Here is a 54,911-nt window from a genome sequence, read left to right as displayed (position 1 = left end):
TGTTCTTCACGGTGCAGTCGGCCCTGCCTTATCTCAACGACAATGCCTCGATCATCCTCAACGGCTCGGTGATCTCGGTGCTCGGCATCCCCGGTTACTCCGCCTACGGTGCCGCGAAGGCCGGTGTGCGGGCGATGGCGCGCATCATGGCCTCGGAGCTGTCGCCGCGCGGCATCCGCGTCAATGTCGTCGCGCCCGGCGCGACCCGCACGCCGATCTGGGGGCCCGCGACCGCGACGCCGGAAGCCGAGAAGGCGTTCGAGAAGCGGATCGCGCTGTCGACGCCGCTCGGCCGCATCGGTGAAACGGAACATGTTTCGAAGACGGTGCTGTTCCTCGCCTCCGATGATGCCGCGCACGTGCAGGGTCAGGAGATCTTCGTCGATGGCGGCGCGGTGGCATCGCCAAGCGGCGCGCCGATCTATCGCGGCTGATCAAGTGAAGTGAAAAATTGAATCGGTCGGCGCCACGATGTCGGTTGCGCCGGCCGGTTTCCTCGCGTTGTGCGATCTATTTTCTAAAACCTTTGCTGCGAGGTGTTGAACCTTCGCTTGCGCAAGACATATTTACGGGCAGGGGGTCAGAAGACGCGATTTCATGGGAGCCCGTGATGCCAAAGGCAGCTCGCATTTTCTCGTCGATTTCAGCACCGCGTATTTTCACCGAACGTTCCGCCATTTCCGCCAAGCGTTCCGACACCTCCGAGTTCATCGGGGTGGCGCTTTTCGCCGGCGTCGGCCTGTTCGTTTCACTCGTGGCCGTCATCCTCGGCATGCAGGGCGCCTGGTTTTAGCGCGGTCAGCCGCCGCCGGAATACGGCAGCGGCTGGTATCGTGGAGCGAGCTTTACGCAGCGCGCAAATTGGTCGCGGCCTGGAGCGCGCCTGCAATCGCCTTTTCACGGTGCTCCGGTCCGACCTGGATGCCATCGGCGCTGATGAATTCGGGATTGATCCCGATGAAGCCGAACACGCCGCGCAAGTAGGTTTCGAGATGCTCGAGCGCCGCGGCCGGCGAGCCTGCGCCGTAATAGCCGCCGCGTGAGATGGCCAGGATCACCCGCTTGCCGCCGGCAAGACCCTGCGGCCCATTCGCCCCGTAGCTGAACGTCTTGCCCGCGACGACGATGCGGTCGATCCAGGCCTTGAGCTGGCTGGGAATCGTGAAGTTGTACATGGGCGCGCCGATCACGACGATGTCGGCGGCCAGGAACTCGTCCAGCGCGGCCGCGCTCGCGGCAAGGTCGGGGCCGAGTTCCGCCGGCGCCGGCGCGCCTTGCGCGGCCGCCAAATGCGAGCCGGACAGGTGGGCGAGCGGGGTCTGGCTGAGGTCGCGATAGGCCACCTCGAGCGAGGGCGTGGCCTGCTTGAGACGGTCGACGATGGCGGCGGAGACCTGCCGGCTGACGGAGTGGGGGCCGAGCACGCTGGAGTCGATATGGAGGAGTTTCATTTGGGGTCACCCTGGTATAGATTTGTAACCCGGACTACATGAGTGACTGCCGAAATCCCCGCAAGAACGCACTTTTTTGAGCCATGGACACATTATTGAAACCTGCTCACACCGATTTGCCTGCCTCGCCAAGGGCGGATCAGAGGCTGGATCCAGGTCCGGATCAAAGGCCGGATCCCAACCATGCGGACTGCCGCGGGGTCGCCTCCGTGCTGTCCCGCGTCGGCGACAAATGGAGCGTGTTCGTCATCATGATGCTGAGCGACGGGCCAAGGCGCTTCAATGAGCTGAAGCGCATGATCAACGGTATCTCGCAGCGGATGCTGACCCTGACGCTGCGTGGCCTCGAGCGCGACGGCCTCGTCACGCGCACGATCTTCCCGACCATTCCGCCGCGCGTGGATTACGAGCTGACCGATCTCGGCCGCGGCCTGTCGCGGCCCGTCGAGGCGCTCGGCAAATGGGCGAAGGACCATCTCGATCAGATCGAGGCCGCACGCACCCGGTTCGACCAGCGCAACGACGGCTAGATCAGCGAAACCAATCCGCCGCCGTGGCGTTCGAGCCGGCCGGCGAGCTCGAGCTCCAGCAGCACGGTGCGCACGATCGCGGGCGAGGCGCCGGACATCCGCACGAGATCGTCGATCGTGACAGGGGCAGGGCCGAGCAGGCCGGTGATCTGGTCGCGGTCGTGGCTTTGCGGATCACTCTCGAACGGCTCGCTGTCGGGCTCGCCAACCGTGTGCATCAGCGGCCGCTCCATGATCGGCTGAACCGCGTTGACGATGTCGGCGGCTTCGGTGACGAGCGTTGCGCCCTGCTTGATCAGATCATTGGTGCCGGCGGCGCGCGGATCGAGCGGTGAGCCCGGCACTGCGAACACCTCACGGCCCTGTTCGGCCGCCATGCGCGCAGTGATCAGCGAGCCGGAACGATGCGCCGCCTCGACTACGACGACGCCGAGCGAGGCGCCCGAGATCAGGCGGTTGCGGCGGGGGAAGTCGCGGGCGCGCGGCTCGTGGCCGAGCGGCATCTCGGAAATCGCCGCGCCCTTGTGGTCGAGGATCGCGGCGAGCAGGTCGCCATGCTCGGGCGGATAGATGCAGTCATGGCCGCCGGCGAGCACCGCGATCGTGCCGCTCTCCACGCTGGTGCGATGCGCGGCCTGGTCGACGCCGCGCGCCAGCCCCGAGATGATGACGAAGCCGGCTTCGCCGAGCTCGCGCGCGAGCTGGCCGGCGAACTTCAAGCCGGCGCCGGAGGCATTGCGCGAGCCGACGATCGCGATCATCGGCCGCATCAGGGTCTTTGTGTCGCCGCGCACGGCGAGCAGCGGCGGCGCATCGTCGAGTGTCGCGAGGCGTGCCGGATAGCCGTCCTCGCCGGGCGCGAGCCAGGCGATGCCGAACTTGCGGCTCGCGGCAAGCTCGGCCTTCGCCTCATCCGCGCTACAGATCCGCCCCGATCGCTGCGCACCGCCGCGGCGGGCAAGATCCGGCAGCCGCTCCAGCGCGGCGCGCGGGCTGCCGAAATGATCGACCAGCGAACGGAAGGTGCGCGGCCCGACATTGTCGGAGCGGATCAGCCGCAGGCGGTCGATCCGTTCAGCCTCGGTCAGCTCCACGCTTGGGTTGATGGCGTCCACGGCGTCTCCTTGTGGGCGCAGCATGGAACAACCTGAGGGCGTGGGCAACAGCGGCGTGCGCTTGCGCGGCCCCTTCGCGATGCTAAAAGCGATGGCAATAAGAAGGGTTTTGCCATGATCTCACTCGCCGACCTCCAGCGCCGCATTGAAGCGGGCGAGCTTTCGCCCGAGGCCGCCATCGCCCAGTCGCACGCGGCGATCGAGGCCAAAGAGAAGGACGTTCGCGCCTTCGTCCGGCATGACAAGAGCGCGAAGGCGCAAACCTCCGGTCCGCTGCGCGGGATCGCGGTCGGGATCAAGGACATCATCGACACCGCCAACATGCCGACCGAGATGGGCTCGGAGATCTATCGCGGCTGGCAGCCGCGCTCGGACGCGCCTGTGGTGATGATGCTGAAGCGGGCGGGGGCCACCATCATCGGCAAGACCACGACCACGGCGTTCGCCTCGAGTGATCCGACCCCGACGCTCAACCCACACAATCTCGGCCATACGCCGGGCGGCTCGTCCGCCGGGTCGGCCGCAGCCGTCGGCGCCGGCATGATTCCGCTGGCGCTGGGCACCCAGACCGGCGGCTCGGTGATCCGGCCGGCCGCCTATTGCGGGGCCGCCGCGATCAAGCCATCGTTCCGGATGCTGCCGACGGTCGGCGTGAAGTGCTATTCGTGGGCGCTCGATACGGTCGGCCTGTTCGGATCACGCGCAGAAGATCTCGCGCGCGGGCTTTTGGCGATGACCGGCCGCACCGAATTCTCCGGTATTACGCCGGCGAAAGCGCCGCGCATCGGCGTGGTCAGGCAGGAGTTTGCCAAGGCCGCGGAGCCGGCGGCAGAGGAGGGCTTGCAGGCGGCGATCAAGGCGGCCGAGAAGGCCGGCGCCAGCGTGCAGACCATCGATCTGCCCGAGGGGGTCAGGGAAGCCTGGCGCATCCATCCCATCATCCAGAACTTTGAGGCGCATCGCGCGCTCGCCTGGGAGTTTGACGCGCGTCACGACGAGATCGCGCCGATGCTGCGCGCCAGCCTCGATGAGACCGTCGGACTGACGCCGAAAGAATACGACGATGCACGCCGGATCGCCCGCCGCGGCCGTCGCGAGCTCGGCGAGCTGTTCGAAGGGGTCGACGTGCTGCTCACTTATTCCGCGCCCGGCACCGCGCCGACCAAGGCGCTCGCGACCACTGGCGATCCCCGCTACAACCGGCTATGGACGCTGATGGGCAATCCCTGCGTCAACGTGCCGGTGCTGAAGGTCAATGGCCTGCCGATCGGCGTGCAGGTGATCGCGCGCTTCGGCAATGATGCGCATGCGCTGGCGACGGCGTGGTTCCTGGAGCAGGCGCTGGCGAAGTCAGGCTAGCGCGGGTTCGGGGGCGGCGATGCTTTGGCCGGAGGCAGGTGGAGCTGCGCCGGCGGTTGCGTCCTGATTGAGCCAGCGCTCGGCGGCTTCGCGGCCGCTCCGGTGCAGGAGGCGGATGAAGCCGCGGCCGAGATCGGTCGATGAGCGCTGCGCCAGCCCGTCAACGGAGTCTTCCGCGGCGATCCGGGAGAGCCGCAGCGACGGCGCGGTGCGTGACTGTGCCCATTCGATCGCGGCGACCTCGGCATTGAGCGCGGCGTTGGCGGCGATCTGGTCGAGCCGGCGGTCGATGGCGGCGAGCGTGATCGGCACATAGCTGTCGCGCGCGGGCGTGACCTGGACCAGCAGCACGTCCGTCGTCGTCGTTTCCTGCACCAGCCTCATCAGCGGCGGATTGCCGCCAAAACCGCCGTCCCAATAGGCCTCGCCGTCGATCTCGACGGCGCAGTGAACGAGCGGCGGACAGGTGGAGGCCAGCGCGACGTCGGCGGTGATGGCGTCGTTGCCAAAAATCTGTTGCTGCCCGTCGCGGATCCGCGTCGCCGCGATCAGGAGTTTTGGCGATTTCGCCGCGCGCAGCGCCGCGAAATTGATGTCGCGCGACAGCGCCTGCCTGAGCGGATCGAGATCAAACGGGTCGAACTGGCCCGATCGCAGCGTCGGCCCGAACGCGACCGAGCTTCCCGCCGGCGAAAATCCGCCGACCAGCATCAATGAGCGGAACGAGGCCTCATGCATGAGGCGGACCCAGAACCGGTTCAGCCGGTTGCGGGCGGCTTCACGCCCGCCCTCGGCGAGGCCGCCAGCGAGCAGGAGCGCATTGATCGCGCCGGCACTGGCGCCGCTGATGGTGTCGATTTCGATATCTGGCTGTTCCAGCAGCCGCTCCAGCACGCCCCAGGTGAAGGCCGCGAAGGTGCCGCCGCCCTGGAGCGCCAGCGAAAGTCTTCGCGGCGGCCATTGGCTTGAAGGTGCCAGGGCCGATGCAACGGGTGCGGTGATCACCTCGACAGGACGCGGAGGTGGCGCAATCGGAACAGGCGGTGGCGCCGGCGGTGCAACGGAAGCAGGCTCAGGAGCGGGAGGCGGCGAGGGGGCACCGGACCAGATGTCCGTTGCAAAGAGCAGCCGGCTTGCCGCGGTGCGTGCTGCACCTTGCGAGCCACCGTCAATCTGCGCGCCGACAATCTTCTCGCTCATTCTGAGCAACCGCGTAACGCCATCTTCCCCGTCAGGATGACAGGCATGGAACCCCTCCGCTACAGCCTGCCGCGAGTGGTGCGGAAGTTGCGAACAGGATTTGGCATATAATGCGGAAGATGCGCGGCAGTATCCGTACTTTTTTCGGACTTGGATTTTGTTTGACGCGTTTTCTTGACGCGAACCGGTATCCACTTCGCTCGAAAACGCTCTAGGCCTTCTCGCCGATCCGGCTTTCCTTGCCCGATTGCAGCCGTTTGATGTTCTCGCGATGCGCGTAGAACAGCAACAATGTCAGCACCGCGAACAGCGCAGACAGAGCGAGGTGGCCGAACCACCACAGGAAAATCGGCGTGATGAAGGACGCCACCAGTGCCGAGAGTGAGGAATAGCGGGTGGTGAAGGCGGTTGCCAGCCAGAGCAGGCAGAACACCAGCGCGGCCGGCCAGAACAGTCCGAGCAGGATGCCGATATAGACGGCGACACCTTTTCCGCCCTTGAACTTGAGCCAGACCGGGAAGAGGTGCCCGAGGAAAGCGCCGAGCCCCGCCACCATCGCGGCATTGGGGCCGGCGAAGTAGCCGGCGATCACCACGGCCACGGTCCCCTTCAGCGCATCGAACAGCAGGGTGCCCGCGGCAAGGCTCTTGCGCCCCGTGCGCAGCACGTTGGTGGCGCCGATGCTGCCGGAGCCGATCGAGCGGATATCTTGCGTGCCGGCGAGCCTGGTCAGGACCAGCCCGAACGGAATCGAGCCGAGCAGGTAGCCGATGACGAAGGCTACCGGCAGAAAGGCTTCAAGACCCATCGCCGCATCTCCATGCTGAACCGAGGCGCCACGCATGAATTTGCACGTCAGACATGCTCGTAGACCGTCCGTCCGCCGACAATGGTGCGCACCACGCGGCCTGTAAAGCGGGCCTCGTCGAACGGGGTGTTCTTGCAGGGCGATTTGAGGTCGGCGGGATCGACCACCCAGGGCACATCGGGGTCGATCACGATGACGTCCGCCGGGCTACCCGCGCGCAGGGTTCCGCCCGACAGCCCGAGCAGCTCGGCCGGCCGGGTCGACATCGCCCGGATCAGCGTCTTGAGTTCCAGCTCGCCATTGTGCACCAGCCGCAAGCCGGCGGGCAGCATGGTTTCCAGACCGATGGCGCCGGGAGCGGCTTCCGCGAACGGCAGGCGCTTGACCTCGACGTCCTGCGGATTGTGATCGGACATGATGACGTCGACGAGGCCGGAGGCGACGGCGGCGACCAGCGCGCGGCGGTCGTCCTCGGTGCGCAGCGGCGGCGACAGTTTCAGGAAGGACCGGTAGGGGCCGATGTCGTTCTCGTTCAGCGCAAGATGGTTGATCGAGACCGAGGCGCTGACGGGGAGGCCGGCATCGCGGGCGCGCTTGAGGACCTCGAGCGAGTCGATGCAGGACAGCGAGGCGGCGTGATAGCGGCCGCCGGTCAGCGCGACGAGGCGCATGTCGCGCTCGAGGATCACCGCCTCGGCGGCACTCGGGATGCCCATCAGGCCCAGCCGCGATGCGAACTCGCCCTCGTTCATCACGCCTTCGCCGACGAGATCGGGATCCTCCGTGTAGTGCACGATCAGCGCGTCGAAATCGCGGGCGTAGGTCAGGGCCCGGCGCATCACCTGGGCGTTGGTGACGCTTCTGTCGCCATCGCTGAAGGCGACCGCGCCGGCGGCCTTGAGCAGGCCGAACTCGGTCATCTCCTGGCCATGCATGCCCTTGGTGAGCGCCGCCATCGGCTGGATGTTGACGATCGCGGTGTCGCGGGCGCGCCGCATCACGAAGTCCACGGTCGCCGAATTGTCGACCACGGGCAGGGTGTCGGGCTGGCAGATGATGGTGGTGATGCCGCCGGTCGCAGCCGCCTGGCTCGCGGTGGCAAAGGTCTCGCGATGGCTGAAGCCGGGCTCACCGACGAAGGCGCGCATGTCGATCAGGCCCGGCGCGATGACCTTGCCGGCGCAGTTGACGATGTCGGTGCCCTCGGGGACGCCGGCCGCGCCAATGCCGCGGCGGGTTTCGCGGATGGTGCCGTCGGCAATCAGGACGTCGCCGACACCGTCGAAATCCCTGGAGGGATCGACGACACGGGCGTTGGCGAGCAGGATCGGGCGGCGATCGGTCAGCATGGGCATCACGCGTTCGGCAGGTTACGGGCGAGCGCTTCCAGCACCGCCATGCGGACGGCGACACCCATCTCCACCTGTTCGCGGATCAGGGACTGCGCGCCGTCGGCGACCGCCGTGTCGATCTCGACGCCGCGGTTCATCGGGCCGGGATGCATGACGAGGGCGTCCGGCTTGGCGTAAGCGAGCTTCTTCTGGTCGAGCCCGAAATAGTTGAAGTACTCCGAGGTCGACGGCACGAAGGAGCCGTTCATGCGCTCGCGCTGGAGCCGCAGCATCATGACGATGTCGGCGCCGTTGAGACCCTCGCGCATGTCGCGCGCGACCTCGACGCCCATTCGCTCGATGCCGGGCGGCAGCAGCGTGGAGGGGCCGACGACGCGGACGCGGGCGCCCATGGTGTTGAGCAGGATGATGTTGGAGCGGGCGACGCGCGAATGCAGCACGTCGCCGCAGATCGCAACCACGAGCCCCTCGATGCGGCCTTTGTTGCGGCGGATGGTGAGCGCGTCGAGCAGCGCCTGGGTCGGATGCTCATGCGCGCCGTCGCCGGCGTTGATCACGGAACCGTCAACCTTGCGGGCCAGCAGTTCCACCGCGCCGGAGGCGTGATGGCGCATCACCAGGATGTCCGGGTGCATTGCGTTGAGCGTCATCGCGGTGTCGATCAGCGTCTCGCCCTTTTTGATGGACGAGGAGGCGACCGACATGTTCATGACGTCGGCGCCGAGCCGCTTTCCCGCGAGCTCGAACGAGGACTGGGTCCGGGTGGAGGCCTCGAAGAAGAGGTTCACCTGCGTCCGTCCACGCAGGACGGTGCGCTTCTTGTCAACCTGGCGGTTGAGCTCGACATATTCTTCGGACAGGTCGAGGAGGCCGGTGATGTCGGCCGCGGAAAGGCCCTCGATGCCCAGCAAATGCCGGTGGCCGAGGACGAAGGTCGATTTCGATGTCATTAAAAGCAGAGCTATAGGCGCGGACCGGGGGTGGGGCAAGGGGCAAAGAGCGGGACGGGAGTTATCCCCTGATCTGTCGATCTTGCCGTCATTCCGGGGCGATGCGAAGCATCGAACTAGGGTGCGGGCTCCCGCACCCGAGAATCTCGAGATTCCGGGTCTGGTCCTTCGGACCATCCCGGAATGACGGAGAAAAATGTGGATGTCTCTCTTCAGATCATTTCTGATTGCGATCGTTGCGATAACCATAATCTCCTCGGCTTCAGCCCAAGCGCTCCCCGGCGGCTTCGTCTATCTGCGCGACATCGATCCCAGCATCATCCAGGACATCCGCTACGCCGCGTCGAACAATTTCGTCGGCCGTCCGCTCGCCGGCTACGGCGCCGGCGAATGCGTGGTGAAACGGGAGGTGGGGCTGCGGCTGAAGGCGGTTCAAACGGAGCTGGCGGCGCAAAATCTGTCGCTGAAAATGTTCGACTGCTACCGGCCGGCGCGGGCCTCGCTCGACATGGTGAAGTGGTCGCAGAACGGCCACGAGACCGCTGCCGAGCGGCGCTACAATCCAAGGATCCCGAAGACCGAGCTGTTTCGCCTCGGCTACATCGCGAGCCGCTCGCAGCATTCCACCGGTGCGGCGCTCGACCTCACGCTGGTCGATCTCAAGGCCGACAATTCCGGCAAATATGATCCGACCAAAACCTACGCCGACTGCACGGCGCCGGTCGAGGCGCGGGTGCCGGAAGGTAGCGTCGACATGGGCACCGGCTACGACTGTACCGACGCCAAGGGCCATACCGCGGCACCGTCGATCAATCCGGAGCAGCGCGCCTGGCGCAGGCGGCTGGTGGCTGCGATGGCCAGGCAAGGCTTTGTGAACTATTCGAAGGAGTGGTGGCACTTTTCCCTGCCGGGGGCGGGCGGGGCGGCCTATGATTTCCCGATCCAGCCGCGTCGGAACTGATTCCGCGCCGAGGACGTCAGATGACCCAGCCCAGTTTTGCGACCCACGAGGTCTTCAACCAGTCGCCGCCGTTCGAGGACGTCGACCTGTTCGCTATGGACCGGCCGCTGGTCAACGCGGTCAAGGCCAATGGCGGCGCAGCGGCGGAGCGGGAGCTGTCGGAGTTCGGCAGGCATTGGGGCTCGGCCGCGATGGCCGATCGCGGGCGCGTGGCGAACGAGAACACACCGAAGCTGCGGACCTTTGACTCGAAGGGTAATCGCCGCGACCAGGTCGAGTTTCATCCGGCCTATCACGAACTGATGGCGCACAGTGCGCATGCCGGCGTGCACAATTCGACCTGGACGGCGGACGGAAAACCTGCGGGCGATGCCGCCGAGGTCATCCGGGCCGCAAAGTTCTACATCGCTGCGCAAGTCGAGACCGGCCATCTCTGCCCGATCACGATGACGCGCGCCTCCGTGGCCGCGCTGGCGATGCAGCCTGATCTGCTCGCGCGCGTGATGCCGGTGCTGTCGACGAAGAGCTACGATCCCAGCTTCGCGCCGTGGTGGGAGAAGCGCGGCATGACGCTCGGCATGGGCATGACCGAGAAGCAGGGCGGCACCGACGTGCGCACCAACATGACGCGCGCGGTGCGCGACGGCGATGCCTATCGCATCACAGGGCATAAATGGTTCATGTCGGCGCCGATGTGCGACGCGTTCCTGGTGCTGGCGCAGGCAGATAGCGGGCTGACCTGCTTCTTCATGCCGCGCTTTGCGCCGGATGGCTCGGTCAATGCGATCCAGTTCCAGCGGCTGAAGGACAAGCTCGGCAACCGCTCCAATGCGTCCTCCGAGGTCGAATTCGTCGGTGCCTATGCGGAAGCTGTCGGCGAGGAGGGCAAGGGCATCCGCACCATCATCCAGATGGTGCAGCTGACGCGGCAGGATTGCGCCATCGCCTCGGTCGGCCTGATGCGCTCGGGCCTCGCCCATGCGCTGCATCATGCCCGTCACCGCAGCGTGTTCCAGAAACATCTGGCCGATCAGCCCCTGATGCAGGCCGTGCTGTCGGACATGGCGTTGCATGTGGAAGCGAGCGTGGCGCTGGTGATGCGGCTCTGCCGCGCCTTCGACCGGACCCCGCACGATGCGTCCGAGGCCGCCTATATGCGGTTGCTCACGCCCGCGATCAAATACTGGACCTGCAAGAGTGCGCCGGCATTTCTGTACGAGGCGATGGAGTGTCTCGGCGGCAACGGCTATGTCGAGGACGGCATTTTGGCGCGCCACTACCGGGAGTCGCCGGTCAACGCGATCTGGGAGGGCTCGGGCAACGTGATGTGCCTCGACGTGCTGCGCGCGCTCGTGCGCGAGCCGGATGCGGCGACGGCCGTGCTGCAATCGCTTGCGGCCGAAACCAAAGGCTTGCCAGGCGCAGGCGAGGCGGCCGCGTTCATCGGCAAGACCTTTCGCCGCGCCGATGGCGAGCGCGTCGCGCGCCTTGCGGTCGAGAAGCTGGCATTGCTGGCCGCTGCTGCTGCGCTCAATAGCGTGTCGCCTCGTCAGGCGGAGCTGTTTGCCGCCACGCGTCTCGCAACGAACCACGCCAGCATGTATGGCGCGGTGGAGCTGGACAGCGCCGACGTGCGCGCGTTGCTCGAGCGGGCATTGCCGTGATTATTTATTCCGTCATTCCGGGGCGATGCGAAGCATCGAACCCGGAATCTCGAGATTCCGGGTTCGGTCCTTCGGACCGCCCCGGAATGACGGTGTGAACACAACGAAAGCCTCCTGATGGACTCCCTCAATCCCGATCATCCGCCGCTCGTCATGACGCCTGCGCCGCCGCGCGTCTGGAAATTCTGGGGCACGGCGCTGTGGGGGCTTCTCATCTTCGTCGCGATGTTCGTCGGGCAGATCGGTGCGATCCTGCTGCTGGTCGTGCTCCGCGGCGTTCCGCTCGACATGGCCTCGCTCCAGTCGATCGGTCACGAGCCCCAGGCGCTGGCGCTGTCGGTGATCATGGGCCTGCCCGCGACACTGGCGGCGGTGTGGCTCGCCATCCGCATCAAGAAGGCGTCGTTCGTCGATTATCTCGCGCTCTATTGGCCGTCGTGGAAGCAGCTGCTGTTCGGCGCGGTCGGCCTCGTCCTGATCGTGCTGGCCTGGGAGGTGGCATCGCGATCGCTCGGCCGCGAGGCGACGCCGGGCTTCATGACCGAGCTGTTGAAATCGGGCCGCGACAAGGGCGCCGCGCTCCTGCTGCTGATCGCCTTCAGCGTGGCCGCGCCGATTTCGGAAGAAGTCTTGGCGCGCGGCTTCCTGTTTCGCGGCTGGTCGGCGAGCTTTTTGCGCGTGCCGGGCGCGATCCTGCTGTCGTCGCTGGTGTGGACAATCGTGCACCTGCAATACGACATGTACTTCCTCGCCGAGGTCTTCACCATCGGCCTGTGGTTCGGCTACATGCGCCATCGCGCGGGCTCGCTCTGGCTCACGATCATATTGCACGCGCTGAACAACATGACCGCGGTGGTGCTGACGATGTGGCTGGGGAGCTAAAGCATGATCCGGAAAAGTGCGAAGCGGTTTTCCGGAAAGATCATGCGCAAACAACAACCTGAAGCGCGATGACGATTCATCCAATTTCATCGCGCTTTAGGCCACCAGCGCGATCGCGATCGGCATGGTGATCGCCGCCAAAATGGTCTGCAGCGTGATGATCTGCGCCAAGAGTGGCGCGTCGCCGCCCATCTGGCGGGCCAGCACATAGGCGCTGGGCGAGGTCGGCACCGCCGCGCAGATCGCGACGATCGCGAGGCTGTTGCCTGATAGCCCGAACCAGGCGGCAAGCACCAGCGCGAGCACGGGCATCAGGACCAGCTTGAACGCCACGCCGATCGTCGCGCTCAGGCTGGGGCGGAGCAGGCCCTTGAGCTGGAGGCCCGCGCCGGTGACGAGCAGGCCGATGGCGAGCGAGGAGCGGCTGAGCGCGTCCGCCACCTCGTGCCAGATCTTCGGCAGCGGCAGATGGACGACGTTGATGACGAGGCCGATCGCGCAGGCCCAGATCAGGGGATTGCGGATTACCGTCACGACGATGGCGCGGGCGGACTGTTTTTCGGGCGAGGCATAATGCGCAAGCACGCCGACGCTGAAGACGTTGACCAGCGGAATGATCGCGACCATGGCCACGGAGGCGAGCGCCAGCCCGACGTCGCCGAACATGTTGGCGGAGACGGAGAGCGCGACATAGGTCTGCCAGCGCGTCGCGCCCTGGAAGATCGAGGTGAAGGCCGGCCCGTCGACGTCGAGCCGCGACAGCGCGGGGCGTAGCGCGAGGCACAACAGCGACATTGCCAGTGCCGACAGCAGCAGTGCGCCGCCGACGCCGGCGACCGGCACTTTTGAAAGGTCCGCCTTCACCAGCGTCTGGATCAGCAGCATCGGGAACAGCACGAAATAGGTCAGCCGCTCCAGCCCGTGCCATTGCGTGTCCAGCCGCATCAGGCTGCGCTTCAGCACGACGCCAAGCACGATGAGGATGAAGACCGGCAGCAGCGCCGCGATCACGACGGCCATGGGATCAGCCGGTGCGCAAATTAGCGAGCCGGTCGAGCGCGCCTTGCAGGATGAAGATCGCGGCGTGCTCGTCGATCACCTCGGCGCGCTTGGCGCGGCTGACGTCCATGCCGATCAGCTCACGCTCGACGGCCGCGGTCGACAGGCGCTCGTCCCAGAGGCCGATGGGAAGCGCGGTCAGGCCGGCGAGGTTGCGGGCGAAGGCGCGGGTGGATTGCGCGCGCGGGCCCTCGCTGCCGTCCATGTTGATGGGCAGGCCGAGCACGAAGCCGGCCGCCTTGCGCTCGGCGGCGATGGCAAGCAGCCGTGCGGCATCCTGCTTGAACTGCTTGCGCTGGATCGTTTCGACGCCGGTCGCCAAGCGCCGGTCCGGGTCGGACACGGCAACGCCGATGGTCTTGGTGCCCAGGTCGAGCCCGACCAGCGCGCCGCGCGCGGGCCAATGGGTTGCAGCATCGACGAGAGGCAGGATAAGAGCCGGCATGGATGTAGCGCATATCATGCGTCGCGCTGCAGAGTGAACCCGGAACATGGATGCGCTGACACTATTCGGCCTGTTTGCCGTGACGGCGATGCTGGTCTGCTATGCCCTGGAGGACCGCAGCCACTGGTTCGTGCTGCTGTTCGCCGCCTCCTGCGCGCTCGGTTCGGCCTATGGCTTCCTGCAAGGTGCCTGGCCGTTCGGCCTCGTCGAGGCGATCTGGGCCGTCGTGGCATTGCAGCGATGGCATCTGAGGCTGCGGTGACGGAGAGGTCGGGCGAGGGCGCTTGCTGTGAGGCAGGCGGCGCCTCGCCCGGGTCTCAAGATCAGCGGATTGCGATCGGGTTGATCATCGCCTGCACGCCGCCGGTCCAGCGCGGCTGTCCCAGCACGAACAGGAATTCGTAGCCCTTGTCCCGGGCAAGCGCAGCGGTGTCCATGTTCTCGAGGATGTAGGTCCCGTTCATCGCGAGCAGGATCTGGTGCACCTCGAACACGTTCTTGCCTTCGAACGGCAGCACCTCGAGCCCCCAGGTGTCGGCGCCAACAGCGACGACGCCCTTGCCGGTCAGGTACTTCGCGCCCTCAACGCCGAGGCCGGGCTCGCCGGCCGAATAGCGCTTGTCATCCTTGCCGATCAGGCTGAGCCAGCCGGTGTGGAAGATGACGACGTCGCCCTGGCGGATCTCGACGTTCTGCTGCTTGGCGGCTTCCTCGATCTCCTTGACGTTGAAGGCGGTGCCTTCCTTCACCACGTCGGTCTTGAAATAGGCGGCCATGTCGAGCAGGACGCCGCGGGTGACCATTGGCGGCACCTTCTCGATGCCGAGCTTCTTCAAGCCATTCGGGTCGGCGAAGTCGGCGAGCTTGTTGCCGTTGTAATAGACGTGCTCGACGCCGAGATGGCCGAGGCCGTCGAGCTGGCTGCCGATGCCGACCCAGGTGTCGAGGATATCGTCGTTGTAGGTGGCCTTGTTGGGACCGAGACCCGGGCTGCCGGCCTGTCCGGGCTGTACGATGGTGAGCTTGAAGGTGCGCGGCGGATAGGCAGGAGTGCTCGGTGTGACGGGAATGCCGAGGGCGTAGGTCTTGCCGGTCTTCACCAGCGATGCCGCCTTCACCACCAGCTCGGGCGTCATGTAGTTGGCGGCGCCGATCTCGTCGTTCGGCCCCCATTTCGATTTGGTCCAGTCCTGAGCGCTTGCTGTTCCCGATATCGCCGACAAAACGGCGAGACAGCACAACACGAGCGTATTGCGCATCGATAGTCCTCCCGATGTTTGGCTTCGTTTATGGTTTCGCGCTGGCCAGTCACTCATCCTAACGTAGAATGATCGCGCGCTTCAAAGCTTTTCGAAGTGCTGCGCTGCGATGGCAGAACGCGGCACGTATCGATTCAAACACGATGGATTTGTGACGAATTTCGTGGCGTGGAACGTTTGCGTCGCGTCATGCCGCGATGACGTCCTCGTCCTTCTTCAGGCACGCGGCAAAGCCTTGAAGCGCGCTGTACTGATGTCCGGCGCTGCGCTGGATGAAGAGCGTCTCCGCGCGTGCGTGCGAAGTGCTCAGCGTGTGGATCGACACGCTGCCGTTCATCGCGCTGCGTTCGACGACCGCGCGCGGCAACAGCGTCACGCCCATGTCGGCGGCGACACAGCCGATCATGCCGTCGAGCGTGCCGAGCTCGAAGCGTGCGGCCGACGGCCAGCCGAACTCGACGAACACCTGCTCGAGCCGCTGGCGATAGGTGCAGCCGGTGCGGAACACCAGCGCGGTCGGACCGGACTCCGGCGTGCCGGCGCGCAGCTCGGCCAGCGAAGTCCAGCGCCGCGCGCTGACCAGCACCAGCTCTTCGCGGAAGGCGCTGGTCGCGGTGAGGTCGGCATGCGCGATGGGACCTGCGACGAAGGCGCCGTCGAGCGTGCCGTCGAGCACGCCGGCGACGAGGTCGGCCGTGGTTGCCGTGCGTAACGAGAGGCGCACGGCGGGAAAGCGCCGGTGGAAATCGGCGAGCAGTGGCGGCAATCGCACGGCTGCCGTTGTCTCCATCGAGCCGATCGCCAGCGGTCCCTTCGGCTCGCCATCGTCGCGCGCGGCGAGCACAGCCTCGCGCGACAGCGCGGCCATCCGTTGCGCATAGGGGAGGAGACGTTTGCCGGCGCCGGTCAGCGTCATGCCGCGGCTGTGGCGCTCGAACAGCGGCGTGCCGATCTCGGCCTCCAGCGCCTTCACGCGCTGGGTGACGTTCGATTGCACCGTGTTGAGCTCTTCCGCGGCGCGGGTGATGCCGCCGGTGCGGGCGACCGCGGCGAAGGTCTGGATGTCGCTGAGTTCCATGGCGTCGTTTCGCTTTTGAGATGGCAGCGTTCGTAACAATTCATTTTTCGAGAATGCTAGCCGCGCCTAGTCTCGCTGTCCAGATCAGGGAGGGATCATGCCGCTTGCGACGTCGCTGACCACGTTGCTCGAGATCGAGCATCCCATCCTGCTCGCGCCGATGGATGTCATCGCGGGCAGCCGTCTGGTCTCGGCTGTGAGCCGCGCCGGCGGGTTCGGCATTCTCGGCGGCGGCTATGGCGAGAAGGCGTGGCTGGAGCAGGAGACGGCGAAGCTCGCCGAACTGCGTGCGCCGTTCGGGATCGGATTCATCACCTGGAGCCTCGCCAGAAAGCCCGAGCTTCTCGATGTCGCGCTCGCCGCAAAGCCATCTGCGATCATGTTGTCGTTCGGCGATCCCGCGCCGTTCGCGCCAAGGATCAAGTCCGCCGGCGCGCGCCTGATCTGCCAGGTGCAGGACGAGGCGATGGCACGGCAGGCGCTCGACGCCGGCGCCGACATTCTGATTGCGCAGGGGACGGAGGCGGGCGGCCATGGTGCGTCCCGCACCACCGTCGATCTCGTGCCCGCCATCGTTGATCTCGCCGCGGGCCGTGTGCCTGTCGTCGCGGCCGGCGGCATCGCAGACAGGCGCGGGCTCGCGGCCATGATGATGCTGGGGGCAAGCGGCGTGCTGCTCGGTACGCGCTTCTATGCGAGCCAGGAGGCCGACGGCGCCGAGGAGGCCAAGCGGCGCATCTGCGCGGCGAACAGCGGCTCGACGGTGCGCGGCATCATCTTCGATCTCTCGCGCAACAATGTCTGGCCGGCGCCGTTCACGGGGAGGTGTCTGGTCAACGACCACGCCCGGCGCTGGATCGGGCGCGAGGTCGAGCTGATGCAGAATGTGGCCGCAGTCGCGGCCGAGTATGCGGCGGCAAAGGCGGCCGGCAATTTCGACGTCGCCGCGGTGATCGCGGGTGAGGCGGTCGGATTGATCCATGATATTCCACCGGCGGCCGAGATCGTCGAGCGGATTGCGGTTGAAGCGGAGCAGCTGCTTGCGGGAAGGCACAATTCAATCGCGTCCGTCGCCTGAACTGAGAGAAAGCAACCATGTGGCCTGACCGTCGACTGATCGATTTGTTCAAGACCGAATTCCCGATCGTGCAGGCGCCGATGGCCGGCGCGGTGGATGCGGAGCTGGTGATCGCGGCCGCGCAGGGCGGGGCGCTGGGCTCGCTGCCCTGCGCGATGATCTCGCCGGAGAAGGCGCGCGAGCAGGTCGGTCTGATCCGCCAGCGCGTGAAGGCGCCGGTCAACATGAACTTCTTCTGCCACACGCCGGTTGAGCTCACGAGCGAGGCCGACGCGCGCTGGAAGCAGCGGCTGACGGGCTATTACACCGAGCATAGTCTCGATCCGGCCGCGCCGATCGCTGCGGCGAACCGTGCGCCGTTCGATGCGGCCTTCTGCGAGGTCGTCGAGGAGCTCAAGCCGGAGGTCGTCAGCTTCCATTTTGGCTTGCCGGAGCAGGCGCTGCTGAGGCGCGTCAAGGCGGCGGGCTGTCTCGTCGTCTCCTCCGCGACGACGGTGAAGGAAGCAGTCTGGCTCGAGCAGCACGGCGTCGACGCCGTGATCGCGCAAGGCGCCGAGGCGGGCGGCCATCGCGGCATGTTCCTGACCGACAAGATCGCGGAGCAGCCCGGCACGTTCGCGCTGGTGCCGCAGGTCGTCGATGCCGTGAAGGTGCCGGTGATCGCGGCGGGCGGCATCGCCGACGGGCGCGGCATTGCCGCGGCCTTCGCGCTCGGCGCCTCCGGCGTGCAGATCGGCAGCGCCTATCTGCGCTGCCCGGAATCCAAGGTCAGCGCGGGCGGCCGCAAGGCGCTCGCTGAAGCGCGGGACGATTCCACCGTCATCACCAATGTCATGACCGGACGGCCGGCGCGCGGTGTGCAGAACCGTTTGATGCGTGAGGCCGGCCCGATCTCGCCCGACGCGCCCCCGTTTCCCCATGCCGCGACCGCGCTGGGGCCGCTCAAGGCGGCTGCCGAAAAGCAGGGCAGGGTGGATTTCACCAATCTCTGGGCCGGGCAGGCGATCGCCCTGGGCCTCGAGGTCCCTGCGGCCGAATTGACCCGGGATTTGGCCAAATCGGCCTTAGCCCGCATGAAGGGGCTGGCTGGGTAAGTCCCAGCGCCGGTTGCGGCGCAAAAGCGGCCTCTGCTATACGGCACATGGGTTTTGCCGTGAGAGGCCTTATATAATGTCCGTCGACGCCGCTACCGTCCGCCGCATCGCGCATCTGGCGCGCATTGCGGTTTCCGAGGACGAGGTTCCGCATCTGCAGGGCGAGCTCAACGCCATGCTCGCCTTCGTCGAGCAGCTCTCGGAGGTCAATGTCGAGGGCGTGGAGCCGATGACCTCGGTCACCCCGATGCAGATGAAGAAGCGGCAGGACGTGGTCAATGACGGCGAGATCGCCGACGATATCGTTGCCAACGCGCCCGCGACCGAAGGTCACTTCTTTCTTGTGCCGAAGGTCGTCGAGTAAATTTCAAGAGTGGTCCGATGTGTCTGCTTTGCGACGATGAAAAGGCCTACCAGGCCTACATGAATTACCTCGACAAGATGGAGCGGCAGGGCAAGGCTGCCGATCCCAATGTCGCCGTCAATGCCGTGCTCGACGAGATCGAGGCGGCTGCGAAAGCCGCCGCCAAAAAAGACGACCCGGCCAACGACAAGACCCTGTCTCCGTTCTTCTGCAGCCCGATCAATAAATGACCGATTTGACATCGCTGACGCTCGCCGAGGCCCGCAAGGGTCTCGCCGACAAGACTTTCACGTCACTCGAGCTGACCGACGCACATCTGAATGCGATCGAAGCCGCGCGCGTGCTCAACGCCTTCGTGATGGAGACGCCCGACCAGGCGCGCGCCATGGCGCGCGAGGCGGACAGCAAGATCGCCAGGGGTGACGCCGGCCCGCTCGCGGGCATCCCGCTCGGCATCAAGGACCTGTTCGCGACCAAGGGCGTGCGCACCACGGCGTGCTCAAAAATCCTCGGCAATTTCGTGCCGACCTATGAGTCCACCGTGACCTCGCAGCTCTGGCGCGACGGTGCGGTGATGCTCGGCAAGCTCAACAATGACGAGTTCGCGATGGGCTCGGCGAACGAGACCTCGTGCTTCGGCCCCGTCGGCAATCCCTGGCGGCGTGATGGCTCCAACACGACGCTGGTGCCGGGCGGCTCGTCCGGCGGCTCGGCCTCGGCCGTGGCGGCGTTGCTGTGCATGGGTGCGACGGCGACCGACACCGGCGGCTCGATCCGCCAGCCGGCGGCGTTCACCGCGACCGTCGGCATCAAGCCGACTTATGGCCGCTGCTCGCGCTGGGGCATCGTCGCCTTTGCCTCCTCGCTCGACCAGGCAGGTCCCATCGCGCGCAGCGTGCGCGATGCCGCGATGCTGCTGCGCTCGATGGCCGGGCACGATCCGAAGGACACGACGTCGGTCGATATCGCTGTGCCGGATTACGAGGCTGCGATCGGCAAGTCCGTCAAGGGAATGAAGATCGGCATCCCCAAGGAGTATCGTCTCGACGGCATGCCGGCCGAGATCGAGAAACTCTGGAGCGAGGGCGCGGCGTGGCTGAAGGCGGCCGGCGCCGAGCTCGTCGAAGTGTCGCTGCCGCATACGAAGTACGCGCTGCCGGCCTATTACATCGTGGCGCCGGCGGAGGCCTCGTCCAACCTCGCGCGCTATGACGGCGTCCGCTACGGCCTGCGCGAGAAGGCCAAGAACATCGTCGAGCTCTACGAGAACACCCGCGCCGAAGGTTTTGGCGCGGAGGTGCGCCGCCGCGTCATGATCGGCACTTACGTGCTCTCGGCCGGCTATTACGATGCCTATTATCTGCGCGCCCAGAAGGTGCGCACGCTGATCAAGAAGGATTTTGAGGATTGCTTCGCCAGGGGCGTCGACGCGATCCTGACGCCGGCGACGCCCTCGGCGGCCTTCGGCATCGGCGAGAAGGGCGGCGCCGATCCGGTCGAGATGTATCTCAACGACATCTTCACCGTGACCGTGAACATGGCGGGCCTGCCCGGCATCGCCGTGCCCGCCGGCAAGGATGCGCAGGGCCTGCCGCTCGGCCTGCAGCTGATCGGCCGTCCGTTCGAGGAGGAGACGCTGTTCTCGCTCGGCGAAGTGATCGAGCAGGCCGCCGGCCGCTTCACGCCCGCGAGGTGGTGGTGAATGTCGCGGCATTCATCGCGAGCCTCGACGGCGCGGCGCCCGCGCCGGAGCTGAACGCGCCGCTCACAGGTCTTTGGTGGGCCGGCAAGGGCGACTGGGACCGCGCGCACAGGATCGTCCAGGACGAGAGCAGCCGCGATGCGGCCTGGGTGCACGCATACTTGCACCGCGTCGAAGGCGATCTCGGCAATGCCGGCTACTGGTATCGCCAGGCCGGCCAGGTCGCGGCAAAGGATTCATTGGAAGCGGAGTGGCAGCGGATCGCTGCCACGCTGCTCGGGAGCAAGACATGAGCACGGCCACGCACAAGCTTCTCAAAGGTGCCACCGGTGACTGGGAGATGGTCATCGGCATGGAGATCCATGCTCAGGTGACGTCGAACTCAAAGCTGTTCTCGGGCGCCTCCACCGCGTTCGGCGGCGACCCGAACACGCATGTGTCCCTCGTCGACGCGGCGATGCCGGGCATGCTGCCCGTCATCAACGAGGAATGTGTCAGGCAGGCTGTCCGGACCGGGCTCGGGCTGAACGCAAAGATCAATCTGCGTTCGGTGTTCGACCGGAAGAACTATTTCTATCCGGACTCGCCGCAGGGCTACCAGATCAGCCAGTACAAGTCGCCTGTTGTCGGCGAGGGCGAGGTGATCGTCGAGCTCGACGGCGGCAAGACCGCTACGATCGGCATCGAGCGGCTGCATCTGGAGCAGGACGCCGGCAAGTTACTGCACGACCAGTCGCCGTCGCTGTCCTTCGTCGATCTCAACCGCTGCGGCGTGGCGCTGATGGAGATCGTCTCAAAACCGGACATCCGCGACGCCGAGCAGGCGAAAGCCTATGTGACCAAGCTGCGCTCGATCCTGCGCTATCTCGGCACCTGCGACGGCGACATGGAGAAGGGCTCGTTGCGCGCCGATGTGAACGTTTCCGTGCGTAAGCCCGGCGGGCCGCTCGGCACCCGCTGCGAGATCAAGAACATGAACTCGATCACCTTCATCGGCCAGGCAATCGAATACGAGGCGCGCCGCCAGATCGAGATCCTCGAGGACGGCGGCGAGATCGAGCAGGAAACGCGGCTCTACGACCCCAACAAGGGCGAGACACGCTCGATGCGGTCGAAGGAAGAGGCGCACGATTATCGCTACTTCCCCGATCCCGATCTGCTGCCGCTCGAGTTCAGCCAAACGTTGGTCGACGAGCTCAAGGCTGAGCTGCCCGAGCTGCCGGACCAGAAGAAGGCGCGCTTCGTCGCCGATTTCGGCCTGTCGGCTTACGATGCGAGCGTGCTGGTCGCCGAGCGGGAGAGCGCTGTGTTCTACGAGACGGTGCTCGACAAGCTCGCCAACCGCGCCCGTGACGGCAAGATGGCGGCGAACTGGGTGATCAATGAGCTGTTCGGCCGTCTCAACAAAGAAGGCCGGGATATTACGGACTCTCCGGTCAACGCCGAGCAGCTCTCAGGGATCATCGATCTGATCGGCGAGGGCACGATCTCCGGCAAGATCGCCAAGGATCTGTTCGAGATCGTCTGGCAGGAGGGCGGCGATCCCCGCGCGCTGGTCGAAAGCCGCGGCATGAAGCAGGTCACCGATCTCTCGGCAATCGAGAAGGTGGTCGACGACATCATCGCGGCCAATCCCGACAAGGCGGCGCAGGTGAAGGACAAGCCGCAGTCGCTCGGCTGGTTCGTCGGCCAGGTGATGAAGGCGTCCGGCGGCAAGGCCAACCCGCAGAGCGTCAACGACCTGCTCAAGTCCAAGCTCGGCGTCTAGCCTCACGCGTTCGAACGAGGTGACGGACACGCTCCGTCACCTCGCGACGGCTTCGCGATGCGACGTTCGCGCGCATCGTTGGCGGCAAACATCACCCGCCGAGGGCGCGCAGCGCCACCGAATCGCCGTCGCGCGATTCGCGCAAAACGGCGACTTGCACACGCTCTGACGAGCGCTTGCGCCGTTAAGCATGAAAATAATTTCGTTGCCAAAATCCGCGACTCAGAGTCCGCGACTCGCCTCCGCGAGGCGATGGCGCGCATTGCAGCGCGCTTCGTCGCACTGATCACGCGTGATGTGTGCGCGCAGGATAATACTTGCTGCATAGAGTTTTTTTGCAATCGCGTCGCTTGACGACGTCAATGCTGCGAGACGCATTTGCAATCGCAGACGAGTGTCTCTGCGTGTCGCCAAATCAGGCGCGGCTGGCGCACGCGCACTGCGCCGTCAACACTTCCTTAAGTGAGAAGATGTTTTTTTCGTCGTGTTGGTGTATTCGGGGTGAGTGCATTCGATCCCCGAGTGCACGCAGCGATTAAAGCCATCTCACACATCGGAGGGCAACATGGCCAAGAAAGCGAAGAAGGCGAAGAAGGCGAAGAGCGCAGTGAAGAAGACTGCGAAGAAGACCCGCAAGGTCGCGAAGAAGAAGAAGTAACTTCGCTTCTGAAGTTGCCGGCTCCTAAAGCAGCCGGCACGTCATCAGCGCCTCCCAGAGGTTCTGGTCGACGATAGAGGGTGTCGGCGAGACATCAGGTCAACGGTCGGGCCGTTCTCTTTCACGGTCCGGCAGAAGAAACGAGTTTTCTTCGTTCGGTGCGGTTCTCTTTCCAAAGGGCCCCGCAATTTCACCAGCGGCCTTCGGGCCAACGTGAAATCTGGTCCTGACGTGTTCGCCGACGCCCTCGTTCTCCCTGAGGCCGGGGTATTGCCGGCATCCCCTTTCCTGACATTGCTGATCTGACCGCGACGCGTCCGCGCCGCTTCTGCCGTGCTGCCTTGGGCAGGCGAGGGCTGCGACGCCGGTGGCGTTGTGCGCGCGCCGTCTCTCCATACGCGGTGTCATCGCCCGGCCTTGACCGGGCGATCCAGTACGCCGCGGCGTCTCGTGGGACATTGCTGTCTCTGCAATGCTGGGTCAGCCGCCTGCCGCCCTTGCTGAAACTTCTCACTCCCAAGACCGCAAGCCTCGGCGAAGCCCTGGCGTAGCCGGGTCGCAGGCAGCGACAGCGAGTGGGGACGCCGCGGGACACACACGCACCACCGCGCGCAATGGTTATCGTTCTCCCAAAATCCTGGGGTAAACAGAATCTGACGAATTGCAGAAGTGCCTGCAAATCGCGGACTTTTTGAATTCCCGGCGCGGGCGTCGCGCGCTCGCGTTTACGTCTGCTTCATCGCGATACTTAAACTGCCATTCAAATTTGCCCGCCATCATCGCCTCCAACAAGCCGGCAAACGGCATGGGGATGGAGTTGAACAGTGTGTGATCCCGGGAAGGGTCATGCACATCAGAGTTGGACGGGAGCCGCGCTCGGGGGAACGAGGCGGCACAAGAAAAAAGGGGATGCGTTATGTTTCAGGGTACTTTCGATCTGGAGACGGCAACGCCGATCGACGCCAGTGCGCTGTCGGACGTGCTGTTCGAGCGCGGGATCTATTGGGCGAGCGGCCGCTCCGGCCTCGTCGATCTCGTCGCCGCGCACAAATGGTTCAATCTCGCCGCGCTGAAGGGCCGCAAGGACGCCGTCGCGCTCCGCCAGGAAGTCGCCGGGCAGATGTCGGACGCCGAGATCTCGGCCGCGCAGCGCGAGGCGAGGGCCTGGGTTTCCGCCCACTAGGGCCATTTCCGTTCCGATGGAATCGGAGCGGGGCTCCAGGTCCTGGCTGATGCGTCTTCTTTGACGGGAGCCGGTACCCACCTCGCTCGAATACGTCTTCAGCGGAGAATCGCGTCAGACCCCGTGTTTTCACGGGTGAGGCTGTTGCGCTGAATCAATGGTTTCGCCGTGCGGCTGCTTAAGAACCCGGCCGCAATGAGCGCCCGTGACACGAATGGACAATGGCTGCCGATTCAGATCGCGCCTGACGATTGTGATCTGGAACTCGGACGGCCGCACAAGACGGGCATCGTGCCCTGGACCTTTCCCGCCCGCCGCAGGTCCGGCGTCTGGTTCAATGTCTGGGCCAACGAGCCGGTGCTGATTTCGCCCTCGCATTGGCGCATCTGGCGGTCCGGCCGCTAGGCGCGGACACACTTATATAACGTCATCGCGAATCGGCCTGAGCTCGGCGGCGCTGATCCCTGGCACCGGGCTTTCGCAGCCGTTCGGCGGTCGCTTTCGGTTGAAAGAACGCACAGACCTTGATGCTGCTGCTGGGTGGCGGAGAGGGAGGGATTCGAACCCTCGATACAGCTTGAGACCGTATGACGCTTTAGCAAAGCGTTGCCTTCAGCCACTCGGCCACCTCTCCGGTGCGAGCCTTATGCATCTAATTGCTTGAGCCGGTCAATTTGGAAGCGCGTGTTTTCGCTCGAATATTCCCATCGATTTTCCAAACAAACCGGTTTGGGCTCGGGGCAGGAGCCTGACGCAGCGGGAACTGACACGGAGCTGGAATCGTCTGGCGTCGTATAACAAGGACGTCCTTCACGGATGAGCGCCGCTATTCTCCCTCAAGCATCTGGTATTGCTTATAAATTTTCGAATCTTGTGCGACAGAACGCCTGACTGGGTTCCCTCCGGCTGCGTCTGGGGGAGCTGATGGCCCGATCCCAATAGCCCTGCCATCCCAAAGAGTATGCCGCACGCCCTCGGGCCGCTGTGACCGCGTACGCGCCAGGAAATGCGCCAAGAAAAGAGCGGCGGAAGGCGGCTGTGCCTTCTCCTTGAGTCCCCTTCTGATTCCACGATTCGAGGGCGCCAAAGCCTGTTCAAGCGAGGGCGTTGTCCGTCGCTCCTTAACTGGGGAATTTTGATGGCAATTGGAACCGTCTCTAAAACGCTAGTAAAAACAGGGTGTTACAAGGGCGCCGTGATCACATCTGCGTGTTATTTGTGCAACACCCGTCGGAAAACGCGCTTCATAGGCCCGCTTCGGAGCGTTCTGTTGTTGTGTGTGCAAGGACGTTCGGTAATTGTGACTGAGCGACGGAGGGGGGCATCCCGAGGTCGTCCCGTTTTAGGTGGTTCGCTTAAGTCCCTCGCGTTCAGCGGGTGTGTCCGAAGGCGCGAAGCGGCTAAGCGGTGAGTTTAAGGGACAAGGGAACCAACCTTAGGGTGTCGTCACCCAGCGGATCCGGAACCTTCCCTATAGAGCAAACTTGGAGGTTTAACATGAAGTTGGTTAAGAGCCTTTTGCTCGGTTCAGCGGCGGGTCTGATCGCCGTTGGCGGAGCGCAGGCAGCCGATCTCCCCGTGAAGGCCAAGGCGGTCGAATACGTGAAGATCTGCTCCCTGTACGGTGCCGGATTCTACTACATCCCGGGCACTGACACCTGCATCAAGCTGGGTGGTTACCTGCGCGCCGAAGTCGCGCTGGGCACCAACTCGGACTACAGCGGCGGTCTCAACGTTTCGAGCCAGGGCGCCAACGGTGCTCGTAACCGTCTGACGAACTACTACACCGCCCGCGCTCGTGAAGACCTCAACATCGACACGCGCACCGCCACCGAATACGGCGTTGTCCGTACCTTCTTCGACGGCGTGTTCTCGTGGACGACCGGCAACTACGTCGGCACCGGCAGCGGCTTCGGCGCGACCCAGTACAGCGGCACCCTCGGCCTGAACGCGGCCGGCACCGGTCTGGTGGGCTCCGGCTCCGGTTCGGTGAACGGCACCGACGGCAACACCTCGGCTGGTTCGCTCGGCGTGTACTACGCCTTCATCCAGTTTGCTGGCTTCACCATGGGTAAGGCCGTGTCGCAGTTCGACGCGCCCTGGACCAACTATCCCGGCAACAACTTCGACAGCCTCGTCGGCGGCAGCGGCACGGTCACTGGTATCAACCAGTTCTCCTACACTGCTGACTTCGGTCAGGGCGTGACGGCGGCGTTCTCTGCGGAAGATCCGACCCAGTACCTGCAGGCTGGTAACCTGAACATGAGCGGCGCCACGGCTGCCGGTCTTCTCTCCGGTGGTATCGGTACTGGTAACATCGGTGGTTCGCGTTCTCCGAACCTCGTTGGTATGGTGCGTGTCGACCAGGCCTGGGGCCTCTTCCAGGCGTCGGTGGCTGCGCATGACAACCACGTCGGTTACTATGGCGCGAGCGAAGTCACTGGCCACCCCGACGACAAGTGGGGTTGGGCGGTTCAGCTCGCTCTGTCGATCAAGAACATCCCGACTGGTGCGGGTGACGTGATCAACATCCAGGGCGTCTACACCGACGGCGCGACCCGCTACAACTTCCAGAACCTGGCGGGCAGCACCTACGCGATGTACGGCAGCTCGAACCTCGCGGGCGCGTACGGCAGCGTTGGCTTCGCCACTGCTCCGGACACCGTGTTCATCACGGGCAGCCAGCAGGAGACGGTCAAGACCTGGGGCTTCCGTGGTGCGTATACCCATAACTGGGATCCGTACTGGAACACCGCGATCTACGGCGCTTACGCTCAGGCGCAGTTCGGTACGCTCGCCAAGACCACGCTTTGCGGCGTTGGTGGTGCGGGTGGCCTGCTCGGCGGTCTCGCTGGCGTGACGGGTTGTAACCCGGACTTCGCCATCGGCCAGGTGGGTATCATCACCCGCTGGACCCCGGTCAAGAACCTGACGTTCTCGGCGGACCTCTCCTGGACTCACCTCGACCAGAAGAACAGCGGCACGGTTACCACGGCGGCGACGAACATCATCCCCGCCAAGCCGGCCGCGACCTACGAGCTCAAGGATCAGGACACGCTCGTTCTGCTCCTCCGCGCTCAGCGCAACTGGTAAGTTCGGTCTAACGACCTGACAGAGAGCCCCGGCGGGAAACCGCCGGGGTTTTTCTTTTTGCGAACGGGCTTGCGACCCGGCAATGTCAGCCGAGCCGGCGCCCCGCTTCCGTAACCGGTCGCTCGCTCCGGCTCAGGTCGCGGCCCCTCCGCGCTGTCTGCTTAACCCGAAACGGACCCTTGATCTGGATCAACCCGGAGGAGTGCCGCTCCGTTTCTGTACGCCTCACCATCGGTCAAAGACCCCACTATCGAAAAGCGCATATCAAGCGAAGCAACACTTCGCGCGGTGTGAGGCAACACAGGCCGCTGATGCACGGGCCCGGGGGGCGGGATGAATCTGGCTGATACGAGATCGTTGTCTGGCTCCGGACAATCGTTCGAAGATCCAGCAGGTGAGGGGATGCTTTACGTGCCGGGCGGCACGTTTCGCATGGGCTCGGATCGGCATTATCCGGAGGAAGCGCCGGCCTGGGGTGACGGGCAATTCCCCGGCGGCAGGCAAATGGCAAACACCTGGCAGGGCAATTTCCCGCACCAGAATCTTGCGGCTGATGGCTTCGAGCGCACTTCGCCCGTCACCGCATTTCCGGCCAACGGTTACGGCCTGCACGACATGATCGGCAATGTCTGGGAATGGACGGCCGATTGGTATTCGCAGAAGCACGAAGCCGACGCCTCGAAAGTCTGCTGCATCCCGCAAAATCCTCGCGGCGGGCCCGAGGGCGCGAGCTACGACTCTTGTCAGCCAAACCTCAGGATTCCGCGCAAGGTGCTCAAAGGCGGCTCGCATTTTTGCGCTCCCAACTACTGCCGCCGCTATCGTCCGGCCGCGCGTCATGCCGAGCCGATCGACACCTCTGGTGATGCACCTGAAGCCGAGATGGCTTGCTAGGAAGAGGATCACATCATGAGTACAGATAGGATTCCGGAAAAGCCTGAGATGAGCACGGGACCAATCGGTGGAGGATTGAAACGCCGCGATCTCTTGTTGAGTGGTAGTTCTCTCGTCGCCGCTTCGGCGCTCTCGGCCGTCGGATTGACGAGCCCGGCGCAAGCGCAACAGCAACCGGCTGCGGCCGGACGACGGCCGAACATCGTCGTCATTATGGGTGACGATGTCGGCTGGTTCAACATCGGCGCCTACCATCGGGGAATCATGTCGGGGAAGACGCCGAACCTCGACAAGCTGGCATCTGAAGGCATGATGTTCACGGACTATTACGCCGAAGCCAGCTGTACGGCGGGCCGGGCGAACTTCATCACCGGCGAGCTGCCGATCCGCACCGGGCTGACGACCGTGGGCCAGGCCGGTGCCGACGTCGGCATCCCGGCACAGGCTGCGACGCTCGCCACCGCCTTGAAGGAACAAGGCTACGCCACCGGGCAGTTCGGCAAAAACCACCTCGGTGACCTCAACAAGTATCTCCCGACCTTGCACGGCTTCGATGAGTTCTTCGGATATCTGTACCACCTCGACGCGATGTCGGACCCGTACTGGTACTCGTTCCCCGTCGACGAGAAATACTACAACACCTACGGCCCGCGCAGCGTGATCCACAGCTTTGCTACCGACACGGAGGATCCGACCGAGATGCCGCGTTGGGGTAAAGTCGGCAAGCAGAGGATCGTCGATGAAGGCCCTTTGCCGCCATTCCCGGATATGTCGAACGTGCAGAACATGCACGACCTGCCGTTCCTGAAGCCAAAGTACGACATGACGACCTTCGACGAAGTGTTGGTCAAGGCTTCCACCGACTTCATGAGCAAGGCCAAGAGGGACGGCAAGCCGTTCTTCGTCTGGCACAATACCACGCGCATGCACGTCTGGACGTTTCTCTCCAAGAAGTACAGCTCGATGCAGAATAGCCAGACGAACTATGGTCTCGAGGAAGCCGGCATGACGCAGATGGATGACAGCATCGGCGCACTGATGAAGCATCTCGACGACATCGGCGAGGCCAACAACACCATCCTGATCTTCACGACCGACAACGGCGCGGAGGTATTCACATGGCCGGATGGTGGCATGACGCCATTCAAGAACACCAAGGGTACCGTCGGGGAAGGTGGCTTCCGCGTACCGTGCATCATCCGGTGGCCAGGCCAGATCAAGCCGGGCACGGTCGAGAACGGAATCTTCTCCGGCCTCGATTGGTTCCCCACCCTGATGGCCGCGGCGGGCAACCCTGATATCACCAATCAGTTGCTGAAGGGCGTGAAGCTCGGCGACCGGACCTACAAGAATCATCTCGATGGCTACAACCAGATGGATCTCCTTACTGGTAAGGGACCATCCAAACGCCATGAGGTTTTCTACTTCGGCGGCCCGCACCTGGGCGCGGTTCGCTTGGATGACATGAAGTTCACGTTCTTCGCGCAGCCGTACGGCTGGCCCGGCGAAAAGGTCACCACGGACATGCCCACCCTGACCAATATTCGCCAGGATCCATTCGAGAGGTTGCCGATCATGCGTGGCGAGTCGCTGAACACCGGGTCCCCTGGCTATTTTAACGAGTTCTTCGCCCGTGAGTTCTGGCGCTTCGTCCTGGTGCAGCAGGTTGTCGGGAAGCTCGCGTTGACGGCGGTCGACTATCCGCCGATGCAGGATCCGGCTTCCTTCAACCTCGATGCCGTCAAGAAGAAGATCGACGAGATGATCAAGCACCGCGAAGGTCAGTAGCCAGTCGCAACGCTGGAAGCCGTCAAGGAGCGGATAGAGAAGGCCATGCAGTCGCACGCTGGCAAGTAGGATATGCGGCGACGGGCGCCCCAAGCCCGGGAGTGACGCGAGCTGCCGGTTCTGACCCGCGACATCGGCAGCTCTCGGCGCGCTCCGGGATTGGGATGGCTCGCCTGAGGGGCGGGTCAGACCTTGAGAATAGTCCTCGAAGGCCCAAGCCGACGACGGCGCATGTCTGGCGCTCGCCACCGTGCTCCCGGCAGCGAATCGAGAGTAGGGCCGTCTCTATTCCACGCTGCCGGCGCCGCGGCGCAGATCGGCCTCGATCTGCAGCCGCGTACCGCCGCCGAACCGGGCGCGGTAGACCTGAAGGTTTTCCATGATCCGCTGCACGTAATTGCGTGTCTCGGAGAAGGGGATCAGCTCGACCCAGTCGACCGCATCGACCTTGGGGTCGCGCGGATCGCCGTAGCGGTCGATCCATTTCTTCACGCTGCCGCGGCCGGCATTGTAGGCGGCAAAGGTCATGATGTAGGAGCCGCGATAATCCTCGAGCAGCCCGCCGAGCTCGGCCGAACCGAGCGTGGCGTTGTAGACCGAATCGTTCTTCAGCCGTCCGAGATCGTAAGTCGCGCCGTGCCGCTTGCAGACATAGCGCGCCGCGTCCGGCGTCACCTGCATCAGGCCATAGGCCTGCGCCGGCGAGACCACTGACGGATTGAACGCGCTTTCCTGCCGCGCGATCGCGTAGACGATGCTGCGCTCGACGTCGGGGCCGATCGGCGTGAATTGCGGAATGCCGTTGACGGGATAGGCGTAGAAGTCGAACGGCAGGCCGCGGTTGAGCGCGGCCTTGCCGAGCAGCAGCATGCCGCGCGCATCGCTGTGGCGCTGGGTGAGCTCGCCAAGGCCGGCGAGCGCCTCGGGATCGCCGTTCTCCCCCATGTCAGCCAGCAGCGGTATCGCCATCTCGCGCTCGTCGAGCTCGTAGAGCAGCTGCGCGGCGCGCACGATCTCAAGCCGTTCGGCGCCGCGGCCGCGCGGCTGGCTGTTGAGCTCGATCTGCGGCAGGCCGAGTTTTGCGCGCGCGAGCTGGCCGTAATAGCTCGTGGATTGCTCTGCTGCCCGCGCGTAGGCGTTGCGCGCCTCCTGCTGGCGGCCGGCGGCTTCCGCGGCGCGGCCCTGCCAATAGCCGGCGCGCGCCAGCGTGGTCGGGTTGACGCTGCCGACGCCGATGCGGGCGAAATGCTGCGCGGCGGTCGTGGGGTCGTTGAGGAAGCGCAGCGCGATCCAGCCTGCGGTGAATTCCTGCTCGGTCTTGTAGATGTCGCGCGAGGGCAGCGCCGCATCGCGCGCGATCAGATAGGCGCTGCGGAATTCCTCGGTGTCGATCATCTTGCGCGCCAGGAGGCGCCGCTCGATCCACCATTCGTCGAGATTGTAGAGCCGGTTCGGATCCTTCGGCGCCGACAGCATCAGCTGGGCGGCCTCAGTGAACTTCTCCTCGCGGCGCAGAAGCTGGATCTTGCTGAAGAGGAAGCCGGGATCATTGTGCAGCTCGCGCGGCACCGCCTCGAGCAATGCGCGCGCGTTCGGCGCCTTCTTGACCGAGGCGATGCGGGCCTTGGCCAGCGCGACATAGCCGGCGCCGAGGCGTTTTGCGGCGCGCAGCGCGGCCTCGTTCTCGCTGCCGTAGAGCAGGGTGTCCATCCGCGCCTTCTGGTCGCCCGGCGTCAGCAGGGCGCCGAACTGGTCGAGCGCGTTGTTCTCGGTGTCCTCCGACATCGGATCGCTGCGCCAGGCCTCGCGCACCAGCCGCTCGGCATTGGCGCGGTCGCCGCGTGCCAGCATCGCCTTGGCGAGCGTGAAGCGGCCCTTGGCGGACACCGGGGACTCGTTCTCGAACCAGGACCACGCGACGGAATCGTCGCGCCTGTCGTCCCACATTGCAGCCTCGAGGCGGCGGCGCAGGAAGGTCTGGGACGGCCAGCTCGGATTGGCCGAGAGGAAGGCGCGGTAGCGCTCGACGGTCGCGCCATTGTCCTCGCTGCGCAGGATGACCCATTCCGCAAGCTTGCGTGCGACGGGATCCGAGATCGAGGCTGCATAATTGGTGGCATCGCCCGGCTTGCGCTTGCGCACGAGCTCGATGACGTTCTCCAGCGTGTCCTTGTCGGCTTGCGACGTCGACGAGGTCGCAGCGACCGCGGCCGGCGTGACCGGCTTGCGCGGCGCGGCGTGCTGGCGGGTTGCCGGCGCCAGCACGGGAGCTGCGATGGGTTTTGCGGGTGCCGGGGCGGTCGGCCTGACGGTGGCCGTCACGGCCGGGGCGGGTGCGGTCTTGGGCGGCGAGCTGTTGGCGGTCGGCTGTGATTTTGGCGCGGGGGCTGCGGCCGCTGGCTTCGGCTTGTCCTTCCCGGAGTCCTTGCTTGCGGTCTTGCCGGCATCCTTGCCGGCATCCTTGGCCGGCTTCTTCGCTGCGTCCTTGGCCGGAGCGTCAGCCGCCCCCTTGCTCGAGCCCTTCGCTGCGTCCTTGCCGGTTCCCTTGGATCCGTCCTTCGCTGATCCCTTCGCGGTGTCCTTGGCAGCCGGCTTCGCGGGTTCCTTGGTCCCATCCGCGGGCGTCTCATTGGACTTGGCGAGGGCGACGCAGCCGACCGACAGCCCTGCAATCAGGCTCACGACCAGACCGGCGGATCGCCAGGCGGCACGAGGAAAGGAGGTCACGGCGTTTGTCGCCCCGAATCAGTGAAGTGGCTCAAGATCTAGCTGAATCTGATTGAATATGCGGACAAAATACCAACAGGCGCTTACTTCCGGCGGGTTTGCACCACCACCGCGGCAAAATCGCGGCCTAAACGGTGCGTCCCGCGGCAGCGGCCCTTTTACCGGCGGGATAGACCCGATATGTATGGGGCTTGCTCTCAAGATTGCCGCGTACGGAGGAAGTCCATGGCAGCCAAGACGAAATTCCGGGGGTCGTTCACCGCCTTGGTCACGCCGTTCAAGAACGGCTCGCTGGACGAGGCGGCGTTCCGCTCCCTGGTGAACTGGCAGATCTCGGAGGGCACCAATGGCCTGGTCCCGGTCGGCACCACCGGCGAGAGCCCGACGCTGAGCCATGACGAGCACAAGAAGGTCGTCGAGTGGTGCATCGCTGAAGCCAAGGGCCGTGTGCCCGTCATCGCGGGCGCCGGCTCCAATTCGACCAAGGAGGCGATCGAGCTGTCGCAGCATGCCGAGAAGGCGGGCGCGGACGCCGTGCTGATCGTGACGCCCTATTACAACAAGCCGACCCAGGAAGGGATGTATCAGCACTTCAAGGCGATCAACGATGCGATCGGGATTCCGATCATCATCTACAACATCCCGCCGCGCTCGGTGATCGACATGTCGGTCGACACCATGAAGCGGCTGTGGGAGCTGAAGAACATCGCCGGCGTGAAGGACGCCACCGCCAGCATGGTGCGCGTGTCGCAGCAGCGCGCGGCGCTGGGCGAGGATTTCAACCAGCTCTCCGGCGAGGACGCCACCATCATCGGCTACATGGCCCATGGCGGCCATGGCTGCATCTCGGTGACCTCGAACGTTGCGCCGCGCCTGTGCTCGGAGTTCCACGCCGCCTGGCAGAAGGGCGATCATGCCACCGCCTTGAGGTTGCACGACAAGCTGATGCCGCTGCACAACAACCTCTTCATCGAGAGCAATCCGGCGCCGATCAAGTATGCGATGTCGCTGCTCGGCAAGCTCGACGAGACGCTGCGGCTGCCGATGGTGCCGGTCTCCGAGCCGACGCGCGTTGCGGTGCGCAGCGCCATGGTGCATGCCGGCCTGATCAACTGATGCGATAGGCTTTCGGGGAGCTTGTCATGGGGGTCGACGAAAGGGGCATGCGGATGCTCAAGGAGTTCCGCGAGTTCGCCATGAAGGGCAACGTCGTCGACCTCGCGGTCGGCGTCATCATCGGCGCGGCCTTCGGCGCCATCGTCACGTCGCTGGTCGGCGACGTCATCATGCCGCTCATCGGCGCCGCGACCGGCGGCCTCGACTTCTCGAACTACTTCATCCCCTTGTCGAAGGCGGTCACAGCCACCAACTTAGCGGATGCGAAAAAGCAAGGCGCAGTGCTTGCGTACGGTAGCTTCCTCACGCTGACGATCAACTTCATCATCATCGCCTTCGTGCTGTTCCTGGTGATCCGGGCCATGAACACGCTGAAGCGCAAGGAGGAGGCGGCGCCCGCGGAGCCGCCGAAGCCGTCGGCGGAGGTCGTGCTGCTCACCGAGATCCGCGATCTCCTCAAGAAGTGACGCGCGCACTTCATCCAAACTGTTAGCATCGCTGCGTATCTCGATCAGGTTTGTCCGTCAGGTTTGTAGGTCATGGCCGATAAGAACGAACGTCCGATCAAGGTCATGGCGGAAAACCGCAAGGCCCGCTTCAACTACGCGATCGAGGACACGATCGAGGCGGGGATTGCGCTGACCGGCACCGAGGTCAAGTCGATCCGCAACGGCAAGAGCACGATCGCGGAATCCTACGCCGATTCCAAGAACGGCGAGATCTGGCTGATCAACGCCACCATTCCCGAATATCTCCAGGGCAACCGCTTCAATCACGAGCCGAAGCGGCCGCGCAAGCTGCTGCTGCATCGCCGGCAGATCAACAAGCTGATGGGCGCGGTCGACCGCGAGGGCATGACGCTGATCCCGCTCAAGCTCTATTTCAACGAGCGCGGACGCGCCAAATTGCAGCTCGCGGTTGCCAAGGGCAAGAAGCTGCACGACAAGCGCGAGAGCGAGAAGAAGCGCGACTGGAGCCGGGAGAAGGGCCGGCTGATGCGGGCAAGGGGGTAGTGCGATGAACCAGCGGAACCTGCTCGAGGTCGACTGGAGCCAGATTCCGGCACCCGCCGAGGACGGCGCTGCCGCGCATCTGACCGGCATGACGCTGCCCCCGGTCGGCCTGCTCGCGACCGACGACCGGTCGGTGACGCTGTCGACGCTCCCTGGCCGGACCGTGGTGTTCGCCTATCCGCGGACCGGCGAGCCGGGCAAGATCGCGCTGGTGGACGATTGGGACATGATCCCGGGTGCGCGCGGCTGCACGCCGCAGACTTGCGCATTCCGCGATCTGTTCGCCGAGCTGAAGGCGGCCGGCGCCGCCCACGTGTTCGGCCTCTCGACCCAGAGCAATGCCTACCAGACCGAGATGGCCTCGCGCCTGCATCTGCCATTCCCCGTGCTGTCGGACGAGAAGCTGGCGCTGACGCGCGCGCTGAACTTGCCGACCATGGAGGTTGCGGGCCTGACGCTGATCAAGCGCCTCGCCTTGATTATCGACGATGCCAGCATCACGCATGTGTTCTATCCGGTGTTTCCGCCCGACCGGAATGCCGGCGACGTCCTGGACTGGCTCAAGGCCAATCCAGCCAAGGGCTGACCCGGGCAAGGCCTAGTCGAGGTCGGCCTTGATCCTCGCGAACACCGACCGGAACATGTCGGCGGTCAGCACGCCGGTGTTCGTGTTGTAGCGCGAGCAATGATAGCTGTCGTAGAGCTTGAACGGGCCGGCCTGATGGACCGCGCCATGGCCGAAGGGCGCCTGCGAGGCCTTCAGCTTCAGCGGCTTGAGCACGCTGTCGTGCGCAATCCGCCCGAGCGCGACGATCGCGCGCAGCTTCGGCATGGTCTCGAGATTCGCGACGAGGAACTGGCGGCAGGTGTTGATCTCGACCGGCAGCGGCTTGTTCTGCGGCGGCACGCAATGCACCGCATTGGCGATGCGGCAGTCGACCAGCCTCAAGCCGTCATCGAGGCGTGCCTGGTAGGCCCCCTCGGCAAAGCCGTATTCGAGCAGCGTGGCGTAGAGCAGGTCGCCGGCATAGTCGCCGGTGAACGGACGGCCGGTGCGGTTGGCGCCCTGCATGCCCGGCGCCAGGCCGACGATCAGGAGGCGTGCCGTGATGTCGCCGAAGGGCGGGACCGGGGCGTTGTGCCACGACGGCTCACGCGCGCGGTTCGCCTCGCGAAAGGCAACCAGGCGCGGGCAGAGCGGACAGTCACGATCGGGGACGAGGGTGGGGGGCTGGCGGCTTGACCGTACCGCCTCACTCCTCGAAGTCGTCATCGCCCCTCGGCGCCATGGTGGTCGCGCGCTGGAGGAATTGCGGGGCGTGGTGGCGTCCCTCACCACGCTCGCCGCGGTCGCGCGGGGCGGGGCGTTCGGACGGGTCGCGGCCGAGCTTGGACTGCAGCTCGACGAGGTCGGTGAAGACGTCGGCCTGGCGGCGCAGCTCGTCGGCGATCATCGGCGGCTGGCTGGCGATGGTGGAGACCACGGTGACCCGCACGCCGCGGCGCTGGACGGCCTCGACCAGGGAGCGGAAGTCGCCGTCACCGGAGAACAGCACCATCTGGTCGATGTGCTCGGCGAGCTCCATGGCATCGACGGCGAGCTCGATGTCCATGTTGCCCTTGACCTTGCGGCGGCCGGAGGCGTCGATGAATTCCTTGGTCGCCTTGGTGACGACGGTGTAGCCGTTGTAGTCGAGCCAGTCGATCAGCGGGCGGATCGAGGAGTATTCCTGATCCTCGATGATGGCGGTGTAGTAGAACGCCCGGAGCAGCGTCCCGCGGCTCTGAAACTCCTTCAGCAGGCGCTTGTAGTCGATGTCGAAGCCCAGGGTTTTCGCCGTCGCGTAGAGATTGGCCCCGTCGATGAAGAGCGCGATCTTGTTGGTAGGAGAAGGTGACATTCAGTTTGCTCGCGTAGTGTGTCGTGATTGATCGTTTATTGTTGGCGCGGCGGCAGCCAGTCGCGCAGTCCCAAGGTGGCGCCTAAACCCGTCGAATCCGCAAATCCGGAGAAGTCGGGGCAATCAAGGTATAGTTATGGCGGACTCTCATATGCCCGGCGCCGCCCTCACTGGCAGCCCGGGAAATCACCCATCCCAGCCCTAATGTGGGGGTATCAGAGCCATTTGGCGAGGCCAAATCACAAATTGGCCTTGCGAAATCGCCTTGGCCCCTATAACTAGCCCCAATCATCCACATATTTCGTCCCACCCACAACGGAGCGACAGTCCATGGCTCGCGTCACCGTAGAAGATTGTATCGACAAGGTCGACAACCGGTTTGACCTGGTCCTGCTGGCCGCCCACCGCGCCCGCATGATTTCGTCAGGTTCACAACTAACGGTTGATCGCGATAACGACAAGAACCCTGTTGTGTCTTTGCGCGAAATTGCCGACACGACCATCTCGCCGGAGGACCTCCGCGAGGAGCTGGTGCACTCGCTCCAGAAGTTCGTCGAGGTCGACGAGCCCGAGCCGGACACGGTGCCGCTGATCGGTTCCGCCGGCGCCAGCGTCGATGCTGACGATACCGAAGTTGCCGTTGAGCGCATGACCGAAGAGGAGCTCCTGAAGGGCCTCGAAGGCCTCGCGCCGCCGGAAGAGCAGCCCGAGGAGGACGAGTAATCGTCCCGTCGCAATCGTCGACTTCTTGTGATCATATCAAAGGCCCGAACCGTTGTTCGGGCCTTTGCTTTTGTTGGCGTTTTCGTGGTTACCATAGTGTTGTCGGTTGGCGCCGCGCACCTGTCACCGAATTGATCGGACGCGCGCGCGATCGGAGCTAAGATGTATACAACGGGCAGCCTCACGGCCCGTTTGAAGGCAGGACGGCATGGTATATCGGCGCCGGAGATCAACGCAGATGCAGGCCGCAACCGAATCGGTTGCCATGGCCCCGACTGCGCCGGTGGTGCGCCCGGCAAAGCCGCGCGCGCGCATGATGCGTCAATATGACCTCGTCGAGCGCGTCAGGTCCTACAATCCCAACACCAACGAAGATCTGCTGAACCGCGCCTATGTCTACGCCATGAAGGCGCACGGCTCGCAGACGCGGGCCTCGGGCGATCCGTATTTCTCGCACCCGCTCGAAGTGGCGGCGATTCTCACCGACCTCAAGCTCGACGACGCCACCATCGTGGCCGCGCTGCTGCACGACACCATCGAGGACACCGAGGCGACGCGGGCCGAGATCGACCAGATCTTCGGGTCCGAGATCGGCGCGCTGGTCGAGGGGCTGACCAAGCTGAAGCGGCTGGAGCTGGTCTCGCGCGAGGCCAAGCAGGCCGAGAACCTGCGCAAATTGTTGCTGGCGATTGCCGACGATGTCCGCGTGCTGCTGGTCAAGCTCGCCGACCGCCTGCACAACATGCGCACGCTGGAATTCGTGCCGACGGAATCGCGAAGGCGCATCGCCGAGGAGACGCTCGACATCTATGCGCCGCTGGCGGGGCGCATGGGCATGCAGGAAATGCGCGAAGAGCTGGAGGATCTGTCCTTCCGCACCCTCGACCCCGAGGCCTATTCGGTGGTGATGCAGCGGCTCGATGCGCTCGCCGAGCGCAACCGCAACCTGATCGGCGAGATCGAGGACCAGCTCTCCAACAATCTGCGCCACCGGGGCCTGGGCGCACGGGTCTATGGCCGCCGCAAGAAGCCGTTCTCGATCTGGACCAAGATGGAGCGCAAGTCGGTCGGCTTCGAGCAATTGTCGGATATCTTCGGCTTTCGCGTCGTCGTGAACGACGTCGAGGCGTGCTACCGCGCGCTCGGCATCGTTCACACCACCTGGCCGGTCGTGCCGGGGCGTTTCAAGGACTACATCTCGACGCCGAAGCAGAACGACTACCGCTCGATCCACACCACCGTGATCGGTCCGGGCAACCAGCGCGCCGAGCTCCAGATCCGCACCGAGGAGATGGATCAGATCGCCGAGCGCGGCATCGCCGCGCACGTGTTCTACAAGGAAGACGCGGGCTCGCCGACCGAGTACCTCAAGCGCGAATCCAACGCGTTTGCCTGGCTGCGCCACACCGTCGGCATCCTGTCGGAGAGCGCCAACCCCGAGGAATTCCTCGAGCACACCAAGCTCGAGCTGTTCCACGACCAGGTGTTCTGCTTCACCCCGAAGGGCAAGCTGATCGCGCTGCCGCGCCATGCCAACGTGATCGACTTCGCCTATGCCGTACACACCGATGTCGGCAACAGCGCCGTGGGCTGCAAGATCAACGGCAAGTTCTCGCCGCTGTCCTCGGAGCTGCAGAACGGCGATGAGGTCGAGGTGCTGACCTCCGAGGCGCAATCGGCGCCGCCATCGGCCTGGGAAACGCTCGCGGTCACCGGCAAGGCGCGCGCCGCGATCCGCCGCGCCACGCGTACCGCCGTGCGCGATCAATATGTCGGCCTCGGCCGGCGCATCGTCGAGCGCCTGTTCGAACGCGCCAAGATCGAATATGCCGACGACAAGCTCAAGGGCGCGCTGCCGCGGCTTGCACGCACCTCGATCGAGGACGTCATGGCGGCTGTCGGGCGCGGCGAGATCAAGGCCTCCCACGTCGCGCGCGCAATGTATCCCGACTACAAGGAGGAGCGCGTCGCCCGCTACGGCATCAAGAAGGGCCTCGCCGCCAAGCTCAAGGAGAAGCCGTCCGAGGCGCCGCGCAGCCCGGTCGCGATCCCGATCCGCGGCATCAATTCCGACCTGCCGGTGAAGTTCGCGCCGAATGGCGGCGCGGTGCCCGGCGACCGCATCGTCGGCATCGTCACCCCGGGCGAGGGCATCACGATCTACCCGATCCAGGCGCCGGCCCTGAAGGATTTCGAGGAGGAGCCGGAGCGCTGGCTGGATGTGCGCTGGGACATCGAGGACACCGCGCCGCAGCGCTTCCCGGCCCGCATCAAGGTCGAGAACGTCAACGAGCCCGGTGCGCTGGCGCAGATCGCGACCGTGATCGCCGAGCACGACGGCAACATCGACAACATCAGCATGCAGCGCCGTTCACCGGATTTCACCGAGACGACGATCGACCTCGAAGTCTACGATCTGAAGCACCTGAGCGCGATCCTGGCCCAGTTGCGCGCCAAGGCGGTCGTCGCTCGCGTCGAACGTGTTAATGGATAGACGCATCTCGCATGCGTCCGTCTCTCTGATTTCGTGAGTCCTGAAATGCCCGCAACTCCGCTCCGCCTCGGCGTCAATATCGATCACGTTGCAACCGTGCGTAACGCGCGCGGAGGTCGCCATCCCGATCCGGTGCGCGCCGCGCTGCTGGCGATCGAGGCCGGTGCCGACGGCATCACGGCTCACTTGCGCGAGGATCGCCGGCACATCCGCGACGAGGACATGGCGCGGCTGAAGGCGGAGATCTCCAGGCCGCTGAATTTCGAGATGGCGGCGACCGACGACATGATGCGGATCTCGCTGGCCACCAAGCCGCACGCGGTGTGCCTGGTGCCGGAGCGGCGCCAGGAGGTGACGACCGAAGGCGGGTTGGACGTGGTCGGGCAGCACAATGCGCTCGCGCCCTACATCGCGCGGCTGAGCGATGCCGGCATCCGCGTCTCGCTGTTCATCGCAGCGGACCCTGCGCAGATCGAGATGGCGGCGCGGCTGCGCGCGCCCGTGATCGAGATCCATACCGGCGCCTGGTGCGATGCCGTCGTCGACGGCCATACCGGCAAGGCCGCGGCCGAATGGCAGCGGATCGTGGCGGGGGCGAAGCTGGCGAAGGCCGCGGGGCTGGAGGTTCATGCTGGCCACGGGCTCGACTATGCGACGGCGGAGACGATCGCGGCGCTGCCGGAGATCATGGAGCTCAACATCGGTTACTACATGATCGGCGAAGCGCTGTTCGTGGGCCTTGCAGAGACGGTGCGCAACATGCGCGCGGCGATGGACCGCGGCCGGAGCCGGGCATGATCATCGGCATCGGCTCCGACCTGATCGACATCACCCGCGTGGCCAAGGTGATCGAGCGCCATGGCGAGCGTTTCCTCGACCGCATCTTCACCACGGCCGAGCGGGCCAAGGCGGAGCGGCGGGCCAAGAACGAGAGGATGGTGGTGGCGACCTATGCCAAGCGCTTCGCCGCCAAGGAGGCCTGCTCCAAGGCGCTCGGCACCGGCATCAGGCGGGGCGTCTGGTGGCGCGACATGGGGGTGGTCAACCTGCCGGGGGGACGGCCGACCATGCAGCTCACCGGCGGCGCTCTGGCCCGGCTCCAGGCCCTGACGCCCGAGGGGTTCGAGCCGCGGATCGACCTGTCGATCACCGATGACTGGCCGCTCGCGCAGGCCTTCGTCATCATTTCCGCCGTCCCGCTGGCCAAGCCCTGACCGTTCAGTGGTCGTTTTATAATTCTTATTAAGAATCAATATCTTATGCAGTTTTGATGCGATCCTTGATTGCGTGGCTCCCGACAACCGTCTAAAAGTCCGCCGACGCAAATCAGGCTGGGCGAATTCGGCTTTACGCCGGAATTGGCCCTCACTATCAGAATCAGGACAATCTCCTTGCGCCGCGAAGCGATGGGCTGTTCGCGGGAGGAGGGCGCTCTGTGACCGCCGGCCGGAATTGAGAGAGCAATGAGCGTGACTTCGGGAACGAAAACTGAGAGCGGCGTCGGCGAAACGATCCGGGTCGTGATCCATGCTCTCCTGATCGCGCTCGTGATCCGCACCTTCCTGTTCCAGCCGTTCAACATTCCCTCGGGGTCGATGAAGGCGACGCTGCTGGTCGGCGACTATCTCTTCGTCTCGAAATATTCCTACGGCTATAGCCACTACTCGATCCCGTTCTCGCCGCCGCTGTTCTCGGGGCGGGTCTGGGGCTCGGACCCGAACCGCGGCGACATCGTCGTGTTCCGCCTGCCCAAGGACGACTCCACCGACTACATCAAGCGCGTGATCGGCCTTCCCGGCGACCGCGTCCAGATGCGGGACGGGCTGCTCTACATCAACGACACCCCGGTCGAGCGGCAGCGCATGAGCGAGTATGTCGGCGAGGACCCCTGCGGCGCCGAAAGCGGCGCGATTTCGCGGGTGAAGCGCTGGAAGGAGACGCTGCCCAACGGCGTGTCCTACGAGACGCTGGATTGCGCCGACAACGGCTACATGGACAACACCAACGTCTACACCGTGCCGGCCGGCCATTTCTTCATGATGGGCGACAACCGCGACAACTCGACCGACAGCCGCTTCCTCGGCCAGGTCGGCTACGTGCCGCAGGAGAATCTGATCGGTCGCGCCCAGATGATCTTCTTCTCGATCGCCGAAGGCGAACATGCCTGGATGTTCTGGCGCTGGCCGTGGGCGGTGCGCTGGAACCGCTTCTTCAAAATCGTCCGATGAAAGACGAAGCCAAGGACATCACGACCCAACCGATCGACGCGCAAGCCGCCCCTGACGGCGAAGCTGCCGCCAAGACGCTTGCGACCAAGTCGCCTGAAACCAAGACTCCCGAATCCAAGACGCCAGCGAAGAAAAAGCGGGCGCGCAGCAGCAAGGCCAAGGCGGCGGACGCCAACGCCGCGCTCGAGGCGCGTATCGGCCACGGCTTCACTGACCCGAATCTGCTGATGCAGGCGATCACGCATGTCTCGGCGCTGAAGTCCGGGCGCAAGCGCGGCGACAGCTATCAGCGGCTCGAATTCCTCGGCGACCACGTGCTCGGTCTGGTCGTCTCCGACATGCTCTATCACGCCTTCCCCAATGCCGATGAGGGCGAGCTGTCCAAGCGGCTCGCCGAGCTCGTGCGCAAGGAAAGCTGCGCGGACGTGGCCAAGTCGCTCGGCCTGCTCGACGACATCAAGCTCGGTTCGGTCGGCTCCAGTGCCGATGCCCGGCTGCGCAAATCCATCCTCGGTGACATCTGCGAGGCCGTGATCGGCGCCATCTTCCTGGACGGCGGCCATGCGGCGGCGGCCGAATTCGTCAGGCGCAACTGGACCGAGCGCATGCACAAGCCGCGGCGTCCGTTGCGCGATCCCAAGACCGTGCTGCAGGAATGGGCGCAGGGGAAGGGGCTGCCGACCCCGGTCTACCGCGAGGTCGAGCGCACCGGCCCGCATCACGATCCGCAATTCCGCGTCGCCGTCGACCTGCCGGGCCTCGCGCCGGCCGAAGGCGTTGGCGGCAGCAAGCGCGCAGCAGAGAAGGTGGCGGCCTCGGTGATGATCGAACGTGAAGGCGTTGGCGGCGGCAATGACGGCTGAAGCAAGCGGCGAGGCGCCTGCCGCGACGCGCTGCGGCTTCGTCGCGCTGATCGGCGCGCCCAATGTCGGCAAGTCCACGCTGGTCAACGCGCTGGTCGGGGCCAAGGTCACGATCGTCTCGCGCAAGGTGCAGACCACGCGCGCGCTGATCCGCGGCATCGTGATCGAGAACAACGCGCAAATCATCCTGGTCGACACGCCCGGAATCTTCTCGCCCAAGCGCCGTCTCGACCGCGCCATGGTCTCGACCGCCTGGAGCGGGGCGCATGATGCCGATCTCGTCTGCGTGCTGCTCGATGCCAAGACCGGGATCGATGAGGAGGCCGAAGCGATCCTCGCCAAGGCCGCCAGCGTCAATCACGACAAGATCCTCGTCATTAACAAGGTCGACCTGGTCCAGCGCGAGAAGCTGCTGGCGCTGGCGCAGGCCGCCAACGAGCGCATGAAGTTCGCGAGGACCTTCATGATCGCGGCGATTTCGGGCGACGGCGTCGACGACATCCGCACGACGCTCGCCGAGATGGTGCCGCCGGGCCCGTTCCTCTATCCCGAGGACCAGATGTCGGACGCGCCGATGCGGCAGCTGGCGGCCGAGATCACCCGCGAGAAGATCTATCAGAAGCTGCACCAGGAATTGCCCTACCAGTCCACGGTCGAGACCGACAAATGGGAGGAGCGCAAGGATCATTCGGTGCGGATCGAGCAGACGATCTACGTCGAGCGCGAAAGCCAGCGCAAGATCGTGCTCGGCAAGGGCGGCGCCACCATCAAGTCGATCGGCGCCGACTCGCGGAAAGAGCTGATGCAGATCCTGGATGTGCCGGTGCATCTGTTCCTGTTCGTCAAGGTGCGCGAGAACTGGGGTGACGATCCCGATCGCTACCGCGAGATGGGCCTGGACTTCCCCAAAGAATAACCAAGAAAAGATCGGCATTCGATGAGCGTACCCGCCAACGTCCAGCGCTTCGAAGCGCTGCTCTATGCATCGTTGATGCTGGATGCCGTCTCGGTTGCCGTGCAGGACCGCACGCCCAATGCCGAGATGACCGACCAGATGATCATGACGGCGACCTTGCTCGCCGGCGGCATGATCCTGCTGCTGGTCTATTTCGTCTGGCTGGCCGCGCGTTGGCGCAAGAACTGGCCGCGCTGGGTGCTGGCGGCAGCGCTCGTGCTGTCGGTGATTTCGCTCGGCCAGATCATCGGCGAGAAGGGCATGGAGCTCGACAGCGCCATCGAGATCGTGTCCTGCGTGCTGACGACGATGGGCCTGTATTTCTCCTTCACCGGCGACGCGCAAGGCTGGTTCAACGCGTAACGTCTCGCGCGATGCCGTAGGGTGGGTAAAGGCGCGCTCTTGCGCGCCGTGCCCACCGCAATCAATTGATGTCGGGCGGATCAAAATTGGTGGGCACGCTTCGCTTTGCCCACCCTACGATAGCTCGAATTGCGCTAGACTTCCTGCCATGGAATGGACCGACGAAGGCATCGTGCTGGGCGTGCGGCGGCATGGCGAGTCTAGCGCCATCGTCGAGCTCCTGACGCGCGCGCATGGCCGGCATCTCGGCCTCGTCCGCGGCGGCGCCGGCTCGCGGATGCGGCCGCTGCTGCAGCCCGGCAACAGCGTCAGCGCGGTGTGGCGGGCACGGCTCGACGAGCATCTCGGCACCTACGCCATCGAAGGGCTGAAGCTGCGCGCCGCGACGCTGCTGGGATCGTCCCACGGGGTTTACGGCGTCACCCATCTCGCCTCGATCGCGCGGCTCTTGCCCGAGCGCGACCCGCATGAGGAGATCTTTGCGCTGCTCGAACATTCGCTCGATGATTTCGACGACATCGGCAGCGCGGCCGTGCATCTCATTCACTTCGAGCTGGCGATGCTCGCCGAACTCGGCTTCGGGCTGGCGCTGGAAAACTGCGCGGTGACCGGCGAGACCACGGACCTGATCTACGTCTCGCCCAAATCCGGCGGGGCGGTATCTCGCGGAGCGGGCGAGCCGTGGCGCGACCGGCTGTTGCGGCTGCCGCCGTTCCTGCGGCACGGCGAAACCGCAAGCGAACTCACCGAGCAGGATCTCCAGGATGGCTTCCGGCTGACCGGCCTGTTCCTGCTGCGCCACGTGCTGGAGCCGCGCGGGCAGGGCCATTCCGATGCGCGGGCCGGCTTCATCAATGCGCTGATGCGGCAGCAGGCGAGGGCGGCGATTTCGGGCCCATGAGGGAACCGCGGCTCTGCCCTGCCTGAGGGCATGGAGTTCCCCGGAACGAAATCGGCGTGGTCGCGTTGGCGGCCAGGGTTCCACAACGGGGACAGCCTAAATGTTGATCAGAGGATTTGCGCTATCGGCGGCGCTGCTTGCTTTTGCGCCGGACGCGATGGCTGGCGAGCCGCAACCCGGCCTGTTTCGCCGCGCCTCCTGCACGGTCGTGCGGTACTATGTGGCGAAATACTCCGCGGCGGCCGCAGAGACATGGGCGCGCTCCCACGGCGCGACGGAGGCCGAGATCGAGACGGCCCGCCGTTGCCTGACCAACACCCCGGCACAGGCAAAGAATCAGACCGTGACCGCCGGGTGGGCCGGGCAGTAGCACGCCCATCGGGAACCGATTGATCCTGAACCGGGCTGCACGGGACAACGTCGCGAGATCCGCTCGTCGTTTCATCTCTCGGAGAGGATGGAGCTTGCTTGGGCGTGCCCGTCGTCCGAGAGCGGGAATGATGTGACTCCCAGGGTTTGCGAGGGGCGCTCCCCGAACATCATCGAATAATACTGCGAGAAGCGCCCGAGCTCGTAGAAGCCCTGCTGCATCGCGACCGCCGCCACGGTGGTCGAACCCGGCCTGCTCTCCCGCAGGATGGAGTGAATGGTGCACAGGCGCTTGTGGCGCAGGAAGGTGACGGGGCCGAGCCCGAACACCTCTTGAAAGGCGCGATGCAGAGTGCGTCGCGACACCGTGAACGCGGCGCATATTTCCGAAACATGCACCGGGCGCGTGCCGGCCTGGTCAAGATACTCCTCGACTCTGCGGATCAGCCGCCTCGCTGAAGGAAGTCTGCCGGCGTCGTCGGGCGGCAGCGACGACATCACGTTGGCAGCCATGCATTCGACGATCGATCGTTTCCAGAAATCGGCTGTCGACGGCGTCAGGCCGTCCTTGTGAGTGGCCAGATGGGACATGATCCGGACCAGGCGACGCGAGGCCATTGCACCGGTCGCGAGGTCCGCCCGGAAGTGACCGCGCTTGCGCCATGTGTCGGGATCGCTCAGACGCGCCTCTCCGCCGAACAGCGACGCCACCTCATCGAGATCGAAGCGCATGGCCGCGTAAGCGGACGCGCCGTGGAAGACGCCGTCATGCTCGAGCAGCGGCGGAATCACGAGCACGTCGTTGAGCTGCATGTCGAAGGACCAATGGGCAACGCGCCGCTCGGCCGCCAGCAGCATCCCGATGATGAGCTTGTCGTCGCTGGAAACGCGCTGCGTGCGCATTCCGATGTTGAAGGCGCCGATGCTGAGCGAGAAATCGCCGATGCCGACATGGGACAGTGTCCCGCGTAGCCGCCCGCGTCCGAGCTGCATGACGTCGACGTGAGAGCCGTGCACGGCCTGGTGTAGACCCTCGAAACCGTCGAGCTTCCGCGAATCAACCAGAAGAGACTGCACCATGGTCGTACACTTGTCTTGAAGCGCGACATTTGTGCGGCAGGCGGCAATCGAAATACCACTACAACGCGAAGAGGTGCTGTGAATTGAGCTCGCGTTTTGAGGCGAATGATCGTCGAATTCGACGCGATGAATCCGGCAATGAGGCTGTCATTTGAGAGGATCTGCGACGCGGTGTCGCTCGATCCCGGCCATCACTGCGACCTGCTGGCACAATCTGCACATCACAGTCGCCCCATCTTCGGATACCATTTGCAACCTAAGCGATATGAATCGAAGGCGCGCTGCGGATCGCGGCAGCGCACTGCTGCATGCTCGGAACGCGTGCGCGCAAGAACGGGAGAGATGTTGACGCAACTCGCGATCTGCATCTCCGGCCCTCGGCGCTAGGAAGAGGGGGATCAGACAATGCGTCCAATGCGCCGGGCAATCTGCTGTCATCGGCGCCTGCCGAAGTCCGTATCATAGCACCGGTGGACTGCGCGTATCGGAGTTTCCATCATGCTGCGGGCCGACCTGGATCACTGCGAGTGGTTGCCGGATGATGTGAAGACCGGCGAGATGGTCTTCATTCCCGGCGGCACCTTTCGTATGGGATCCGATCACCACTATCCAGAGGAAGCGCCGAGCCATCGTGTCTGCGTCGACGGCTTCTGGATCGACCGCACGCCGGTGACCAATCGGCAGTTCAAGGAGTTCGTCAACGCCACCGGCCATGTGACGGAGGCGCAGGTCGTCCCCGATCCCAAGGACTATCCCGGTGCGCTCAGGGAGATGCTCTACGCCGGCTCGCTGGTGTTCTCGCCGCTGCCGCGCATCACGGATCTTGCCGACTGGAGCCAGTGGTGGTCCTTCATGCGCGGCGCCAATTGGCGCCATCCCTACGGCCCCGGCAGCAATATCAAACAGCTCGACGACCACCCGGTCGTCCACGTCTCCTACAATGACGCGGCCGCCTATGCGCGCTGGGCGGGCAAGGATTTGCCGACGGAAGCGGAGTGGGAGTTCGCTGCGCGCGGCGGGCTCGATGGCGAGGAGTTTGCCTGGGGTGATGCGCTGATGCCGGGCGGCAGGTACATGGCCAACATCTGGCAGGGAAGCTTTCCTGTCCAGAACCTCGGCGAGGATGGGTTCGAGCGTACCTCGCCGGTCATGGCCTTTCCGCCGAACGGCTACGGCCTCCACGACATGATCGGCAATGTCTGGGAGTGGACCTCGGACTGGTGGTCGTCCCGGCATGCGGCCGAAGCGGCGAAGCCCTGCTGCATTCCCAGCAATCCCCGCGGCGGCCGCGAGGAGGAAAGCCACGATCCGCGCCTGCCGGATATCAGGATTCCGCGAAAGGTGCTGAAGGGCGGCTCGCATCTCTGCGCGCCGAATTATTGCCGCCGGTATCGCCCCGCCGCGCGGCACGCCGAGCCTATCGATACTTCGACCAGCCATGTCGGATTCAGGTACGTGCTGCGATCGCCGCTTGGCATTCGGGAAGCGTAACGTGAGCGCGTCAGGTAACTGCCGCTAGACAGGCCCGGATCGGCGGCAGGCGCCCTGTGGATAACTCGCGCCGCGGCCCTGATGCAGGGCAGGGGGCGCATGTCGCAGCCCAGCCTGCTATATATCCGCCCGAATCGCGCCCCAGCGGGGGAGAATTGGCCAGGTTTTTGGGGAGTTGCCCGAAGCCCAGCCGGAAGTCTTTGAAAGTAAAGACCTAATGGGCAAACGAACAGTTCCGCCGGAAGAGCCGGCTGAAATTCATGAGGTGCCGCTGCGGGAAGCGCTGGAAGAGCGCTATCTCGCCTATGCGCTGTCCACCATCATGCACCGCGCCCTGCCGGACGCGCGCGACGGCCTGAAGCCGGTGCACCGGCGCATCCTCTACGGTATGCGCCTGCTCAGGCTCGACCCCGGCACGGGCTTCAAGAAGTCCGCCAAGATCGTCGGCGACGTGATGGGCTCGTTCCATCCGCATGGCGACCAGGCGATCTACGACGCCATGGTGCGCCTCGCGCAAGATTTCTCCTCGCGCTACCCGCTGGTCGACGGCCAGGGCAATTTCGGCAATATCGACGGCGATAACCCGGCCGCCTACCGCTACACCGAAGCGCGCATGACCGACGTCGCGCGGCTTCTCCTCGAAGGCATCGACGAGGACGGCGTCGAATTCCGCGCCAATTACGACGGCCAGTCGAAAGAACCGGTCGTGCTGCCCGGCGGCTTTCCGAACCTGCTCGCCAACGGCGCGCAGGGCATCGCGGTCGGCATGGCGACGTCGATCCCGCCGCACAACGCCGCCGAGCTTTGCGATGCGGCGCTGCATCTGATCGAGAAGCCCGACGCGAAGTCGAAGGCGCTCTTGAAGTGGGTCAAGGGTCCGGATTTCCCGACCGGCGGCATCTGCGTCGATTCCAAGCAGGCAATCGCTGAAGCCTATACGATCGGCCGCGGCTCGTTCCGCGTTCGAGCCCGGTGGCAGCAGGAAGAGGGCGCACGCGGCACCTGGGTCGTCGTCGTCACCGAGATTCCGTATCTGGTGCAGAAGTCGCGGATGGTCGAGAAGATCGCCGAGCTGCTGGACCAGAAAAAGCTGCCATTGGTGGGCGAGGTCCGTGACGAATCCGCCGAGGATGTTCGCCTCGTCATCGAGCCGAAGTCGAAGAACGTCGATCCGGCGCTGATGATGGAATCGCTGTTCCGGCTGACCGAGCTCGAGAACAAGATTCCGCTGAACCTCAACGTGCTGATCAAGGGCCGCATCCCCAAGGTCGTGGGGCTCGCGGAGTGCTTGCGTGAATGGCTGGACCATCTGCGCGACGTACTGATCCGCCGCAGCAACTTCCGCAAGGCGCAGATCGAGCACCGGCTGGAAGTCCTCGGCGGTCATCTGGTCGCCTATCTGAACCTCGACAAGGTGATCAAGATCATCCGCACCGAGGACGAGCCGAAGCCAGCCCTGATCAAGGCGTTCAAGCTCACCGAGATCCAGGCGGAGGCCATCCTCAATATGCGTTTGCGCAATCTGCGCAGACTCGAGGAAATGGAGATCCGCAACGAGGACAGGGATCTCCGTAAGGAGCTGAAGGGCATCGAGGGCGTGCTCGCCTCGGAAGCCGAGCAGTGGAAGAAGGTCGGCGAGCAGGTCGGCAAGGTCCGCGACATGTTCGGGCCGAAGACGCCGCTCGGCAAGCGCCGCACCACTTTTGCGGATGCGCCCGAGCACGATCTCGCGGCGATGGAGGAGGCCCTCGTCGAGCGCGAGCCGGTCACGGTCGTCGTGTCCGACAAGGGCTGGATCCGTACCATGAAGGGCCATGTCGAGGATCTCTCGGGCCTTGCCTTCAAGCAGGACGACAAGCTCGGCTTCGCCTTCTTCGCGGAGACGACCTCGAAGCTCTTGCTGTTCGCCACGAACGGCAAGTTCTACTCGCTCGACGTCGCGAAGCTGCCGGGCGGCCGCGGTCACGGCGAGCCGATCCGCCTGTTCATCGACCTCGAGCAGGAGGCGGCGCCCGTCGCGCTGTTCGTCAACAAGGGCGGGCGCAAATTCCTGGTCGCGAGCCATGAGGGCCAGGGTTTTGTCGTCAACGAGGACGATTGCGTCGGCACCACCAAGAAGGGCAAGCAGGTTCTCAACGTCGACATGCCGAACGAGGCGCGCTCGGTCACCGAGGTGACCGGCGACACCGTCGCGGTCATCGGCGAGAACCGCAAGATGCTGGTCTTCCCGCTCGACCAGGTGCCGGAAATGGCCCGCGGCCGCGGCGTACGCCTGCAGAAGTACAAGGATGGCGGCCTCTCGGATGTCGCCGTGTTCGACGCCAAGGCGGGCCTGACCTGGAAGGACTCCGCGGGGCGCGAGTTCTCGGCGACCATGAAGGAGCTCGCGGAGTGGCAGGGCACCCGCGCCGACGCCGGCCGCTTGCCGCCGAAGGGCTTCCCGAAGTCGAACAAGTTCGGCCGGGGGATCGGGTAGGGGCCGTCTCGTGTCCCGGACGCGCTGCAACGCGTGAGCGTTGCTGCGCAGAGCCGGGACCCACGCCACAACAACGGTGTCATGCCCCGGCTTGACCGGGGCATCCAGTACGCCGTGGCCCATCGGTTCAATCACAGCCGTCTCTGGAATACTGGATCGCCCGCCCCAGTGCGCAAGTGCGCACAAGGCGGGCGATGACAGCGAGTGTGGCGCAAACGCGTGGCAGACAGCCACGAGAGCATACGTGCGGGCACGAACATTGCTTTTTCCTGGCGACTGCAAACGGCTGGTCAAAAGGCAAAAACACCCCAATGTTCAAACTGAAGGCTTTCATTCCGGCGCTGTTCGGCCTCGCGCTGGTGGCGGCGCCGGCGCATGCGGCGGGCAATCTCGTCGCGGTGCTCGAGGCGGAAATCGTCACGCTCGATCCGCATTTCTCCACGGCCTATATTTCGCGCACCTTCGGCTACATGGTGTTCGACACGCTGTTCGCGAAGGACTCCAAGGGCGAGATCAAGCCGCAGATGGTGCAGGACTGGAAGGTCTCGGCCGACGGGTTGACCTATACGTTCACGCTGCGCGACGGCTTGAAATGGCATGACGGCCAGCCGGTCACGGCGGCCGATTGCGTGGCCTCGCTGCGCCGCTGGGGCACCCGCAGCGCGCTCGGCCGCCGCATTTTTGCGATCACGGCCTCGCTCGAGCCGACCGACGCCAAAACCTTCGTGCTGACGCTGAAAGAGCCGTCCGGGCTCGTCATCGACGCGCTCGGCAATCCCGTCAGCCCCGTCGCCTTCATGATGCCCGAGCGCATCGCGAAGACGCCCGGCGACCAGCGCATCACCGAGATCATCGGCTCCGGTCCGTTCGTCTACAGCAAGGCCGATCACCGCACCGGTGACCGCATGATCCTGAAGAAGTTCGCCGACTATGTGCCGCGCCCCGAGCCCGCCGACTTCCTCGCCGGCGGAAAGCGCGTCAACGTCGACACGCTCGAGATCCGCGTCATTCCCGATGGCGCGACCGCCGCGTCCGCGCTGCAGGCCGGCGAAGTCGATTTCATGCAATACGCGCCGTTCGATCTGCTGCCGCAGCTGGAGAAGAACTCGCGCGTCAAGCTGGTCAACTTCACCGGCGGCAACATGTTCGCGGGCGCCTATCGCCTCAACGCCGCATCGAAACCGTTCGACGATCCCGAAATCCGCCGCGTGCTGTGGAAGCTGGTCGACCAGCGCGAGGTGCTGGATGCGCTCGGCTTAGACGCCAAATACGCCACGCCGTGCTCGACCTACTTCACCTGCGGCACCACATATGAAAGCAAGGCCGGCACGGAAGCTGCGGCAAAGCCGTCGATCGAAGCGGCGAAGGCTGCGCTGAAGGCGACCAAATATGCCGGCGAGCCCGTGGTCGTCATGGAGGCCAACGATCTCGAAGCCCCGCGCGTCTCGGCGCAGGTGCTGGCCGAGCGGCTGAAGGCTGCCGGCTTCAACGTCGATCTGCAGGTGATGGACTGGGCGAGCGTGCTGGCGCGCCGTGCCAAGAAGGAAGGCTGGAGCGTCTATGGCGTTCACGCCGGCGGTTTCGATCTCGGCTCGCCGCTGACCAACGTCATGGTCGCCTTCAACTGCGCCGACTTCACCGGCTGGCAATGCGATGCGCGCATCACGCCGCTGATGGAGGCCTTCGCCAAGGCGCCGGCCGAGGAGGACCGCAAGAAGATCGCGGGCGAGATTCAGTCCGTCATGTACGATCAGGCGCCCGCCATTCCGTGGGGCCAGTTCGCCCAGCCCGCCGCCTATCGCGCCACTCTGCGCGGTCTGATACCGTCAGCCATCCCGGTGTTCTGGAACGTTGAGAAGTAACGCGATGTACGATGTCATTGTTGTCGGCGGCGGTTCTGCCGGCGCCGCTGTGGCCGCAAGGCTCTCCGAAGATCCCGCACGCCGCGTGTTGCTGTTAGAGGCCGGTCTCGACTGGCGCGCCGATGAAGCGCCCTGGGAAGTGCGGACGCCCAATCCGATCCCGATCATCCACAAGCGCGAATACCAGGAGAAATGGCAGTGGCCTGATCTGCTGACACGCCGCGTCGCCGGGCAGGAGCCGCGCTTCTACTGGCGCGGCAAGGGGCTCGGTGGCTCATCGATGATGAATGGCCAGATCGCCATCCGCGGCGTTGCCGACGCGTTCGACGAATGGGCGGCCAATGGCTGCACCGGCTGGTCGGCGAAAGAGGTGATGCCGCTATTCTCCGTGATCGAGGACGATCTGGAGTTCGGCGACGCCGAGGGCCATGGACGCGGGGGACCGCTGCCGGTCTATCGCGCGCCGCCCGAGACATGGGGGCCGATCGATCGCGGCTTGCGCGATGCCGCGCTCGCGAGCGGCTATCCCTGGTGCGCCGACCTCAACGGCCCGGACGGCGAGGGTGTGGCCTGCTATCCCATCAACAGCCGCAACTTGCGCCGCATCACCACCAATGAGGGTTATCTCGAGCCCGCGCGCGGTCGCGCCAATCTGGAGATCCGCGGCCACGCGCTGGTCGATCGCGTGCTGATCAGCGACGGAAGGGCGACCGGCCTCCGCGTCCACATCGAGGGGCAGGGCACTCACGAGATCAGCGCGCGTCAGATCGTGCTGTGCGCCGGCGCGATCCACAGTCCGGCGATCCTGCTGCGCTCGGGCATTGGACCTGCCGAGGAGCTGAAGGCGATGGGGATCGCGGTCGAGCGCGATCTGCCGGTTGGCCGCCACTTCTTCGACCATCCGCTGTTTCGTGCCACCATCCAGCTCCACGAAAATCTGCGGCCGGCCGATCCGGACACCCGCCACACCAATTGCTGCGTGACCTATTCCTCGGGCCTCGCCAATGGCGGCAAGCGCGACATGATCCTGATCGCCTTCAACCATCGCGGCGTTGGCGTGCCCGGAGCGATCGGAGCCGGGCTGTTCAACGCCTATTCGCGTGGCACGCTCAAGCTGGCCTCGACCGATCCTGCGATCGATCCCATCGTCGAGGAGAACATGCTGGCCGATCCCCGCGACATGCTGCGGATGATGGATGCGGTGAAACGCCTTGCCGTGATCACCTCGCAGCCGGCGCTTTCCGGCATCGCCGACTGGATCAGGCTGACCGACACCGACCTGACGCTGCCGCAGGCAGCAAGCCTGCCCGATCACGAGCTCGACGCGCTGCTGCGGCGGGAGACCGGCGACATCCAGCATGCCGCCGGAAGCTGCCGCATGAGCGGCGTTGGCGACGGCGATGGCGTGGTCGACCCCGACGGCTCCGTGAAGGGCATCAGCGGCCTGCGCGTCGCCGACGCCTCGATCATGCCGTCCGATTGCCGCGCCAACACGCACTTCACGACGGTGGTGATCGGGGAAGCCATTGCGCGGATGATGATGCGGTAGCGCGACAACGACGGTGTCATGCCCCGGCTTGCCGCCTTCGCTAAAGCTTCGGCGGCCGAGCACCCTAGTGGCCCCGGCGTAGCCTTGGCGGAGCCGGGATCGGGGCATCCAGTACGCCGCGGCCTCTCGTGGTCAAAGCTCGGTTACACATTTCAAACAGCGGGCGAGCGTCCGCCCTCTCGCGGCGCATGTCGCCCGAGTTTTACCTCTCGCATCGCCCTCGCAAAGACAAGGGCGCAGGGAAGGCCGGGCGCCGGCTGGCACCCGCAAGTCCGTGCGCTACAAAAATGTACACGGGGTGGACCACAGGTCTCGCCGGATCGCCCGGCCTTCCCTGCGCGAATGGTTTTAACGGTGTCCTTCGTGCTCTCCCCGGGGAGCGATGCACTATTGCCCCCGTCGCCCTGCGGATGGCTGATGCGCGCGTCCGGTCGGACCGCAACATCACTGCAAGACTTGACGCACAGACCCCGGGCGTCAGGACCACACGACTTCTCCGTCCGCGCACGTCTTCGCTGGGACTCCGAGGGCTGGCGTGTGCTCGCTCCCGAAGCCATGCGAAGACGCTGTCGGCGTCGTGTCGTTGGCGCGAAGGCGATTGCTCACGGCGAAAGCCGCCCTGCAATGCCTGTTACGCCCGACGCCGTCACGTCCATCGCTGCCCGGCCTGCGGTTCGTGACGATCGCGATCCGCCCCTTGTCTCAGGCCAGGGTGTTTCGTGTGTACGATAAATCCGAATTTCGGTAAAGTGGAATATTTTTGAGGGGCGGGCTTGACAGGCGGCGTGGCCGGCGTGCCGCGGCTGTTTTGCCCGACGGATAACGGTCGACGGGGCCACGCCCCAGAAGGATCCTCAGATTTCGCAACCGGTCAGATTCAGCGCCTTGAGCAAACCACCAAACGCCTTGAGCCGACAGGGCTCGGTATTGCTGGCGGCCTTTGGACGCTGGAAATTGGAGGTTTGCTTGATGACGATTGCTCTTGGCTTCGGCTTGGGACGTTCAGCGGTCGCGATCTTCTTCGAATTGTGCCGATGACGGGCAATCGGCTTCGGCTCGGACGAA

53 protein-coding genes, 1 tRNA gene and 1 pseudogene (2 of these 55 running past the window's edge) are annotated in these 54,911 nt (G+C 64.9%); 39 read left to right on the top strand and 16 right to left on the bottom strand.

Going from position 1 to position 54,911, the window contains the following annotated elements; all coding sequences use genetic code 11:
* Window positions 1-434, top strand: the 3' portion of a protein-coding gene (locus ACVJ19_RS33250; RefSeq protein ID WP_453953322.1) for an SDR family oxidoreductase. Its footprint begins 340 nt before the window's first position; 434 of the gene's 774 nt are visible here — the last part of the coding sequence; the start codon falls outside the window, past its left edge; it ends in the stop codon at window positions 432-434.
* Window positions 435-610: 176 nt separating this feature from the next.
* Window positions 611-793, top strand: coding sequence for a hypothetical protein (locus tag ACVJ19_RS33245; protein WP_453953321.1), 183 nt, complete (start codon window positions 611-613; stop codon window positions 791-793).
* Window positions 794-845: 52 nt separating this feature from the next.
* Here ACVJ19_RS33245 and ACVJ19_RS33240 read toward each other — a convergent pair whose 3' ends face one another.
* Entirely contained in the window at window positions 846-1,451 is a 606-nt protein-coding gene (locus ACVJ19_RS33240; RefSeq protein WP_130366253.1) for an FMN-dependent NADH-azoreductase, read from the bottom strand.
* A gap of 83 nt (window positions 1,452-1,534) precedes the next feature.
* Here ACVJ19_RS33240 and ACVJ19_RS33235 point away from each other — a divergent pair, with 83 nt between their 5' ends.
* Window positions 1,535-1,981, top strand: coding sequence for a winged helix-turn-helix transcriptional regulator (locus ACVJ19_RS33235; protein ID WP_453953320.1), 447 nt, complete (start codon window positions 1,535-1,537; stop codon window positions 1,979-1,981).
* On the opposite strand, the gene dprA is transcribed toward ACVJ19_RS33235, so the two are convergent.
* Entirely contained in the window at window positions 1,978-3,120 is a 1,143-nt protein-coding gene (gene dprA / locus ACVJ19_RS33230; protein WP_453953319.1) for a DNA-processing protein DprA, read from the bottom strand. The genes ACVJ19_RS33235 and dprA overlap by 4 nt on opposite strands.
* A gap of 90 nt (window positions 3,121-3,210) precedes the next feature.
* On the opposite strand from dprA, the gene ACVJ19_RS33225 reads away from it, so the two are divergent.
* On the top strand, window positions 3,211-4,455 hold the full coding sequence (locus tag ACVJ19_RS33225) for an amidase (RefSeq protein ID WP_453953318.1): 1,245 nt from the start codon (window positions 3,211-3,213) through the stop codon (window positions 4,453-4,455).
* On the opposite strand, the gene ACVJ19_RS33220 is transcribed toward ACVJ19_RS33225, so the two are convergent.
* The 4 genes from ACVJ19_RS33220 to ACVJ19_RS33205 form a co-directional block, all read right to left on the bottom strand.
* Entirely contained in the window at window positions 4,447-5,655 is a 1,209-nt protein-coding gene (locus ACVJ19_RS33220) for a patatin-like phospholipase family protein (protein ID WP_453953317.1), read from the bottom strand. The genes ACVJ19_RS33225 and ACVJ19_RS33220 overlap by 9 nt on opposite strands.
* 211 nt (window positions 5,656-5,866) lie before the next feature.
* Window positions 5,867-6,463 carry a glycerol-3-phosphate 1-O-acyltransferase PlsY gene (gene plsY, locus ACVJ19_RS33215; RefSeq protein WP_453953316.1) on the bottom strand — a complete coding sequence of 199 codons (597 nt, stop codon included), beginning with the start codon at window positions 6,461-6,463 and terminating at the stop codon, window positions 5,867-5,869.
* 47 nt (window positions 6,464-6,510) lie between these two features.
* Window positions 6,511-7,812: a dihydroorotase gene (locus tag ACVJ19_RS33210; protein ID WP_453955261.1), complete on the bottom strand. Its 1,302-nt coding sequence runs from the start codon at window positions 7,810-7,812 to the stop codon at window positions 6,511-6,513.
* Between the two features lie 5 nt (window positions 7,813-7,817).
* Window positions 7,818-8,765, bottom strand: coding sequence for an aspartate carbamoyltransferase catalytic subunit (locus ACVJ19_RS33205; protein WP_080137055.1), 948 nt, complete (start codon window positions 8,763-8,765; stop codon window positions 7,818-7,820).
* A 202-nt stretch (window positions 8,766-8,967) separates the two neighbouring features.
* On the opposite strand from ACVJ19_RS33205, the gene ACVJ19_RS33200 reads away from it, so the two are divergent.
* The 3 genes from ACVJ19_RS33200 to ACVJ19_RS33190 all read left to right on the top strand — a co-directional run bounded on the left by ACVJ19_RS33200 (window position 8,968) and on the right by ACVJ19_RS33190 (window position 12,272).
* A complete protein-coding gene (locus ACVJ19_RS33200) occupies window positions 8,968-9,726 on the top strand; it encodes a M15 family metallopeptidase (protein ID WP_453953315.1) in 759 nt (252 codons plus the stop codon).
* A 20-nt stretch (window positions 9,727-9,746) separates the two neighbouring features.
* On the top strand, window positions 9,747-11,390 hold the full coding sequence (locus tag ACVJ19_RS33195) for an acyl-CoA dehydrogenase family protein (protein WP_453953313.1): 1,644 nt from the start codon (window positions 9,747-9,749) through the stop codon (window positions 11,388-11,390).
* Between the two features lie 117 nt (window positions 11,391-11,507).
* Window positions 11,508-12,272 carry a CPBP family intramembrane glutamic endopeptidase gene (locus ACVJ19_RS33190; protein ID WP_453953311.1) on the top strand — a complete coding sequence of 255 codons (765 nt, stop codon included), beginning with the start codon at window positions 11,508-11,510 and terminating at the stop codon, window positions 12,270-12,272.
* A gap of 96 nt (window positions 12,273-12,368) precedes the next feature.
* Here ACVJ19_RS33190 and ACVJ19_RS33185 read toward each other — a convergent pair whose 3' ends face one another.
* Both ACVJ19_RS33185 and ruvX read right to left on the bottom strand, forming a co-directional pair.
* Window positions 12,369-13,292, bottom strand: a complete 924-nt coding sequence (locus ACVJ19_RS33185) for an AEC family transporter (protein ID WP_453953309.1) — start codon at window positions 13,290-13,292, stop codon at window positions 12,369-12,371.
* 4 nt (window positions 13,293-13,296) lie between these two features.
* A complete protein-coding gene (gene ruvX / locus ACVJ19_RS33180; RefSeq protein ID WP_453953307.1) occupies window positions 13,297-13,776 on the bottom strand; it encodes a Holliday junction resolvase RuvX in 480 nt (159 codons plus the stop codon).
* A gap of 46 nt (window positions 13,777-13,822) precedes the next feature.
* Here ruvX and ACVJ19_RS33175 point away from each other — a divergent pair, with 46 nt between their 5' ends.
* Complete coding sequence (locus ACVJ19_RS33175) at window positions 13,823-14,038, top strand: hypothetical protein (RefSeq protein WP_453953306.1); 216 nt, start codon at window positions 13,823-13,825, stop codon at window positions 14,036-14,038.
* A 61-nt stretch (window positions 14,039-14,099) separates the two neighbouring features.
* Here ACVJ19_RS33175 and ACVJ19_RS33170 read toward each other — a convergent pair whose 3' ends face one another.
* Both ACVJ19_RS33170 and ACVJ19_RS33165 read right to left on the bottom strand, forming a co-directional pair.
* Window positions 14,100-15,035 carry a cyclase family protein gene (locus ACVJ19_RS33170; protein ID WP_453953305.1) on the bottom strand — a complete coding sequence of 312 codons (936 nt, stop codon included), beginning with the start codon at window positions 15,033-15,035 and terminating at the stop codon, window positions 14,100-14,102.
* Window positions 15,036-15,222: 187 nt separating this feature from the next.
* Window positions 15,223-16,113: a LysR substrate-binding domain-containing protein gene (locus ACVJ19_RS33165; RefSeq protein ID WP_453953304.1), complete on the bottom strand. Its 891-nt coding sequence runs from the start codon at window positions 16,111-16,113 to the stop codon at window positions 15,223-15,225.
* Between the two features lie 97 nt (window positions 16,114-16,210).
* Between ACVJ19_RS33165 and ACVJ19_RS33160 the strand changes: the two genes are divergently transcribed.
* The 9 genes from ACVJ19_RS33160 to ACVJ19_RS33120 all read left to right on the top strand — a co-directional run bounded on the left by ACVJ19_RS33160 (window position 16,211) and on the right by ACVJ19_RS33120 (window position 24,365).
* A complete protein-coding gene (locus ACVJ19_RS33160; protein ID WP_453953303.1) occupies window positions 16,211-17,191 on the top strand; it encodes an NAD(P)H-dependent flavin oxidoreductase in 981 nt (326 codons plus the stop codon).
* Window positions 17,192-17,208: 17 nt separating this feature from the next.
* On the top strand, window positions 17,209-18,285 hold the full coding sequence (locus ACVJ19_RS33155; protein WP_453953301.1) for an NAD(P)H-dependent flavin oxidoreductase: 1,077 nt from the start codon (window positions 17,209-17,211) through the stop codon (window positions 18,283-18,285).
* Between the two features lie 76 nt (window positions 18,286-18,361).
* A complete protein-coding gene (gatC, locus tag ACVJ19_RS33150) occupies window positions 18,362-18,649 on the top strand; it encodes an Asp-tRNA(Asn)/Glu-tRNA(Gln) amidotransferase subunit GatC (RefSeq protein WP_008548395.1) in 288 nt (95 codons plus the stop codon).
* Window positions 18,650-18,666: 17 nt separating this feature from the next.
* Window positions 18,667-18,879: a hypothetical protein gene (locus ACVJ19_RS33145; protein ID WP_027547180.1), complete on the top strand. Its 213-nt coding sequence runs from the start codon at window positions 18,667-18,669 to the stop codon at window positions 18,877-18,879.
* On the top strand, window positions 18,876-20,351 hold the full coding sequence (gene gatA, locus ACVJ19_RS33140) for an Asp-tRNA(Asn)/Glu-tRNA(Gln) amidotransferase subunit GatA (protein WP_453953298.1): 1,476 nt from the start codon (window positions 18,876-18,878) through the stop codon (window positions 20,349-20,351). The genes ACVJ19_RS33145 and gatA overlap by 4 nt, the downstream gene beginning before the upstream one ends.
* Entirely contained in the window at window positions 20,342-20,644 is a 303-nt protein-coding gene (locus ACVJ19_RS33135; RefSeq protein WP_453953297.1) for a hypothetical protein, read from the top strand. Before gatA ends, ACVJ19_RS33135 begins: the two co-directional genes overlap by 10 nt.
* Complete coding sequence (gene gatB / locus ACVJ19_RS33130; protein WP_453953296.1) at window positions 20,641-22,119, top strand: Asp-tRNA(Asn)/Glu-tRNA(Gln) amidotransferase subunit GatB; 1,479 nt, start codon at window positions 20,641-20,643, stop codon at window positions 22,117-22,119. The genes ACVJ19_RS33135 and gatB overlap by 4 nt, the downstream gene beginning before the upstream one ends.
* A gap of 1,574 nt (window positions 22,120-23,693) precedes the next feature.
* Window positions 23,694-23,960, top strand: coding sequence for a hypothetical protein (locus ACVJ19_RS33125; protein WP_014494734.1), 267 nt, complete (start codon window positions 23,694-23,696; stop codon window positions 23,958-23,960).
* A 195-nt stretch (window positions 23,961-24,155) separates the two neighbouring features.
* Window positions 24,156-24,365 carry a hypothetical protein gene (locus ACVJ19_RS33120; RefSeq protein WP_453953295.1) on the top strand — a complete coding sequence of 70 codons (210 nt, stop codon included), beginning with the start codon at window positions 24,156-24,158 and terminating at the stop codon, window positions 24,363-24,365.
* A gap of 136 nt (window positions 24,366-24,501) precedes the next feature.
* Here ACVJ19_RS33120 and ACVJ19_RS33115 read toward each other — a convergent pair.
* A tRNA-Ser gene (locus ACVJ19_RS33115) sits at window positions 24,502-24,594 on the bottom strand.
* An 863-nt stretch (window positions 24,595-25,457) separates the two neighbouring features.
* Here ACVJ19_RS33115 and ACVJ19_RS33110 point away from each other — a divergent pair.
* The 3 genes and pseudogenes from ACVJ19_RS33110 (at window position 25,458) to ACVJ19_RS33100 (ending at window position 29,735) form a co-directional block, all read left to right on the top strand.
* Complete coding sequence (locus tag ACVJ19_RS33110) at window positions 25,458-27,053, top strand: porin (protein ID WP_453953294.1); 1,596 nt, start codon at window positions 25,458-25,460, stop codon at window positions 27,051-27,053.
* Window positions 27,054-27,521: 468 nt separating this feature from the next.
* Window positions 27,522-27,947 (top strand): annotated as a pseudogene (locus tag ACVJ19_RS33105) (formylglycine-generating enzyme family protein); the annotation flags it as partial.
* Window positions 27,948-27,962: 15 nt separating this feature from the next.
* A complete protein-coding gene (locus ACVJ19_RS33100) occupies window positions 27,963-29,735 on the top strand; it encodes an arylsulfatase (RefSeq protein ID WP_453953293.1) in 1,773 nt (590 codons plus the stop codon).
* Window positions 29,736-30,020: 285 nt separating this feature from the next.
* Here ACVJ19_RS33100 and ACVJ19_RS33095 read toward each other — a convergent pair whose 3' ends face one another.
* Window positions 30,021-32,462: a lytic transglycosylase domain-containing protein gene (locus ACVJ19_RS33095; RefSeq protein ID WP_453953292.1), complete on the bottom strand. Its 2,442-nt coding sequence runs from the start codon at window positions 32,460-32,462 to the stop codon at window positions 30,021-30,023.
* Between the two features lie 225 nt (window positions 32,463-32,687).
* On the opposite strand from ACVJ19_RS33095, the gene dapA reads away from it, so the two are divergent.
* The 4 genes from dapA (at window position 32,688) to ACVJ19_RS33075 (ending at window position 35,177) form a co-directional block, all read left to right on the top strand.
* Window positions 32,688-33,578, top strand: a complete 891-nt coding sequence (gene dapA, locus ACVJ19_RS33090) for a 4-hydroxy-tetrahydrodipicolinate synthase (protein WP_211402249.1) — start codon at window positions 32,688-32,690, stop codon at window positions 33,576-33,578.
* 26 nt (window positions 33,579-33,604) lie between these two features.
* Entirely contained in the window at window positions 33,605-34,045 is a 441-nt protein-coding gene (gene mscL / locus ACVJ19_RS33085) for a large conductance mechanosensitive channel protein MscL (RefSeq protein ID WP_453953291.1), read from the top strand.
* Between the two features lie 72 nt (window positions 34,046-34,117).
* Window positions 34,118-34,591 (top strand): SsrA-binding protein SmpB, encoded by a 474-nt coding sequence (gene smpB / locus ACVJ19_RS33080; protein WP_024341117.1) that lies wholly within the window; start codon window positions 34,118-34,120, stop codon window positions 34,589-34,591.
* A gap of 4 nt (window positions 34,592-34,595) precedes the next feature.
* Window positions 34,596-35,177, top strand: a complete 582-nt coding sequence (locus tag ACVJ19_RS33075; RefSeq protein ID WP_453953290.1) for a peroxiredoxin — start codon at window positions 34,596-34,598, stop codon at window positions 35,175-35,177.
* A 12-nt stretch (window positions 35,178-35,189) separates the two neighbouring features.
* On the opposite strand, the gene ACVJ19_RS33070 is transcribed toward ACVJ19_RS33075, so the two are convergent.
* Window positions 35,190-35,864 (bottom strand): uracil-DNA glycosylase, encoded by a 675-nt coding sequence (locus ACVJ19_RS33070; protein ID WP_456739481.1) that lies wholly within the window; start codon window positions 35,862-35,864, stop codon window positions 35,190-35,192.
* The gene (locus tag ACVJ19_RS33065; protein ID WP_018644573.1) at window positions 35,845-36,492 is read right to left on the bottom strand and encodes a LabA-like NYN domain-containing protein; all 648 of its coding nucleotides are present in this window, start codon (window positions 36,490-36,492) and stop codon (window positions 35,845-35,847) included. The genes ACVJ19_RS33070 and ACVJ19_RS33065 overlap by 20 nt, the downstream gene beginning before the upstream one ends.
* A gap of 330 nt (window positions 36,493-36,822) precedes the next feature.
* Here ACVJ19_RS33065 and rpoZ point away from each other — a divergent pair, with 330 nt between their 5' ends.
* The 10 genes from rpoZ to ACVJ19_RS33015 all read left to right on the top strand — a co-directional run bounded on the left by rpoZ (window position 36,823) and on the right by ACVJ19_RS33015 (window position 45,389).
* Window positions 36,823-37,215, top strand: a complete 393-nt coding sequence (gene rpoZ / locus ACVJ19_RS33060; protein ID WP_008133017.1) for a DNA-directed RNA polymerase subunit omega — start codon at window positions 36,823-36,825, stop codon at window positions 37,213-37,215.
* A gap of 208 nt (window positions 37,216-37,423) precedes the next feature.
* Window positions 37,424-39,709 carry a RelA/SpoT family protein gene (locus ACVJ19_RS33055; protein ID WP_453953289.1) on the top strand — a complete coding sequence of 762 codons (2,286 nt, stop codon included), beginning with the start codon at window positions 37,424-37,426 and terminating at the stop codon, window positions 39,707-39,709.
* A 45-nt stretch (window positions 39,710-39,754) separates the two neighbouring features.
* A complete protein-coding gene (locus tag ACVJ19_RS33050) occupies window positions 39,755-40,507 on the top strand; it encodes a pyridoxine 5'-phosphate synthase (protein WP_453953287.1) in 753 nt (250 codons plus the stop codon).
* A complete protein-coding gene (gene acpS, locus ACVJ19_RS33045; RefSeq protein WP_453953286.1) occupies window positions 40,504-40,923 on the top strand; it encodes a holo-ACP synthase in 420 nt (139 codons plus the stop codon). The genes ACVJ19_RS33050 and acpS overlap by 4 nt, the downstream gene beginning before the upstream one ends.
* Before the next feature lie 249 nt (window positions 40,924-41,172).
* A complete protein-coding gene (gene lepB / locus ACVJ19_RS33040; RefSeq protein WP_212335875.1) occupies window positions 41,173-41,937 on the top strand; it encodes a signal peptidase I in 765 nt (254 codons plus the stop codon).
* Window positions 41,934-42,800: a ribonuclease III gene (rnc, locus tag ACVJ19_RS33035; protein ID WP_453953285.1), complete on the top strand. Its 867-nt coding sequence runs from the start codon at window positions 41,934-41,936 to the stop codon at window positions 42,798-42,800. Before lepB ends, rnc begins: the two co-directional genes overlap by 4 nt.
* On the top strand, window positions 42,790-43,716 hold the full coding sequence (era, locus tag ACVJ19_RS33030; protein ID WP_453953284.1) for a GTPase Era: 927 nt from the start codon (window positions 42,790-42,792) through the stop codon (window positions 43,714-43,716). Before rnc ends, era begins: the two co-directional genes overlap by 11 nt.
* 21 nt (window positions 43,717-43,737) lie before the next feature.
* Window positions 43,738-44,118, top strand: coding sequence for a hypothetical protein (locus tag ACVJ19_RS33025; RefSeq protein WP_453953283.1), 381 nt, complete (start codon window positions 43,738-43,740; stop codon window positions 44,116-44,118).
* Window positions 44,119-44,266: 148 nt separating this feature from the next.
* Window positions 44,267-45,019, top strand: a complete 753-nt coding sequence (recO, locus tag ACVJ19_RS33020; protein ID WP_453953282.1) for a DNA repair protein RecO — start codon at window positions 44,267-44,269, stop codon at window positions 45,017-45,019.
* Window positions 45,020-45,119: 100 nt separating this feature from the next.
* The gene (locus ACVJ19_RS33015; protein ID WP_453953281.1) at window positions 45,120-45,389 is read left to right on the top strand and encodes a hypothetical protein; all 270 of its coding nucleotides are present in this window, start codon (window positions 45,120-45,122) and stop codon (window positions 45,387-45,389) included.
* Window positions 45,390-45,460: 71 nt separating this feature from the next.
* Here the strand turns inward: ACVJ19_RS33015 and ACVJ19_RS33010 are convergent, their stop codons facing one another.
* Window positions 45,461-46,468 (bottom strand): helix-turn-helix domain-containing protein, encoded by a 1,008-nt coding sequence (locus ACVJ19_RS33010; protein ID WP_453953280.1) that lies wholly within the window; start codon window positions 46,466-46,468, stop codon window positions 45,461-45,463.
* Between the two features lie 105 nt (window positions 46,469-46,573).
* Here ACVJ19_RS33010 and ACVJ19_RS33005 point away from each other — a divergent pair, with 105 nt between their 5' ends.
* The 5 genes from ACVJ19_RS33005 to ACVJ19_RS32985 all read left to right on the top strand — a co-directional run bounded on the left by ACVJ19_RS33005 (window position 46,574) and on the right by ACVJ19_RS32985 (window position 53,846).
* Window positions 46,574-46,855, top strand: coding sequence for a hypothetical protein (locus ACVJ19_RS33005; RefSeq protein WP_453953279.1), 282 nt, complete (start codon window positions 46,574-46,576; stop codon window positions 46,853-46,855).
* Between the two features lie 111 nt (window positions 46,856-46,966).
* Entirely contained in the window at window positions 46,967-47,959 is a 993-nt protein-coding gene (locus tag ACVJ19_RS33000; RefSeq protein ID WP_453953277.1) for a formylglycine-generating enzyme family protein, read from the top strand.
* A 217-nt stretch (window positions 47,960-48,176) separates the two neighbouring features.
* Window positions 48,177-50,435, top strand: a complete 2,259-nt coding sequence (gene parC, locus ACVJ19_RS32995) for a DNA topoisomerase IV subunit A (protein ID WP_453953276.1) — start codon at window positions 48,177-48,179, stop codon at window positions 50,433-50,435.
* A 311-nt stretch (window positions 50,436-50,746) separates the two neighbouring features.
* A complete protein-coding gene (locus ACVJ19_RS32990; protein ID WP_453953275.1) occupies window positions 50,747-52,297 on the top strand; it encodes an ABC transporter substrate-binding protein in 1,551 nt (516 codons plus the stop codon).
* Window positions 52,298-52,301: 4 nt separating this feature from the next.
* Window positions 52,302-53,846, top strand: coding sequence for a GMC family oxidoreductase (locus tag ACVJ19_RS32985; protein WP_453953274.1), 1,545 nt, complete (start codon window positions 52,302-52,304; stop codon window positions 53,844-53,846).
* 854 nt (window positions 53,847-54,700) lie between these two features.
* Here the strand turns inward: ACVJ19_RS32985 and ACVJ19_RS32980 are convergent.
* Window positions 54,701-54,911, bottom strand: partial view of a hypothetical protein gene (locus ACVJ19_RS32980; RefSeq protein WP_453953273.1) — the 3' portion only. 197 nt of this gene lie beyond the right edge of the window; only the last 211 of its 408 coding nucleotides appear in the window; the start codon falls outside the window, past its right edge; the stop codon is at window positions 54,701-54,703.

The sequence above is a fragment of the Bradyrhizobium sp. USDA 376 genome, assembly GCF_054063675.1.
The sequence above is the reverse complement of the archived record's forward strand: the minus strand, read 5'-3'. Positions and strand labels throughout refer to the sequence as shown.

What these genes read in the sequence shown, in the direction of transcription:
- ACVJ19_RS33245 (WP_453953321.1), top strand. Translation starts at nt 611, where the DNA reads ATGCCAAAGGCAGCTCGCATTTTCTCGTCGATTTCAGCACCGCGTATT.
- ACVJ19_RS33240 (WP_130366253.1), bottom strand. Translation starts at nt 1,451, where the DNA reads ATGAAACTCCTCCATATCGACTCCAGCGTGCTCGGCCCCCACTCCGTC.
- ACVJ19_RS33235 (WP_453953320.1), top strand. Translation starts at nt 1,535, where the DNA reads ATGGACACATTATTGAAACCTGCTCACACCGATTTGCCTGCCTCGCCA.
- dprA (WP_453953319.1), bottom strand. Translation starts at nt 3,120, where the DNA reads ATGCTGCGCCCACAAGGAGACGCCGTGGACGCCATCAACCCAAGCGTG.
- ACVJ19_RS33225 (WP_453953318.1), top strand. Translation starts at nt 3,211, where the DNA reads ATGATCTCACTCGCCGACCTCCAGCGCCGCATTGAAGCGGGCGAGCTT.
- ACVJ19_RS33220 (WP_453953317.1), bottom strand. Translation starts at nt 5,655, where the DNA reads ATGAGCGAGAAGATTGTCGGCGCGCAGATTGACGGTGGCTCGCAAGGT.
- plsY (WP_453953316.1), bottom strand. Translation starts at nt 6,463, where the DNA reads ATGGGTCTTGAAGCCTTTCTGCCGGTAGCCTTCGTCATCGGCTACCTG.
- ACVJ19_RS33210 (WP_453955261.1), bottom strand. Translation starts at nt 7,812, where the DNA reads ATGCTGACCGATCGCCGCCCGATCCTGCTCGCCAACGCCCGTGTCGTC.
- ACVJ19_RS33205 (WP_080137055.1), bottom strand. Translation starts at nt 8,765, where the DNA reads ATGACATCGAAATCGACCTTCGTCCTCGGCCACCGGCATTTGCTGGGC.
- ACVJ19_RS33200 (WP_453953315.1), top strand. Translation starts at nt 8,968, where the DNA reads ATGTCTCTCTTCAGATCATTTCTGATTGCGATCGTTGCGATAACCATA.
- ACVJ19_RS33195 (WP_453953313.1), top strand. Translation starts at nt 9,747, where the DNA reads ATGACCCAGCCCAGTTTTGCGACCCACGAGGTCTTCAACCAGTCGCCG.
- ACVJ19_RS33190 (WP_453953311.1), top strand. Translation starts at nt 11,508, where the DNA reads ATGGACTCCCTCAATCCCGATCATCCGCCGCTCGTCATGACGCCTGCG.
- ACVJ19_RS33185 (WP_453953309.1), bottom strand. Translation starts at nt 13,292, where the DNA reads ATGGCCGTCGTGATCGCGGCGCTGCTGCCGGTCTTCATCCTCATCGTG.
- ruvX (WP_453953307.1), bottom strand. Translation starts at nt 13,776, where the DNA reads ATGCCGGCTCTTATCCTGCCTCTCGTCGATGCTGCAACCCATTGGCCC.
- ACVJ19_RS33175 (WP_453953306.1), top strand. Translation starts at nt 13,823, where the DNA reads ATGGATGCGCTGACACTATTCGGCCTGTTTGCCGTGACGGCGATGCTG.
- ACVJ19_RS33170 (WP_453953305.1), bottom strand. Translation starts at nt 15,035, where the DNA reads ATGCGCAATACGCTCGTGTTGTGCTGTCTCGCCGTTTTGTCGGCGATA.
- ACVJ19_RS33165 (WP_453953304.1), bottom strand. Translation starts at nt 16,113, where the DNA reads ATGGAACTCAGCGACATCCAGACCTTCGCCGCGGTCGCCCGCACCGGC.
- ACVJ19_RS33160 (WP_453953303.1), top strand. Translation starts at nt 16,211, where the DNA reads ATGCCGCTTGCGACGTCGCTGACCACGTTGCTCGAGATCGAGCATCCC.
- ACVJ19_RS33155 (WP_453953301.1), top strand. Translation starts at nt 17,209, where the DNA reads ATGTGGCCTGACCGTCGACTGATCGATTTGTTCAAGACCGAATTCCCG.
- gatC (WP_008548395.1), top strand. Translation starts at nt 18,362, where the DNA reads ATGTCCGTCGACGCCGCTACCGTCCGCCGCATCGCGCATCTGGCGCGC.
- ACVJ19_RS33145 (WP_027547180.1), top strand. Translation starts at nt 18,667, where the DNA reads ATGTGTCTGCTTTGCGACGATGAAAAGGCCTACCAGGCCTACATGAAT.
- gatA (WP_453953298.1), top strand. Translation starts at nt 18,876, where the DNA reads ATGACCGATTTGACATCGCTGACGCTCGCCGAGGCCCGCAAGGGTCTC.
- gatB (WP_453953296.1), top strand. Translation starts at nt 20,641, where the DNA reads ATGAGCACGGCCACGCACAAGCTTCTCAAAGGTGCCACCGGTGACTGG.
- ACVJ19_RS33125 (WP_014494734.1), top strand. Translation starts at nt 23,694, where the DNA reads ATGTTTCAGGGTACTTTCGATCTGGAGACGGCAACGCCGATCGACGCC.
- ACVJ19_RS33120 (WP_453953295.1), top strand. Translation starts at nt 24,156, where the DNA reads ATGAGCGCCCGTGACACGAATGGACAATGGCTGCCGATTCAGATCGCG.
- ACVJ19_RS33110 (WP_453953294.1), top strand. Translation starts at nt 25,458, where the DNA reads ATGAAGTTGGTTAAGAGCCTTTTGCTCGGTTCAGCGGCGGGTCTGATC.
- ACVJ19_RS33100 (WP_453953293.1), top strand. Translation starts at nt 27,963, where the DNA reads ATGAGTACAGATAGGATTCCGGAAAAGCCTGAGATGAGCACGGGACCA.
- dapA (WP_211402249.1), top strand. Translation starts at nt 32,688, where the DNA reads ATGGCAGCCAAGACGAAATTCCGGGGGTCGTTCACCGCCTTGGTCACG.
- mscL (WP_453953291.1), top strand. Translation starts at nt 33,605, where the DNA reads ATGGGGGTCGACGAAAGGGGCATGCGGATGCTCAAGGAGTTCCGCGAG.
- smpB (WP_024341117.1), top strand. Translation starts at nt 34,118, where the DNA reads ATGGCCGATAAGAACGAACGTCCGATCAAGGTCATGGCGGAAAACCGC.
- ACVJ19_RS33075 (WP_453953290.1), top strand. Translation starts at nt 34,596, where the DNA reads ATGAACCAGCGGAACCTGCTCGAGGTCGACTGGAGCCAGATTCCGGCA.
- ACVJ19_RS33070 (WP_456739481.1), bottom strand. Translation starts at nt 35,864, where the DNA reads ATGACGACTTCGAGGAGTGAGGCGGTACGGTCAAGCCGCCAGCCCCCC.
- ACVJ19_RS33065 (WP_018644573.1), bottom strand. Translation starts at nt 36,492, where the DNA reads ATGTCACCTTCTCCTACCAACAAGATCGCGCTCTTCATCGACGGGGCC.
- rpoZ (WP_008133017.1), top strand. Translation starts at nt 36,823, where the DNA reads ATGGCTCGCGTCACCGTAGAAGATTGTATCGACAAGGTCGACAACCGG.
- ACVJ19_RS33055 (WP_453953289.1), top strand. Translation starts at nt 37,424, where the DNA reads ATGGTATATCGGCGCCGGAGATCAACGCAGATGCAGGCCGCAACCGAA.
- ACVJ19_RS33050 (WP_453953287.1), top strand. Translation starts at nt 39,755, where the DNA reads ATGCCCGCAACTCCGCTCCGCCTCGGCGTCAATATCGATCACGTTGCA.
- acpS (WP_453953286.1), top strand. Translation starts at nt 40,504, where the DNA reads ATGATCATCGGCATCGGCTCCGACCTGATCGACATCACCCGCGTGGCC.
- lepB (WP_212335875.1), top strand. Translation starts at nt 41,173, where the DNA reads ATGAGCGTGACTTCGGGAACGAAAACTGAGAGCGGCGTCGGCGAAACG.
- rnc (WP_453953285.1), top strand. Translation starts at nt 41,934, where the DNA reads ATGAAAGACGAAGCCAAGGACATCACGACCCAACCGATCGACGCGCAA.
- era (WP_453953284.1), top strand. Translation starts at nt 42,790, where the DNA reads ATGACGGCTGAAGCAAGCGGCGAGGCGCCTGCCGCGACGCGCTGCGGC.
- ACVJ19_RS33025 (WP_453953283.1), top strand. Translation starts at nt 43,738, where the DNA reads ATGAGCGTACCCGCCAACGTCCAGCGCTTCGAAGCGCTGCTCTATGCA.
- recO (WP_453953282.1), top strand. Translation starts at nt 44,267, where the DNA reads ATGGAATGGACCGACGAAGGCATCGTGCTGGGCGTGCGGCGGCATGGC.
- ACVJ19_RS33015 (WP_453953281.1), top strand. Translation starts at nt 45,120, where the DNA reads ATGTTGATCAGAGGATTTGCGCTATCGGCGGCGCTGCTTGCTTTTGCG.
- ACVJ19_RS33010 (WP_453953280.1), bottom strand. Translation starts at nt 46,468, where the DNA reads ATGGTGCAGTCTCTTCTGGTTGATTCGCGGAAGCTCGACGGTTTCGAG.
- ACVJ19_RS33005 (WP_453953279.1), top strand. Translation starts at nt 46,574, where the DNA reads ATGATCGTCGAATTCGACGCGATGAATCCGGCAATGAGGCTGTCATTT.
- ACVJ19_RS33000 (WP_453953277.1), top strand. Translation starts at nt 46,967, where the DNA reads ATGCTGCGGGCCGACCTGGATCACTGCGAGTGGTTGCCGGATGATGTG.
- parC (WP_453953276.1), top strand. Translation starts at nt 48,177, where the DNA reads ATGGGCAAACGAACAGTTCCGCCGGAAGAGCCGGCTGAAATTCATGAG.
- ACVJ19_RS32990 (WP_453953275.1), top strand. Translation starts at nt 50,747, where the DNA reads ATGTTCAAACTGAAGGCTTTCATTCCGGCGCTGTTCGGCCTCGCGCTG.
- ACVJ19_RS32985 (WP_453953274.1), top strand. Translation starts at nt 52,302, where the DNA reads ATGTACGATGTCATTGTTGTCGGCGGCGGTTCTGCCGGCGCCGCTGTG.